This window comes from Kitasatospora sp. NPDC048540, from assembly GCF_040651175.1.
In the GTDB taxonomy this organism is placed as follows: domain Bacteria; phylum Actinomycetota; class Actinomycetes; order Streptomycetales; family Streptomycetaceae; genus Kitasatospora.
The window spans coordinates 1-57,671 of the sequence record NZ_JBEZIR010000008.1 but is presented as its reverse complement, the minus strand read 5'-3'; the positions used below and the strand labels follow the sequence as shown (position 1 = coordinate 57,671).

The window sequence follows — 57,671 nt, the reverse complement described above, 5'->3', positions numbered from 1 at the left end:
CGCCGAGCGCGGCCAGGTCGCAGCCGATCATCACCCGGCGGCGGTCGTGGCGGTCGGCCACGGCGCCGGCGATGGGGGCCGCCAGGATGGCCGGGAGCAGCGCGAACGCGGCGATGGCGGCGAAGGCGGTGACGGCGCCGGTGGTGCGGTAGGCCCACAGGCCGAGGGCGAAGGTGGACAGTCCGGTGCCGACCAGCGAGACCAGCTGGCCGAGGGTGACGGTGAGGAAGGCGGTGAGCCGGGCCGGCGGCGGTACCTCGGGCGGTTCGGCCGGTCCCTCCGCGCGCCGCCAGCGCTCCACGCGTTGCTGCAGCAGTTCGGCGAGGGCGGGTTCGCGCTGGAAGAAGTGGCCGGCGCCGGGGACCACGGCGGTGTCCACGGCGGAGCCGTAGGCGGCCCATTCGTGGGCGCGTTCGCGGTGGAACTCGGTGACCCGGTCGCGTTCGCCGACCACCACCAGGACGGGGGTGGGGCCGGCCGTGGCGGGGGCGCCGTAGAAGCGTTCGGCCTCGACGGCGTCGTGCCGCACGGCCGCGGCCAGCAGCCGGCGTTCCTGCTCGGGGAGGTCCTCGGCGAGGCCGCCGAGGGCGCGCAGGCCGTCGGTGAGGGCGCGGTCGGACTGCCGGCGGCCGGGGGCGAGGCGGGCCAGGCGGCCGAGCAGTCCCGGCAGTTCGGCGGTCGGGAAGGCCGCCCCGACGACCAGGCCGAGGACGGGGTGGCCGGCGGCGCGCAGTTCGGCCTCGATCGCGGTGGCGAGGGCGGCGCCGACGCAGTGGCCGTACAGGACCACCGGGCCGGGGCGTTCCCGCAGGATCCGCTCGGCGCAGCGGCGGGCGAGGCCGGCGGCCGGTTCGGCGCTCTCGTCCGGGTGGGCCGGGTCGCGTCCGGGCGGCTGGACGGCGTACAGGGCCCAGCTGTCGGGCAGCCGTTCGGCGAGGTCGCGGTAGACGATGGCGCCGGCGCCGCCGAACGGGACGGCGAGGACGGTGACCTCGGCCTGTTCGGCGGTGGTGCCGGTCATCCGGTGGATCAGGTCGGCGGCCCGGCCGGGGCCGCCGAGGCGTGCGGCGAGGGTGCGGACGGTGGGGTGGCCGAACAGGTCGAGGACGGAGAGTTCGGGGTCGATCCGGCGGACCGCGCGGACGGCTCGCATGGAGTCGCCGCCGGCGGCGAAGAAGTCCTCGTCGAGGCCGACCGGCCGTTCCAGGACGTCCTGGAAGACGGCGGCGACCAGCGCTTCGGCGGGGGTGGTGGGGGCGGCGACGGGACCGGTGGGGGTCTCGTCGGGCGGGGCGGGCAGGGCGGCCCGGTCGAGCTTCCCGGCGGGGCTGAGGGGCAGTTCGTCGATGGCGGCGAGCCGGGCGGGCACCAGGTGGGCGGGCAGGCGGCGGCGCAGCCAGGCGGTGACCTCGGCGGGGTCGAGCGGCCGGGTGGTGACCAGGTGGCCGACCAGCTGGGGTTCGCCGGCCCGGTCGGGGCGCAGCACGACGGCGGCGCGGCGGATGTCGGGGTGTTCGGCGAGGACGGCTTCGATCTCGCCGGTCTCGATCCGGTGGCCGCGGAGTTTGATCTGTCCGTCGGCGCGTCCCAGCAGCAGGAGTTGGCCGTCGGCGCGGTGGCGGGCGAGGTCGCCGGTGCGGTAGAGGCGGCCGGGTCCGAAGGGGTTGGGGACGAAGGCGGCGGCGGTCAGGTCGGGCCTTCGGTGGTAGCCGTGGGCGAGGCCGGCGCCGCCGAGGTACAGGTCGCCGACGGCGCCGAGCGGGACCGGGCGCAGGCGGTCGTCGAGGACGTACGCGGTGGTGTTGGCGAGCGGGCGGCCGACGGTGATCTCGCCGTCGTCGTCGATCCGGCGGGCGGTGGCCCAGATGGTGGCCTCGGTGGGGCCGTAGAGGTTCCACAGGGCGCCGACCCGCGGGCGCAGGGCGGCGGCGAGGTCGGTGGGCAGGGCCTCGCCGCCGCACAGGGCGGTGAGCTGCGGGCCGCCGTTCCAGCCGGCCTCCAGCAGCAGGCGCCAGGTGGCGGGGGTGGCCTGCAGGCAGGTGGCGCCGCTGTCGGCGATCCGGCGGGCGAGGGCGGCGCCGTCGCGGACGGTGGTGCGGTCGGCGAGCTCGACCCGGGCGCCGGTGACCAGCGGCAGCCACAGTTCCAGGCCGGCGATGTCGAAGGAGAGGGTGGTGATGGCCAGCAGGACGTCCTCGGGGCCGAAGCCGTCGAGGGTGCGGCGGATCGCACCGAGGAGGTTGGCGAGGGCACGGTGCGGGACGGCGACACCCTTGGGGCGGCCGGTGGAGCCGGAGGTGTACAGCAGGTAGGCGGTGCGGTCGGGGTCGGGTGCGGGCAGCGGTACGGGCGGCGCCGCCGGGGTGCCGGGGCCGGGGCCCCGGGTGTGCAGGGCGAGGACCGGGCCGTCGAAGGGGACGCCGGGCAGGGCGGTGCCGTCGTCGGTGAGCAGGGCGGCGGCACCGGAGTCGGCGAGCATGTGGGTGAGCCGCTCGGCGGGGTAGTCGGGGTCGAGCGGCAGGTAGGTGCCGCCGGCCCGCAGCACGGCGAGCAGCGCGACCGGCAGTCGGGTGGTGCGGTCGACGGCGACGCCGACCACGGTCTGCGGTCCGACGCCGTGGGCGGCCAGGGTGCGGGCCAGGGCGTCGGCCTGCCGGTCGAGCGCGGCGTAGTCGAGGGTGCGGGTGCCGTCGCCGACGGCGGTGGCGTGCGGGGTGCGGGCGGCGTGGGCGGCGATCTGCTCGGGCACGGTGGCGGTGGGCAGGTCGGCGGTGGCGTCGTTCCACTCGGTGAGGACCGTGTGGTGCTCGGCGGCGCCGGCGAGCGGCAGGTCGGCGAGGGCGGTGTCGGGGTCGGCGGCGACGGCCCGCAGCAGGGTGGCGAAGTAGCCGGCCAGCCGTTCGGCGGTGGCGGGGGCGAGGACGTCGGCGCTGTACTCCAGGGCGCCGGTGAGGCCGTCGGGCTGCTCGACCAGGATCAGCGAGAGGTCGAACTTGGCGACGCCGGTGGGGCCGTCGGCCGCGGTGGCGGTCAGTCCGGGCAGCCGCCAGACGGGGGCGGGCATGTTCTGCAGGGCGAACATGGTGGAGAACAGTGGTGTCCGGGCGGGGTCCCGGACCGGGGCGAGCTGCTCGACCAGCCATTCGAAGGGCACCTCGGCGTGGCCGAAGGCGGCCACGCAGGTGTCCCGGACGGCCCGCAGGTGCTCGCGGAAGGTCAGGTCGGGGCGTGGCCGGCCGCGCAGCGGCAGCATGTTGACGAAGAAGCCGACCAGGTCGTCGGCGTCGGGGTGGTGCCGGCCGGCCACCGGTACGCCGACCACCAGGTCGTCGGTGCCGGCGTACCGGGCGAGCAGCACCTGGTAGGCGGCGAACAGCGTCATGAAGGCGGTGGCGCCCTCGGCCCGGCCGATCCCCAGCAGGGGTGCGGACACCTCGGCGGGGACGGTGAGGGGGACGGCGCCGCCGGTGTGGCTCGGGCGGGCGGGGCGGGGCCGGTCGGCGGGCAGGTCGAGGAAGGGCGGGGCGTCGCGCAGCAGTTCGCGCCAGTGCGCGAGGCCCTCGGTGTGGTCGGTGCCGCGCTGCCAGGCGGCGTGGTCGGCGTACTGGACGCCGGGCGGCGGCAGCGGGGTGCCCGCGTACGCGGCGCCGACCTCGTCGGCGAACAGCGCGTACGACCAGCCGTCGAAGACGATGTGGTGGAAGGTCAGCAGCAGCAGGTGGGCGCGGTCCTCGATGCGCAGCAGCCGGGCCCGCAGCAGCGGGCCGGCGGCGAGGTCGAAGCCGTGCCGGAACTCGGCGTCGACCTCGGTGCGCAGCCGTTCGGCGGGGGCGCCGCGCAGGTCGGTGACGGGCAGCGGGACGGGTGCGGGGGGCAGGACCCGGGGGGCGGGGGCGCCGTCGGCGGCGGGGAAGACGGTGCGCAGGCTGTCGTGGCGGGCGGCGGCCGCGGTGAGCGCGGCGGCCAGCGCGGGGACGTCGAGGTCGCCGTCCAGGCGCAGCGCGTACGGGAGGTTGTAGGCGGGGTTGCCGGGGGTGACCTGGTCGAGGAACCAGAGCCGCTGCTGGGCGAAGGAGACCGTGACCGGGCTGCCGGGGCGCAGCGGGGGGTGGGTGGCGGTGCCGGGGCGCAGCGCGGCGAGCTGCCGGGCGAGGCCCGCGACCGTGGGGTGGGCGAACAGGACGGGCAGGGCCACGGTGGTGCCGAGGTCGCGGCGCAGCCGGGAGACGGCGCGGGTGGCGAGCAGGGAGTGGCCGCCGAGGGCGAAGAAGTCGGCGTCGGCGTCGGTGACGGGGACGCCGAGCAGTTCGGTGTAGACGGCGGCGACGGCGCGTTCCAGCCGGGTGGCGGGCGGGCGGCCGGTGGTGGCGGGGGCCGGGGCGGCGGGCAGGGCGGCGCGGTCGACCTTGCCGTTGGCGGTGAGCGGCAGGGCGTCGAGCGGGACGAGTGCGGCGGGGACGAGGTGGGCGGGCAGCCGGGCGGCGAGCCGGTCGGCGAGGCCGTCCAGGGCCGCCGGGGCGTCGGCGACCAGGTAGGCGGTCAGCCGGCCGTCGGCGGCGAGTACGGCGGCGTCGGTGATGCCGGGCTCGGCGCGCAGGGCGGCCTCGACCTCGCCGGGTTCGACCCGGTAGCCGCGGATCTTGACCTGGCGGTCGGCGCGGCCGAGGAACTCCACGGTGTCGTCGGCGCGCAGCCGGACCCGGTCGCCGGTGCGGTACCGGCGGGTGCCGGTGTCCGGGTCGGTGGTGAAGCGTTCGCCGGTCCGCCCGGGGTCGTCGAGGTAGCCGCGGGCGACGGCGGGGCCGCCGATCCACAGCTCGCCGACGGCGCCGGGTGGGACGGGCCGGCCGTGGCGGTCCAGGATCAGCGCCTCGACGTGCGGCAGCGGGCGGCCGAGCGGCGGCGCGGGGGGGCGGTCGGCCGCGGGGTGGTCCGAGAGCACGTGGGTGAGGACGCCGACGGTGGTCTCGGTGGGCCCGTAGTGGTTGACGATCCGCAGCCCGGGGCGCAGGGCGGCGGCCCGGTCGACCAGCTCCCAGCCGGCTGCCTCGCCGCCGAGCACCAGGCAGCGCCGGGGCAGCAGGTCGGCCGGCCGGTCGGCGGTGAGCAGTGCGGCGAGCTGGGAGGGGACCAGTTTGAGCAGGTCGACGGGGTGTTCGGCGAGGGCGGCGGCGAGCGCGTCGGCGTCGGCGACCAGGGCGGGGTCGAGCAGCCGGACGGTGGAGCCGGCCCACAGCGCGCCGAACAGCATGGTGTGGCCGAGGTCGGCGGCGAGGGTGGAGCAGACGGCGTACTGCTCGGCGGCCGGCGCGGCGGCCGGGTCGGGGGTGAGCACCGGGGTGACGGCGGCCAGGTAGGCGGCGAGGCTGTCGTGGCCGACGGCGACGCCCTTGGGGCGGCCGGTGGAGCCGGAGGTGAACATCACGTACGCGAGGCCGGGCTGCGGGGTGCCGTCGGCGCCGGTGCGGCGGACGACGGGGGCGTGGGCGGGTCCGGAGACCAGCAGGGCGGCGCCGGCCGCGGTGAGCAGTTCGCGCTGCCGGGCCTCGGGCAGGGCGGGGTCGACGGGCAGGTAGGCGGCGCCGGCCCGCCAGCAGGCCAGGACGGCGGTGAGGAAGCCGGTGCCGGGGGTGGCGTGGACGGCGACGACGGCGGCGCCGTGCAGCCGTCCGGCGAGGGTGCGGGCGGACCGGTCGAGTCCGGCGTAGTCGAGGGTGCCGTCGGGGGCGTGGACGGCGGGCCGGTCGGGCTGGGTGCGGACCCAGTGGTCGAAGCGGTCCAGCAGGGTGTCGTGGACGGGCTGCCACGGCGCGCGGGCCGTGGCGCTCCCGTCGGCGGGGAGGGGCAGCCGGTCGACGGGGGCGTCGGGGTCCGCGGCGAGGGCGGTGAGCAGCCCGCCGTACTGCCGCAGGAAGCGTTCGACCGACGGCCGGTCGAACAGGGCGGTGCGGTACATCGCGGTGATCTCGACGGTGGGGCCGCCCAGGTCCTCGGCGGACAGCGAGAGGTCGACCTTGGCGGTCCGCGGTTCGACGTCCTGGTGGGTGACGTCCAGGCCGTCCAGGCGCAGCGGCACCCGGGGGACGTGGGTGGCCACCAACTGCACCTGGTACAGCGGGTGGTGGCCGGCCTGCCGGGTGGTGCGGCCGACCAGCCGGTCGAACGGCAGCGCGCTGTTGGCGGTGTCGGCGAGGACCGACTCCCTGACCCCGGCGAGCAGTTGGCGGCCGGTCAGGCCGTCGGGGAAGCGGGTGCGCAGCACGATGGTGTCCAGGAAGCAGCCGAACACCTCGGGTACCTCGTCGCGGCCCGCGACCGGGGTGCCGACCAGGATGTCGTCCACCCCGGCGTAGCGGGCGCACAGGGTCTGGAAGGCGGCCAGCAGGACCATGAAGGTGGTGCACCGGGTCTCGGCGGCCAGGCTGCGCAGGGCCGCGGTGGCCGGCTCGTCGAGGGTGAAGCGCAGGGCGGCGCCGGCGTCGTCGGCGACGGCCTGCCGGGGGCGGTCGGCGGGCAGCTCGAGGACGGTCGGGGCGCCGTCCAGCCGCTGCTGCCAGTAGGCGAGTTCGCGTTCGTGGGTGAGGTGGCGGCGGGCGTGGGTGACGTCGGCGTAGCCGGTGGCGGGCGGCAGCGGGCCGCCGTGCTGCCAGGCGGCGGCGAGGTCGGTGGCCAGCAGGCCGACCGACCAGCCGTCGGCGGCGATGTGGTGCAGGCAGACCACCAGGACGTGGTCGTCGGGGGCCAGCCGCAGCAGTTCGGCGCGCAGCGGCGGGCGCAGGTCCAGGGCGAAGGGTTCGGCGACCGCGCGGCGCAGCGCCGCGTCGAGGCCGTCGGGCACCTCGCGAACCGGCAGCGGGACGGGCGCCGGGTCGTCGACGACGGGGGTGGGCTCGCCGCCGTCGGCGGCCGGCAGCGGGTAGCGGGTGCGCAGGATCTCGTGCCGGGCGGCGACGGCGGTGAGCGCGCCGGCGAGCCGCGCCACGTCGAGCGGGCCGCGCAGCCGCCAGGCGACCGGGATGGTGTAGGCGGCGCTGTCGGGGTCCCAGCGGTGCAGGAACCACAGCCGCCGCTGGGCGCCGGAGAGCGGGACGGTGCCGGGGGGCCTGGGCGGGAAGGCGGGGGCGGTGCCGGGGCGGCGGGCCCTGGCCCGGGCGAGCCGTTCGGCCAGGCGCTGTTCCAGGGTGGTCGCCGGGGGTTCCAGGGTGGTCATCCGAGGTCCTCGACAATCGCCTTCTCGACGGCGCCGGCCAGCGCGGCGATGGTGGGTTCGTCGAACAGGACCCGGACCGGGAAGGGGATCTCGAAGCGGTCCCGGATCCGGGCGGCGACGGCGGCGGCCAGCAGGGACTGGCCGCCGATCGCGAAGAAGTCGTCGTCCACGCCGGGTTCGGTGCCGAGCACCTCGGTCCAGATCTCGACCAGGATCTCCTCGATCGGCCCGGCCGGGCCGCGCCGGGCGGCCTGCTGTCCGGGGAGGTCGCCGGGGTCGGGCAGGGCCCGCCGGTCGACCTTGCCGGTGCTGGTGCGGGGCAGGGCGGGCAGGGTGACGAAGGCGGTGGGGACGGCGTGGGCGGGCAGCCGGTCGGCGAGGAAGGCGCGGACGGCGGGCGGCGCCAGCGGCCCGTCGGCGGCGGGCGGGGCGGGGACGGCGGGGGCGTCGGCGGCGGGCACCAGGTGGGCGACCAGCCGCTCCCCCGCGACCGGGTGGCGCTGGACTGCGGCGGCCGCGTCGGCGACGGCCGGGTGGGCGCGCAGTGCGGCCTCGATGTCGCCGATCTCGACCCGGGCGCCGCGGACGTTGACCTGGTCGTCGTTGCGGCCGAGCAGGGCGATCCGGCCGTCGGGCAGCCAGCGGGCCAGGTCGCCGGTGCGGTACATCCGGCCGCCGCCTTCGGCGAACGGGTCGGGCAGGAAGCGTTCGGCGGTCAGGTCCGGGCGGCCGAGGTAGCCGCGGCCGACGCCCGCGCCGCCGATGTACAGCTCGCCGGGGACGCCGACGGGGACCGGGCGGTGGTGCTCGTCCAGCAGGTGGACCAGGGCGCCGGGGATCGGGCGGCCGACGGTGGGCCGCCCGCCGCCCGGGCGGCAGACGCCGACGGCGGTGGCGGTGGTGGCCTCGGTCGGGCCGTAGGCGTTGACGAAGTGGCGGCCCGGCGCCCAGCGGTCGACCAGGGCGGCGCTGCACGCCTCGCCGCCGACGGTGATCGCGCGCACCGACGGCAGGTCGGTGTCGGGCAAGGCGGCGAGGACGGAGGCGGGCAGGACCAGGTTGGTGACGGCGTGCCGGCGGATCAGTGCGGCGAGGTCCTCCCCGGCCAGGTCGGCGTCGCCGCGGACCACCAGGGTGCCGCCGGTGGTGAGGGTCATGTAGACGTCGGAGATGGAGACGCTGAAGCCGAACGCGACGAACTGCAGCACGGTGGAGTCGGGTCGGACGTCGAACAGTTCGACCTTGGCGGCCACCAGGTTGGCCAGGCCGCCGTGGGTCAGCAGGACGCCCTTGGGGCGGCCGGTCGAGCCGGAGGTGAACATGATGTCGGCGGTGTCGTCGTCGCCGACCCGGACCGGTGGCCGGTCGGTGCGGCCCGGCTGCCGGGCGTCGAGGGTGGTGAGCGGCGCGGCGGTGAGCGCCCGCAGCCGTTCCGCGGTGCCGCCGGGCCCGTCGGTGCAGACCGCGAACGGCGGTGCGGCGTCGGCGAGCAGCTGCCGCAGCCGCTCGTCGGGGAAGGCCGGGTCCATCGGGACGTACACGCCGCCGGCCCGGTGCACGGCGATCATGGCGACCACCGAGTGGACCGAGCGGGGCAGGCAGACCGCGACCGGGGTGCCGGGGGTCAGGCCGTGTCCGGCCAGGGCGTGGGCGAGGCCGTTGACGGCGGCGTCGAGTCCGGCGTAGTCGAGGCTCTCGTCCTCGCAGACGACGGCGGGGCGGGTGGGCGGGCCGGCGATCCGGTCGTGCACCGGGCCGGGGCGGCGGGCGGGGGCGCCGCGGCCGAAGGCCAGCACCTGCTCGCGTTCGGCGTCGGTGAGCAGCTCGATCGCGTCCAGGGCGGGCGCCGGGTCGGCGCCGGCGGCGGCGAGCACCCGCAGCAGCTGGTCGGCGAGCCGCTCGGCGAAGGCGGCGTCGAACAGGTCGGTGGCGTACTCCACCGCCAGCCGGTCCCGGTCCAGTACCACGGTGAGGTCGAACCGGCCGCGTTCGGCGGGGAGTTCGCCGTCGAAGTGGACGGTGGCGCCGGGCAGCCGGACCTCGGTGAGTTCGGGCTGCTGGAGCACCAGCATCACCTGGAACACCGGGTGGTGGGCCCGCCGCCCGGCCGGCATCAGCTCCTCCACCAGCCGCTCGAACGGCAGCGCCCGGTGGGCGTACGCCCCGGCGGTGACCGCCCGGACCCGGTCGACGAGTTCGGCGAAGTCCGGCCGGCCGCCGAGGTCGACCCGGAGCGGCAGGGTGTTGACGAAGCAGCCGACGGTCGACTCGAAGGCGGCCCTGGGCCGGTCGCCGACCGGGGTGCCGACCACCAGGTCGCGCTGCCCGGTGCAGCGGTGCAGCACGGTCAGCAGGCCGGCCAGCAGCACCATGTACGGGGTGGCGCCGAGTCGCCGGGCGGTCCGTTCCAGGGTGGTGCGCAGCCCGGCCGGCAGGCGGCGGGCGGCGGTAGCGCCGCGGAAGCCGGGCTGCGGCGGGCGGGTCTCGCCGGGGGTGAGGTCGAGCAGCGGCGGGGCGCCGTCCAGGGCGCGGGTCCAGTACTCCAGCAGGGCGGGGTGCCGGTGCTGCTGGGCCTGTTCCCAGCGGGCCGGTTCGGCGGGGCCGGGGCCGGCCGGGCGGTCGGCGGGGCGCCGGCCCTCGGCCAGGGCCGGGTAGACCTCGGCCAGGTCGGCGAGCAGGATCTCCACCGAGCGTCCGTCGACGGCGATGTGGTGGATCGTCAGGCAGATCTCCCAGCGCCGCTCGCCGGTCCGGGCCAGGGTGGCGCGCAGCAGCGGCGGGGCGGTCAGGTCGAACGGCCGGGCGGTCTGCGCGGCGAAGCGGTCGGCGGCGGAGCCGGGTGCGTCCCGCAGGTCGACCGTCTCGACCAGGTCGTCGGCGCCGCCGGTCCAGGGCAGGATCCGCTGGCGCGGGCCGTCCGGGGTGTCGAGGTAGGCGGTGCGCAGCGCGGGGTGGCGGCGGACCAGTTCGGCGATGCTCTCGGCGAGGGCCCGCTCGTCGACGGCGGGGCCGGGCTGCGGGTCGGCGGTGACGGTGAGGCCGACCGAGACGTTGGAGATGGCCCGGTCGGGCGCGAACTGGTCGATGAACCAGTGCCGGGCCTGGGCCGAGCTGAGCGGGGCGTCGCCGTCGGCGGCGGCCGGCGCGGGCGGTGCCGGCGGCTGCCCGGGGCCGCCGGCGGGCGCCAGGGCGTCGACCGTCCGGGCGAGGTCGGCGACGGTGCGGCGGCCGAACAGGTCGGCCGGGGCGAGGTCGGCGCCGCAGCGTTCGGCGATCCGGGCGACGATCCGCATCGCCCGCAGCGAGTGTCCGCCGAGTTCGTCGAACGGCTCGTCCACGCCGACCCGGAAGCCGAACACCTCCGACCAGATGTCCGCGAGCAGTGCCTCGGTGGGGGTGCGCGGCGGCGCCGCCGGGGGCCGTTCGCCGGCCGAGCGGGCCCGGAGCGCGGCCCGGTCGGTCTTGCCGTGGCCGGTGAGCGGCAGGGCGTCGAGGGCGTGGACGGCGGCCGGTACCAGGTGGGCGGGCAGCCGGGCGGCGAGGGCGCGGCGGACGGCGTCGGGGGCGGGGCCGTCGGGGGCGGGGACGTAGAACGCCCGCAGGCAGGGCTCGCCGGTGGCGTCCGGTCCGGCCACCACGGCGGCCGCCAGGATGCCCGGCAGGGCGCCGAGTGCGGCCTCCACCTCGCCCGGCTCGACCCGGAAGCCGCGGATCTGCACCTGGTCGTCGGCCCGGCCGACGAACTCGTACGCGCCGTCCGGGCGGCGGCGCACCAGGTCCCCGGTCCGGTAGAGCCGGCCCGCGGCCGGGTCGTCGGTGAAGCGTTCGGCGGTGAGCTCCGGGCGGCCCAGGTAGCCGCGGGCCAGGCCCGCCCCGCCGAGGTACAGCTCGCCCGTCTCGCCGTCGGCGGCCTCGGTGCCGGCCGTGTCGCGGACCAGGGCGGTGATCCCGGGCAGCGGGCGGCCGATGGTGGCGGGGCCGTCGCCGGGGTCGACCCGGCCGGAGAGGGCGATCACGGTGGACTCGGCGGGCCCGTAGTTGTCGACCAGGGTGAACGGCAGCCCGGCCGGGGGCCTGGCGGTGAGCCGGTCGCCGCCGGTGAGCAGGGTGCGCAGGGCGGTGGTGGCGGGCCACGGCAGTGCGGTCAGGGCCTCGGCCAGCGGGGTGGCGGCGAACGCCAGGGTGATCCCGGCGTCGACCAGGAAGTCCCGCAGCCGGGCCGGGGAGCGCCGGTCGTGCTCGGTGGCGACCACCAGGGTGGCGCCCGCCGTCAGGTAGGGCCACAGCTCCAGCACCGAGGCGTCGAAGCCGACCGCCGACAGCAGCGGGGTGCGGTCGCCGGGGCCGGGGGCGAAGGCGGCGTGCACCCAGCCGACCAGGTTCAGCAGGCTCGCGTGCTCGACGGCGACGCCCTTGGGGCGGCCGGTGGAGCCGGAGGTGTACACCACGTAGGCGAGGTCGCCGGGGGCCGGGGAGCCGGCCGGACGGCGGGGTGCGGCGGGGGCGCCGGCGGTGCGGGCGGCGGTGACGGCGGCGGCGTCGAGCACCTCGGCCACCGCGGCGTCCGCGAGCATCAGTTCCCGGCGCTCGGCCGGGTAGGCCGGGTCGACCGGCAGGTAGCAGGCGCCCGCCCGCAGCACCGCGAGCGCGGCGACGACGTACTCGATCGAGCGTTCGCAGACCACCGCGACGGTGGCGCCCGCGCTCACGCCGGCTCCGGTCAGCCGCGCGGCCAGCGCGTCGGCCCAGTCGAGCAGGGCGCCGTAGGTCAGTTCCCGGTCGCCCTGCAGCAGGGCGGTGCGGTCCGGGTCGGCGGCCGCGCGGGCCGCCACGAGCTCGGGCACAGTGGGCACGCGCACGTCCTTCTCCCGGCTGCGGGCACGACGGCGCGCAGCCTCCCCCCACCGACCCCAACGGCGGTGGCCGTCACAGCGGCCGGTGCACCTCGGTGAGTGCGCCGGCCCGGTCGAACAGGCACCGATAATCCCCGGCGACCCGAACCAAGTCAATGAACTCCGTTGCCGGTCACGGCAGGTGACGGGGTCCCAGAACCGGGCCGGTGGCGGTGGCGGGGCGGGCGGATTTCCCGGCCTGAACCACATCGGTGTTTTCAGCTGATCCGATCCATTTCTCTATTCACCCGAGCTGACGCCCCTTTCCGGCGGCACCCCCTCCGCCCCGCCCGTCCCGGCCCCACCGACCGGCCGCACACCCCCCGACCTGCGATGTCCTCGCCACGCGGCGCCACCGGGGAAGCGGCTCCCGGAAATCCCCGGCGGCTGTTTCGCGCACGGAACGTCACCGGCCGGGCCAGGGGATCACCGCGCACCGGACCGATTACCGCCGGTACCGGCACCGGCCCGCCGTGGACCGCCGCGGGGCGCCGCCCGCCGCCACGCGCCGTCACCCCCCGTACAGCGCCGCACCCGGCGCACCCCCACCGCCCGGCCTGCTAACCGGCGGTCAGTTGCGACCCGTGCACGGCCCCGCACGCCATCCCCAGGAAAGCGGGAGGCCCCGGGCGTACGCTGAGGAGGTCCAGTCCCGTCAGTACCTCCGTCACAGGATCAGGGGGTGGGAACGATGCAGGGTCCCCCCGGACACCACACTCCGCCTCCGCCCGCCGCACCGTCGGTGGTCAGCTCCCGGGCCGGCGAGAAGGGCCTGAAGACCGGCGCCCTCGGCCTGGTCTCCTCGGTGGCGATCGGCCTGGCCTCCACCGCGCCCGCGTACAGCCTGGCCGCCACGCTCGGCATCATCGTGATCGGCGTGGGGCTGCAGGCCCCGATCATCACCATCCTGGCGTTCATCCCGATGCTGCTGATCGCCTACGCCTACAAGGAGCTGAACGCCTCCGACCCGGACTGCGGCACCACCTTCACCTGGGGCGCCCGCGCCTTCGGGCCGCGCACCGGCTGGATGGGCGGCTGGGGCATCGTGGCGGCCGACATCATCGTGATGGCCAACCTCGCCCAGATCGCCGGCGTGTACGGCTTCCGGCTGTTCGGCTTCGACGGTCTGGCCGAGAACACCACCTGGACCACGATCGCCGGGGTCATCTGGATCATCGTGATGACCGCGATCTGCTACGTCGGCATCGAGATCTCCGCCGCCCTGCAGCGCTGGCTGCTGTGCATCGAGGTCGTGATGCTGGTGCTGCTGTCGGTGACCGCCCTGGTCAAGGTCTACGGCTCGCACCCGCCGGACACCGCGATCCACGTCTCCGCGTCCTGGTTCAACCCCTTCGCGGTCTCCTCCACCACCGCGTTCACCGCCGGCATCCTGGCTGCCGTGTTCATCTACTGGGGCTGGGACACGGCCGTCTCCGTCAACGAGGAGACCGCCGACGCCACCCGCACCCCGGGACGCGCCGCCGTCATCTCCACCGTGCTGCTGCTGATCATCTACGCCCTGGTCTCCACCTCCGCCCAGGCCTTCGCCGGGATCGGCACCGAGGGCATCGGACTCGGCAACGAGGACAACTCCGGGGACGTGCTCTCCTCGCTGGGCGGAGCCGTGTTCGGCAGCGCGGGCCTCGGCTGGTTCCTCACCAAACTGCTCATCTTCATGGTGCTGACCTCCTCCGCGGCCTCCACCCAGACCACCATCCTGCCGACCGCCCGGACCACCTTCTCGATGGCCGCGCACAAGGCCATCCCCCGCGAGTTCGCCCGGGTCCACCCCCGGCACCTCACCCCGACCTGGTCCACCGTCGGCATGGGCCTCGCCTCGATCGCCTTCTACGTCCTGCTCACCGCGATCAGCGGCAACGTCCTCGCCGACTCGATCGCCTCGGTCGGCCTCGCCATCGCCTTCTACTACGGCCTGACCGGCTTCGCCTGCGTCTGGTACTACCGCAAGGTGCTCACCCGCAGCGCGAAGGACTTCATCTTCAAGGGCGTCGCACCGCTGCTCGGCGGCCTGATGCTGCTCTACTTCTTCTGCTACGGCGCCTTCGACGTCTACGCCGACCCCGACTACGGGTCCACCTCCATCGACCTGCCGATCTTCGGGCAGACCGGCGGGGTCACCGTGATCGGCATCGGCGCGCTGATCCTCGGCTTCCTGCTGATGCTCGTCCAGTGGGCCGTCCAGGGTTCCTGGTTCAGGCACCCGGACGTCCCGGTCAGCGCCGCCGACCCCTCCGACGCCCCGTGAGGCCGTGATGAGGATCCTGCTGGTGGGCGCGGGCGGCGTCGGCACCGCCGCCGCCCGGATCGCGGTCCGGCGCCCGTTCTTCGAATGCTTCGTGGTCGCCGACTACGACCCCGCCCGGGCCGAGGCCGCGGTCGCCTCACTGGCCGGCGAGGCCGGCGCCGAGCGGTTCCGGCCGGCCACCGTCGACGCCTCCGACACCGCCGCCGTCACCGCGCTGCTCACCGAGCACCGCTGCGACGTGCTGTTCAACGCGACCGACCCGCGGTTCGTGCTGCCGCTGTTCGAGGCCGCGCTGGCCGGGCGGGCGCACTACCTCGACATGGCGATGTCACTGTCCCAGCCGCACCCCGAACGGCCTTACCAGGAGTGCGGCATCAAACTCGGCGACGGCCAGTTCGCCCGGGCCCGCGCCTGGGAGGACGCCGGGCTGCTGGCGCTGTGCGGCATGGGCGTCGAACCAGGCCTCTCGGACGTCTTCGCCCGCTACGCGGCGGACGAACTCTTCGACACCATCGACGAGATCGGGGTCCGCGACGGCGCCGACCTGACCGTCGACGGGTACGACTTCGCGCCCTCGTTCTCCATCTGGACCACCATCGAGGAGTGCCTCAACCCGCCGGTCGTCTTCGAGTCCGGACTCGGCTGGTTCACCACCGAACCCTTCAGCGAGCCCGAGGTGTTCGACTTCCCGGACGGCATCGGGCCGGTCGAGTGCGTCAACGTCGAGCACGAGGAGGTCCTGCTGATCCCCCGCTGGATCGACGCCCGCCGGGTCACCTTCAAGTACGGCCTCGGGCAGGACTTCATCGAGGTGCTCAAGACGCTCCACCGGCTCGGCCTGTCCGCCACCGACCCGGTCACCGTGCCCGGCGCGCAAGGGCCCGTCGGGGTCTCCCCCCGCGACGTGGTCGCCGCCTGCCTGCCCGACCCGGCCACCCTCGGCGACCGGATGCACGGCAGGACCTGCGCCGGCACCTGGGTCCGCGGCGCCAAGAACGGGCAGCCGCGCCAGGTGTACCTGCACCACGTGGTCGACAACGCCTGGTCGATGCGCGAGTACGGCTCGCAGGCCGTGGTCTGGCAGACCGCGGTGAACCCGGTCGTCGCCCTCGAACTGCTCGCCACCGGCGCCTGGGCCGGCGCCGGGGTCCTCGGCCCCGAGGCCCTGCCGCCCCGCCCGTTCCTGGACCTGCTCACCGCCTACGGCTCCCCCTGGGCGCTGCGCGAGGAGACCCCCCGCGCCGCCGCGGCCTGACCGGTCCGCGGGCCGCCCCCGGCCGGACCCGCGCCCAATTGGCCACGGACGTTCGCCTGTACGAAAGATCCCCGTGGTCAGTCGCACGCCCCGAGGGGACACAACGTTGGCATGCGAGTCGCCATCGTCACCGAGTCCTTCCCCCCCGAGGTCAACGGCGTCGCCCACAGCGTGCTGAGGACAGCGGAGCACCTGGTCCGCCGTGGCCACGAACCGTTGGTCATCACCCCGGCACCGGCCAGGGGCGCCCACTGCCCGCCGCACTCCTTCGGCCCGGACTCGACGCCGCTGCCGGTGGTCCGGGTGCCGTCGATCCCGCTGCCCGGCTACCCCCAGGTCCGGGTCGCCCTGCCGAGCAGGCGGCTGGCCGAGGCGGTCGCCGACCACCGGCCCGACCTGGTGCACCTGGCCAGCCCGTTCGTGCTGGGCGCCCGCGGGGCGAAGGTGGCCGAACGGCTCGGCCTGCCCAGCGTGGCCGTCTACCAGACCGACCTGGCCGGGTACGCCCAGGCGTACCGGGTCGGCCGGGGCATCGGATCCGCGCTCGCCTGGGCCCGGATCCGGGCGGTGCACGGCGCCGCCACCCGCACCCTGGCACCCTCCACCCCGGCCGCGCAGGACCTCACCGCGAACGGCGTCCCCCGGGTCCGGCTGTGGCCGCGCGGCGTGGACTCGGTCCGCTTCCACCCCGCCCACCGCGACGAGGCGCTGCACCGCACCCTGGCCCCGGGCGGCGAACTGCTGATCGGCTACGTCGGCCGGCTCGCCCCCGAGAAGCGGGTCGACCTGCTGGCCGGCGCCTGCGAGCTGCCGGGCGTACGGGTGGTGGTGATCGGCGACGGCCCGAGCGCCCCGGCGCTGAAGGCCGCCATGCCCAAGGCCCTGTTCCTCGGCCGCCGGACCGGCACCGAACTCGCCCGCTACTTCGCCACCCTGGACCTGTTCGTGCACACCGGTCCGCTGGAGACGTTCTGCCAGACCATCCAGGAGGCGATGGCCAGCGGCGTCCCCGTGGTGGCACCCGCCGTCGGCGGCCCCCTCGACCTGGTCGGCCACCACCGCACCGGCCTGCTGGTCCCGCCCCGCGACACCGCCGCCGTCACCCGCGCCGTAGCCGAACTGGCCGCCGCCGGCCCCGAGGTCCGGACCGGCTACGGCCGGGCCGGCCGGGCCGACGTCACCGCCCGCACCTGGGAGGCAGTCGGCGACCTGCTGCTGCGCCACTACACCGAGGCCATCGCCGAGCACCACGGCGGCCCCGTCCAGGCCCTGCACCCGGCGGCCGGCACCCCCGCCACCGTGCCCACGCCCACCGGCCAGATCCCCGCGCAGGCCTCCGCCGGCACCCAGCTGCCCGAGGAGCTCCCGGCATGACCCCGCCGCACGACGGGCTGCGGATCGTCCGGGTGGCCAACTTCGTCACCCCGGTCTCCGGCGGCCTGCGCACGGCCCTGCGCCACCTCGGCGAGGGCTACCTCGCCGCCGGCCACCACCCGGTCCTCCTCGTCCCCGGCCCGCGCCCCGCCGACGAGTGGACCTCCCAGGGCCGGGTCATCACCCTGCCCGGCCGGCCGATCCCCGGCAGCGGCGGCTACCGGCTGCTCACCGACCGGCGCGCCGTCGCCCGGACCCTGGCCGGCCTGGCCCCCGACCGGCTGGAGGTCTCCGACCGCACCAGCCTGCGCTGGACCGGCGCCTGGGCCCGCGCCCACGGTGTCCGGTCGGTGATGGTCTCGCACGAGAGCGCCACCGGACTGCTCGGCACCTGGGGCCTGCCGCCCGGCCCCGCCCGCACCCTCGCCGACCGGCTCAACACCAGGACCGCCCGGGCGTACGACACCGTGCTGTGCACCACCGCCTGGGCCGCCGCCGAGTTCGAACGGATCGGCGCCGCCAACCTCGTCCAGGCACCGCTCGGCGTCGACCTCCACCAGCTGCACCCCGACCGCCACGACCCCGAGGTCCGGGCCCGCTACGCCGACCCCGGCCAGGTCCTGCTGGTGCTCTGCTCCCGGCTGTCCCCCGAGAAGAAGCCCGAACGGGCCGTCGAGGCGCTCGCCGTCCTGCGCCGCCGCCACCGGATCCCCGCCGTCCTGGCCGTCGCCGGCGCCGGCCCGCTGCGCCGCCGGCTCCAGGCGCGCGCCGCCGAACTGCGGGTCCCCGTCCGGTTCCTCGGACACCTCGGCACCCGCGCCGAGGTCGCCGCGCTGCTCGCCGCCGCCGACGTCGCCATCGCACCCGGGCCGGTGGAGACCTTCGGGCTGGCCGCCCTGGAGGCGCTCGCCTGCGGCACCCCGGTCGCCGTCAGCCGCTCCTCGGCGCTGCCGCCGATCGTCGGACCGGCCGGCCTCGCCGCGGCCGACACCGGCGAGGCGTTCGCCACCGCCGTCCGGGACCTGCTGGAGCGGCCGGCCGCCGAACGCCGCGCCGCGGCCCGCGCCAGGGCCGAACACTTCGGCTGGGACTCCGCGGTCGCCGCCTTCCTCGCCGCCCACCGGGTACCGCTGCCGGCGGACGCCGCGCAGGCCGCGCCATGACCGCGGCGGTCCGGTTCACCGCCCTCGGCGACTCCGTCACCGAGGGCGTGGGCGACCCCGTCGCGGACGGCTGGCGCGGCTGGGCCGCCATGCTCGCCCCCGGCCTCTCCCCCGGCCCGGTCGAGTTCCGCAACCTCGCCAACAGCGGCGCGCTCAGCCACGACCTGACCACCGTTCAGCTGCCCGCCGCACTCGCCCTGCGGCCCACCCATGCCGCCGTCCTGATCGGCGGCAACGACACCCTGCGGGCCGGCTTCGACATCGCCCGCACCGCACGCCACCTCGACACCGCGCTCGCCGCACTGCGCAACCAGGGCGCCGTCCTGCTGACCGCCTGCCTGCCCGACCCCGGGCGGCTGCTGCGGCTCCCGCCACCGCTCGCCCGGCCGCTCGCCCGCCGGATGCGGGCCGTCAACACCGTCGTGCACGCCCTCTCCCTCCGGTACGGCGCCACCCACCTGCACCTCGCCGACCTGCCCTGGCTCACCGAACGCTCACTGCTCAGCGTCGACCGGCTGCATCCCAGCGCGGCGGGGCACCACCGGATCGCGTGCGAGTTCCACGCCCTGCTCACCGCCGGCGGCGAGCGGCTGGGGGACGCCCCGGCGGCGAGCCTGTCCGCGGCGGCACCCGGGTTCGTCGCCGACCTGCGCTGGATGGCCACCCAGGGCACCCGCTGGGTCGCCGCCCGCTGCACCGACCTCCTCCCCGGCCTGCTCCTCCTCGCCACCCGCGAGACCCGCCACCTCCTCCTCGGCACCTCCGCCCGCCTCGACACCGAAGCGGCAGCCGCCACCGCAGCCGCCCTCCGGGCCGGCAACGGCCCTGCAGCCCTCGCGCACTTCCCCACCCCCCTAAAAGCAAACCCCGGCACCCCCTCAGGGGCGCGAGGAACTGCGCGCAGCGGCAGACATCCCGCCTGAACGACGGCAACGGCCCTGCAACCATCCCGCCGTTCCCGACCCCGCGCCCGCTACCTCCCGCCCCCGCGCAGTTCCCCGCGCCCCTCCAGGCACCCCCCCGCGCTCCTGGATGCGGCGCCACGCCGAGGGGGGAATGGTTCGTGCGGGCGTACCGGTGTTGCACTCTGCGGCGCTTGGAGTGCAAGGAGTGAAAGGTCACACCGGTTCGCTGTACAGCCGCACGTGAACGGGCTCTAACCTTCCCTCATGACGGTCTCGCCCGAAGGGCTCTCCCTGGCCGCCGAGTTCCCGGATGCAAGCCGTGAGCAGTGGCAGCGCCTGGTCGAAGGTGTGTTGCGCAAGTCCGGTAAGCAGGACGTGACCGGTACGCAGGCCGAGGACGCCCTCGCCACCAAGCTGGAGGACGGCCTCACCGCCCGTCCGCTGTACACCGCCGAGGACGCGCCCGGTGGGGCCGGGTTCCCTGGCTTCGCGCCGTTCGTCCGCGGTGGCCGGCCTCAGGGTTCGGCCGTCTCGGGGTGGGACGTGCGCCAGCGGCACACGCATCCGGATCCGCAGACCTCGAACGAGGCGGTGCTCGCCGACCTGGAGCACGGGGTGGGTTCGGTCTGGCTGGAGCTGGGCCGGGACGGTCTGCCGGTCGCCGCGCTGCCCGAGGTGCTGGAGGGCGTGTACCTGGACCTGGCGGCCGTGGCGCTGGACGCCGGGGCCGAGTTCCCGGCCGCCGCCGAGCGGCTGCTGGCGCTGTACGCGGAGCGCGGGGTGCCCGCCGAGGCCGCCACCGGCACGCTGGGCGCGGACCCGCTGGGCCTGCTGGCCCGTACCGGGGACGACTCGCCGACCGCCGGGCTGCTCGCCGGGGCCGCCGCGCTGGCGGTCCGCCTGCACGAGGGCTTCCCGGGCCTGCGCGCGATCACCGTCGACGCGCTGCCGTACCACGAGGCGGGTGCCTCGCCCGCGCAGGAGCTGGGCTGTGCGCTGGCCGCCGGTGTGGCGTACCTGCGGGAGCTGACGGCCGCCGGGCTGAGCCCGGACGCGGCCGCCGGGCAGCTGGAGTTCCGGCTGTCGGCCGGGGCGGACCAGTTCCTGACCATCGCCGCGTTCCGGGCGGCCCGCCGGCTGTGGGCGCGGGTGGCGGAGGCGTCGGGGATCTCCTCGCAGGCCGCCGCGCAGCGGCAGCACGCGGTCACCTCGGCCGTGATGATGACCGAGCGCGACCCCTGGGTGAACATGCTGCGCACCACCGTCGCCTGCCTGGCCGCGGGCGTCGGCGGCGCGGACGCGGTGACCGTGCTGCCGTTCGACAGCGCGCTCGGCCTGCCGGACGCGTTCGCCCGCCGGATCGCCCGCAACACGCAGGCGATCCTGCTGGAGGAGTCGCACCTGGCGCGGGTCGTCGACCCGGCGGGTGGTTCCTGGTACGTGGAGCGCCTGACCGACGAGCTGGCGCACGCCGCCTGGTCGTGGTTCCAGGAGATCGAGCGGGCCGGCGGCCTGCGCGCGGCGCTGTGCTCGGGTCTGGTCGCGGACCGGATCGGCGACACCTGGGCGCGGCGCTCGACGGCGCTGGCCCGCCGCAAGGAGCCGGTCACCGGCGTCAGCGAGTTCCCGAACCTGGGCGAGCAGCCGCTGGTGCGCGAGCCGGCCCCGGCGCCGCTGACCGGAGGTCTGCCCCGGGTGCGCCGCGCCGAGGCGTACGAGGCCCTGCGGACCCGTTCCGATCTGCACCGGGACGCCACCGGCGCCCGGCCGCGGCTGTTCCTGGCGGCGCTGGGCCCGGCGGCGGCGCACACCGCGCGGCTGACCTTCGCCGCCAACCTGTTCCAGGCCGGCGGGATCGAGACCGTCGTCGGCCAGGGCACCGACCCGGCCGCGCTCGCGGAGGCGTTCGCCGCGAGCGGCGCCACGGTGGCCGCGCTGTGTTCCAGCGACGCGCTGTACGAGGAGCACGCCGTACCGGTGGCCGCCGCGCTGAAGGCGGCCGGCGCCGCCCGGGTGCTGCTGGCGGGCCGGCCCGGCGAGCAGGAGGCCGGGTACCGGCAGGCCGGGGTCGACGAGTTCGTCAGCGCGGGCGGCGACGCGGTCGCCGTCCTCACCTCCCTGCTCGACCAGATCGGAGTGGCCCGATGATCCCCGACTTCACGGAGATCGGACTCGACGCACCGGGCGGCCCGGCGGCCACCGGCGAGCAGTGGCGGGCGGCCTGGCAGCGGGCGACCGGCAAGGACGTCGAGGAACTGGTCTGGGAGACCCCGGAGGGCATCGGCGTCAAGCCGCTGTACACCGCCGAGGACCTGGCCGGGCTGGACTTCCTGGCCACCTATCCGGGTGTCGCGCCGTTCCTGCGCGGCCCGTACCCGACCATGTACGTCAACCAGCCGTGGACGGTCCGGCAGTACGCGGGCTTCTCCACCGCCGAGGAGTCCAACGCCTTCTACCGCCGCAACCTGGCGGCCGGTCAGAAGGGCCTGTCGGTCGCCTTCGACCTGCCGACCCACCGCGGCTACGACAGCGACCACCCGCGGGTGACCGGTGACGTCGGCATGGCGGGCGTGGCGATCGACTCGATCTACGACATGCGCCAGCTGTTCGACGGCATCCCGCTGGACAAGATGTCGGTGTCGATGACCATGAACGGCGCCGTGCTGCCGATCCTGGCGCTCTACATCGTGGCGGCCGAGGAGCAGGGGGTGGCGCCCGAGAAGCTCGCGGGGACCATCCAGAACGACATCCTCAAGGAGTTCATGGTCCGCAACACCTACATCTACCCGCCGCAGCCGTCGATGCGGATCATCTCGGACATCTTCGCGTACACCTCGCAGAAGATGCCGCGGTACAACTCCATCTCCATCTCCGGCTACCACATCCAGGAGGCCGGGGCCACGGCCGACCTGGAGCTGGCGTACACGCTGGCGGACGGGGTGGAGTACCTGCGCGCGGGTCTGGGCGCGGGGCTGGACGTGGACGCGTTCGCGCCGCGGCTGTCGTTCTTCTGGGCGATCGGCATGAACTTCTTCATGGAGGTCGCCAAGCTGCGCGCAGCCCGGCTGCTGTGGGCCAAGCTGGTCAAGCAGTTCGACCCCCAGAACGCCAAGTCGCTGTCGCTGCGCACCCATTCGCAGACCTCCGGCTGGTCGCTGACCGCCCAGGACGTGTTCAACAACGTCACCCGCACCTGTGTGGAGGCGATGGCCGCCACCCAGGGCCACACCCAGTCGCTGCACACCAACGCGCTGGACGAGGCGCTGGCGCTGCCGACCGACTTCTCGGCCCGGATCGCCCGCAACACCCAGCTGATGCTCCAGCAGGAGTCGGGCACCTGCCGGGTGATCGACCCGTGGGGCGGCTCCGCGTACGTGGAGAAGCTCACCCACGACCTGGCGGCCCGCGCCTGGCAGCACATCCAGGAGGTGGAGGCGGCCGGCGGCATGGCGAAGGCGATCGACGCCGGCATCCCCAAGCTGCGGGTGGAGGAGGCCGCGGCCCGGACCCAGGCCCGGATCGACTCCGGCCGCCAGCCGGTGATCGGCGTCAACAAGTACCGGGTCGCCAACGACGAGCAGATCGACGTGCTCAAGGTCGACAACTCCTCGGTGCGCACCCAGCAGATCGAGAAGCTGCGCCGGCTGCGCGCCGAGCGCGACGAGCAGGCCTGCCAGGCCGCGCTGCACGCGCTGACCCGCTCCGCCGAGCAGGGCGCCAAGGGCGGCGGTTCGCTGGAGGGCAACCTGCTGGCGCTGGCCGTGGACGCGGCCCGGGCCAAGGCCACCGTCGGGGAGATCTCGGACGCCCTGGAGAAGGTCTACGGGCGCCACTCCGGCCAGATCCGTACCATCTCCGGTGTGTACCGCGACGAGGCAGGACCGTCCACCGGGGTGGAGCGCACCCGGGCGCTGGTCGAGAGGTTCGAGGAGGCGGAGGGCCGCCGCCCGCGCATCCTGGTGGCCAAGATGGGCCAGGACGGGCACGACCGCGGCCAGAAGGTGATCGCCACCGCCTTCGCGGACCTCGGCTTCACCGTCGACGTGGGCCCGCTGTTCCAGACCCCGGCCGAGGTCGCCCGGCAGGCGGTGGAGGCGGACGTGCACATCGTCGGTGTCTCCTCGCTGGCCGCCGGGCACCTGACCCTGGTGCCCGCGCTCAAGGCCGAACTGGCCGCCGCCGGACGCGAGGACATCACCATCGTGGTCGGCGGCGTGATCCCGCCGCAGGACTTCGACGCGCTGTACGAGGCCGGCGCCGCCGCTGTCTTCCCGCCCGGCACGGTCATCCCGGACGCGGCGTACGACCTGCTGAAGGCGCTGGCCGCCGACCTCGGCCACGAGCTCTGAGGCCGCCGGGACGATGCCGCCGCGGACGATCGACGTCGACGCCTACGTCAAGGGTGTGCTGGAGGGCTCGCGGGCGTTCATCGCGCGGGCCATCACGCTGGTCGAGTCCACCCGGCCCGACCACCGGGTGCTCGCCCAGCGGCTGCTGATCGAGCTGCTGCCGCACGCCGGCAAGGCGGTCCGGGTCGGCATCACCGGTGTGCCGGGGGTGGGCAAGTCCACCTTCATCGAGGCACTGGGCACCCTGCTGACGGCCCGCGGCCACCGGGTCGCGGTGCTCGCGGTCGACCCCACCTCCAGCCGTACCGGCGGCTCCATCCTGGGTGACAAGACCCGGATGGAGCGGCTCGCGGTGGACCCGAACGCCTTCGTCCGGCCGTCCCCGACCTCGGGGACGCTGGGCGGGGTGGCCCGGGCCACCCGGGAGTCGATGGTGGTGATGGAGGCCGCCGGGTACGACGTGGTGCTGGTCGAGACGGTCGGCGTCGGGCAGTCCGAGACCACCGTCGCGGGCATGGTCGACTCCTTCCTGCTGCTCACCCTGGCCCGTACCGGCGACCAGCTTCAGGGCATCAAGAAGGGCGTGCTGGAGCTCGCCGACCTGGTCGCGGTGAACAAGGCGGACGGCCCGTTCGAACGCGACGCCAAGGCCGCCGCCCGCGAACTGGCTGGCGCACTACGGCTGTTGCAGCCGCCGGACGCGGTCTGGACGCCGCCGGTGCTCACCTGCAGCGGGCAGGACGGCAGCGGCCTGGAGGAGCTCTGGGACCGGCTGACGCAGCACCGGCTGCTGCTGGAGACCACCGGGGCGCTGGCCGCCAAGCGGCGCGACCAGCAGGTCGACTGGACCTGGTCGATGGTCCACGACCAGCTGCTGTCCGCCCTGCACGAGCACCCGGTGGTCCGGCGGATCGCCCCGGAGCTGGAGCGCCGGGTCCGGGAGGGCACGCTGACCGCGACGCTCGCGGCCGAGCAGATCCTGGACGGCTTCGCGGGTCCCGCCGACTGAGGACCGGCCGGGCGGGCGGGGATCCGCCGGACCTCCCCCCGGGGCGGCCGCGGCGGGGCATCCTGGAGGCGGTCCCCGTTGGTCCCCGGGAGAAGGAGCACCGCGTGACACCGACCCGCCCCGTACCGGCCTGGCTGTCCGACGCCGTCCTCTACCAGATCTACCCGCAGAGCTTCGCCGACTCCGACGGCGACGGCATCGGCGACTTCGCCGGGCTCGCCGAGCGCCTGGAGTACCTGGCCTGGCTCGGCGTCGACGCCGTCTGGCTCAACCCGTGCTTCGCCTCGCCGTTCGGCGACGCCGGGTACGACGTCAGCGACTACCTGGCCACCGCGCCGCGCTACGGCGACGCCGCGGCCCTGGCCGAACTCGCCGACCGCGCCCGGCGGCTGGGTATCCGGGTGCTGCTCGACCTGGTCGCCGGGCACACCTCCGACCGGCACCCCTGGTTCCGGGCCGCCGCCGACGACCCCGCGGACCACCGCTACATCTGGGCCGACCACCCCGCCGAACGCTTCGTCCGCTCCCCCGGCCGCCGCCCCGGCTGGTACCTGCCGAACTTCTTCGACTTCCAGCCCGCGCTCAACTTCGGCTACGCCAGGCCCGATCCGGCCGAGCCGTGGCGCCAGGGCGTCGACGCCGAGGGCCCGCGCGCCAACCGCGCCGCGCTGCGCGGGATCATGGCGCACTGGCTGGGCCTCGGCATCTCCGGCTTCCGCGTCGACATGGCCTCCTCGCTGGTCAAGGACGACCCGGGCAAGGTCGAGACCGGCCGGCTCTGGAACGGGCTGCGCGGCTGGCTGGACGCCGAGCACCCCGACGCCGCGCTGCTGGCCGAGTGGGGCGACCCGGCGCGCTCGGTGGCGGCCGGCTTCCACGCCGACTTCCTGCTCCAGTTCGGCGGCGACACCGACGGCCGCCCGCTGCGCTCGCTGTGGCACAACGGCGCCGGCACCGACCAGGACGGCTGGCCGTCCGAGCCCTGCTACTTCGACGCCGAGGGCAAGGGCGACATCTCGGTCTTCCTGGACGCCTGGCGCACCGCGGACCGGGCGGTCGGCGGGGACGGCCGGATCTCGCTGCCCACCTCCAACCACGACTTCTCCCGGCTCGCCTGCGGCCCGCGCACCCGCGACCAGCTCGCCCCCGCCTTCGTCTTCCAGCTCACCTGGCCCACCCTGCCGGCCGTCTACTACGGCGACGAGATCGGCATGCGGTACGTCCCCGGCCTGCCCGACGTCGAGGGCAGCGTGCTCGGCCCGCGCTACAACCGGGCCGGCTGCCGCACCCCGATGCAGTGGGACGCCACCGAGGGCGCCGGCTTCTCCACCGCGCACAGGCTCTACCTCCCGCTCGACGACGCCCCCGACCGCCCCGACGTCGCCACCCAGCGCGCCGACCCCGGCTCCCTGCTGCACCTGGTCCGCCGTCTGATCGCGCTGCGCCGCGCCCATCCCGCCCTCGGCGCCGACGGCCCGGTGGACGTGCTGCACGCCGGCTACCCGCTGGTGTACACCCGCGGCGGCCGCTTCCTGGTGGTGGTCAACCCGCGCCGCGACCCGGCCGTCCTGCCCGCCCCGGGCCCGGCCCCGCGCCGCACGCTGGAGGCGCGCGGGGTGACCGCCGACGCCGCGGAGATCCGCGCCGAGGGCTTCTCGTACGGCGTGTTCGAGCTCTGACCGCTCACCGGGCGGCGGGCGGCGCAGGCAGACGGCGGGCGGCGGGCGGGTTCACCCGGACACCGCAACCATCGCATGATCGACTCGTTGGATGATCTGCACCGCCCGGCCCCCGGCCTGCGGCGCACCGCCTTCACGCGCCGACCGAAAGCCGCCACCGATGGACCGTCAGACCCTGCGCCGTACCGCCGAGGCAGCCGCCGCCCGGACCGTCGGCCGGCGGCGGCCGGGCGGGCTGCCCGGGGCCGAAGCCGTCCTGGTCAGCCAGTACGGCCGGCTCGCCCGGCTCGCCTATCTGATCGTGCCCGCCGAACTCGACCGCCGCAGGCGGCTGCTGGCCGCCCACGCGGTGGTCCGGGCCGCGCTGCCCGGCCGCTGGGGCGCCGGCTCCCCGGACGCCGACCAGGTCTACGCGGTGCTGCGCGGCCGGGTGGTGCGCGGCGCCCTGCGGTTCACCCGCGGGCAGCCGCGGCTGCTCCCGCGGGCCTGGGGGCTGCGGCTGTTCACCCCCGACGGCGGTCCCGCCGAGCTCGCCGTGGACCGTGCGCTGACGGGGGTCCCGGCGGCCGGGCGGGCGGCGTACGCGCTGCGCTTCGCCGAGTCGCTGGGGCCCGAGGAGACGGCCCGGGTGCTGGCCGCCGCCGGGGTGGCCGATCCGGCCGGCGCGCTCCGGCAGGCCGACCGGCTCCAGGCCGATGCCCCGCTGCCCGAGGGGCGGTTGGCCGAGTCCCCGCGGTTCGATCCGTGCACCGTCCGGGTCCGGCCCGGGGACCTGCTGCGGCAGCGCCGGACGGCCCGGCTGGCGGCCGGCGGGGCGCTGCTGCTCGCGCTCGGCTCGCTGTGGGCCGTACCCACCGGGTCGCCCGCGCCCGCCGGGCGGCCGGCCTCCGTCGACGCCGCGGTGCGCTCCGACGCGCCCGCCCGTCCGCTGCGGGCCGCCACCGACCTGTGGCAGCGCACCGCCCGGCTCGACCTGTCCGCCTGGCCGGCCCGCGGCGACCGGCTCGGCGACGACGCGCTGATCGGCCGGGCGCTGGCCGCGTGGCGGGAGGGCCGGCTGCAGATCGAGCCGGGCACCGACGTCTCGGGGCCCGCGGGCACCCCGCAGCTGCTGTTCGCCGGCCTGGTGGACGGGACTCCGGTGGTGGTGCTGTACGACGGTGCCCGGCTGGCCCGTTTCACCGACGGCCCGCTGGGCGGTCTGATGCTGGCCCGCGCCGACGATTCGGACGTGGTCACCGGGGCGGCACTGGTGCTGCACCGGGACGGCGCCGGGGCGCGCTTCCTGCTGGCGCCCTGGGTGGAGAGCGCCGAGATCCGCCGGCTGCGCGCCCCGGACGGCCCGGCGGCCGCCCTGCGGCCGGTCGACGGGGTCACCGGGCCGGTGCCCTCGGCCGGCTCGGCGGGCTGCCTGGACGGTGCGGTGCTGCAGTTGCGGTCCTCCCGGGCGGTCGCGGAGAAGCACGCCTTCCTGCTCGCCGACGTGGGCGGTCTGCTGCCCGCCCATCTGACGTACACCCCGCCGCCGCAGCAGGGCGAGGCCCGCGCGCCGCGCGAGGCGACCGGCAGCGACGCCCTTCTCACCTGGGCCCGGACCGCCTGCGAGGTCCCGGAGCTGCGGCCCGGGGTGAAGGCGCTGAACGCCTGGGCCTTCGCCCGCCAGGACCTGCCGCAGCAGGCCGGCACCGCCACCTGGGTGTGCCTGCGCACCGACCGCTGGACCGGTACCGGTTCGGCCGCCACCGAGCTGCTGCTGCCCGCGGGCCGGCTCGACGAGCCGGCGCGGCGCACCGCCGTCGCCGAGGGGCGCGGCTGCAGCCGGTTCGACCAGAACACGGTCGGCCGGGCCTGGTGGCGGTCGGCCGACGGGTCCGACTACCTGCTGGCGGCGGGCAGCCGCCGGGTGTCCCGGATCTCCGTCAGCGGCCCGGAGGGCAGCCTCGAGGTGCCCGTCCCCGACGGCACGCTGGCCGTGCGGCGCGCTCCCGGGCAGCCGGTGACGGTGGTCGCCACCCTGGACGACGGGACGCGGATCACCCCGCCGTCCTGACCACCCGCCGTCAGCCGGCCCGGCCCGGCCGCTGCCGCCGCCGCGGCGGCAGCGGCAGGAAGCCGCTGGTGCAGGCCGCGTACTCGGCCCAGCCCGGTTTGTGCGCGCTCAGCTGCCGCTCCAGCAGCGGTTTCCCGCTGCCGAAGGCGAGCAGCCAGGTCATCAGCAGCACGCTCGGCAGGAACGCCCAGCCGGCCGGGCTGCCCGCGGCGAACAGGAACAGGCCCCACCAGACACAGGCGTCGCCGAAGTAGTTGGGGTGCCGGGTGTAGCGCCACAGGCCGCGGTCCAGCACCCGGCCGCGGTTGGCCGGGTCGGCCCTGAAGCGGTCCAGCTGCCGGTCGCCGACCGCTTCGAAGAACAGGCCGAGCGCCCAGAGCGCGGTGCCGGCCCAGGCGAGCGGGCCGAGCCGCTGCGGGAGGTACTGGGCGTACTGCACGGGCAGCGAGACGAACCAGACCAGGGCGCCCTGCAGCAGGTAGACCTTGCGCAGCGCGTACCGGCGCTCGTGGCCGGGCGGGGCCCCGGCGAGCATCGCGGCGTACCGCGGGTCCTCGCCGGCGCCCCGGCCGCGGCGGGCGATGTGCGCGGACAGCCGCAGTCCCCAGACCACCACCAGCGCGGTGACCAGCGCCCGCCGCCCGGCGTCGCCGTACCCGGCGGACAGGCCGAGGCCGGTCAGCGCGACGGCGGCGAAGCCGAGGCCCCAGGCGACGTCGACGCCGCGGTGACGGCCGGTGCGCAGGCCGGCCGCGAACGCCAGGAGCATCACCACCAGGGCGGCGCCGGCCGTAGCGGCCAGGCCGGTGGCGAACGCGGCGCCGTTCACCGGTACCACGCGGCGGGGGTGGCGGGGGCGCCGCTGCGCCCCTCGCGGGTCGGGCGGACGGCGAGGATCTGGTCGACGCCCATCCGGCGTTCCGCGAACGCCTGGGCGCTGCCGACCAGGTAGAGCCGCCACAGCCGCAGGACCGCCACCCCGACCAGGGCGACGACCTCCTCGCGGCGCTCCTGGAGGGTCCGGTGCCAGGCGTCGAGCGTCCGGGCGTAGTGCTCGCGCAGCGCCTCGACCTGGCGGACCTCCAGACCGGCGGACTCCAGCAGTCCGACGCTCTCGCCGACCGGCCGCATGTGCATGTCGGGCGCGATGTACGTCTCGATGAAGGCGCCGCCGCCGGGTGCCGCGCTGCCGCGGGACATCTGCTGCACCAGCAGCCGGCCCTCGGGCCGCAGCAGCTCGAACAGCCGGGCCGCGAACGCCGGGTACCCGTCCTTGCCGACGTGCTCGCCCATCTCGATGCAGCTGACCGCGTCGTACGGGCCGTCCACCGGCTCGCGGTAGTCCTGCAGCCGGACGTCGATCCGGTCGGCGAGCCCGGCCTCGGCGGCGAGGGCGGTGGCGAAGGCGTGCTGGCGGGCGGAGAGCGTCACGGCGGTGACCTGGACGCCGTGGTGGCGGGCGGCGTGCACGGCGAGCGCGCCCCAGCCGCAGCCGACGTCGAGCAGCCGCATGCCCGGCTGCAGGCCGAGTTTGCGGCAGACCAGGTCGAACTTGGCGGTCTGCGCGTCGGCGAGGGTGGTGTCCCGGGAGCCGAAGTAGGCGCAGGAGTAGGCCATAGCGGGGCCGAGCAGCAGCTCGTAGAACTCGTTGGAGAGGTCGTAGTGGTGGCTGATCACCGCCCGGTCCCGGGCCCGGCTGTGCGGCTCGCCGCGGACCGCCGCCCGGCCGCCCGGCGGGGCGGGCCGCGGGCCGAGGACGCCGAGCCGGGCGGCGGCGACGAGCAGCCGGGGCCAGTCGCGCGGCGCGGGTCGGACGGGGCCCTGGCCGGCGAGGGCGCCGCGGATCCGGGTCAGGGCGGTGCCGAGGTCGCCCTCGACGTCCAGGTCGCCGGTGATGTAGGCGTCGGCGAGGCCGAGTTCGCCGGGCTGCCAGAGCAGCCGGCGCAGCGCCCGGCGGTGGCGCACGACGACGGTGGGCGCGCCGTCCGGGCCCGCGGTGGAGCCGTCCCAGGCGCGCAGCCGGAACGGCACGGGCCGGCCGAGGACGTCGCCGATCAGGGGGACCAGTCGGTCCGCGACGGTGGTCACCGGTCCTCCTGCGGGCGGGTCAGCAGCAGCTGCTGGACGTCGAGGTAGCCGGTGCGGAACCCGGCCTCGGAGTACGCCAGGTAGAGCTCCCACATCCGTTGGAAGACCCGGTCGAAGCCGAGGTCGGTGACCTCGTCGGTGCGTGCGGTGAAGCGTTCCCGCCACAGCCGCAGGGTCTCGGCGTAGTGCGGGCCCCAGGCGCTGCGGTGGGTGAGGCGCAGGCCGGTGTGGCGGGCGGCGGTCTGGGCGATGGCCTGGACGGAGGGGATCAGGCCGCCGGGGAAGATGTACTTGAGGATCCAGGTGTAGGTGTCGCTGCTGGCGAGCATCCGGTCGTGCGGCATGGTGATGGCCTGCAGGGCGGCCCGGCCGCCGGGGGCGAGCACCCGGTCGATGGTGGTGAAGTAGTCGGGCCAGTAGGGGCGGCCGACCGCTTCGATCATCTCGACGCTCAGCACGGCGTCGTAACGGCCCTCGGCGGCGCGGTAGTCGCAGAGCCGGACCTCGGCGCGCCCGGACAGGCCGGCGTCGGCGATCCGGCGGCGGGCGAGGTCGAGCTGTTCGGCGGAGAGCGTGAGGGAGACCACCCGGGCGCCGCGGGCGGCGGCCCGCAGGGCGAGTTCGCCCCAGCCGGTGCCGATCTCCAGGACGCGGGTGCCGTGGCCGACCCGGGCGAGGTCGAGCAGCCGGTCGATCTTGTGGTGCTGGGCGGTGGCGAGGTTGTCCCAGCGGGCCAGCGGGCGGCCGTCGGCATTGGTCGGGAAGAGGGCCGAGGAGTAGGTCATGGTGGGGTCGAGGAAGAGCGCGAACAGCTCGTTGGAGAGGTCGTAGTGGCGGCTGATGTTGCGCCGGGAGTTGGCGGTGGACGGCAGTTCGGCGGGCGGCTTGCGCGGCACGTACAGGCGGCGCAGCCACTGGGCGCCGGTGGGGACCAGGGTCTCGGGGGCGGTGGCGAGTTCGGTGAGGAGGGCGACCAGGTCGGGTGAGTCCCAGTCGCCGGCCTGGTAGGCCTCGCCGAAGCCGATCAGCCCGGTGGAGCCGACCCTGCGCAGGAACGCGTCGGGCCGGTGCAGGCGCAGCACGGGCGCGCCGGCGGGGGCGGGGGCCATGGTCCGTCCGTCGGGGAGTTCGACCCGCAGGCCGCGGCGGCGGGCGACCCGGCGCAGCAGCCGTTCGGCCACGGCGGCGCGCAGCGGCGCCTCGGGGACGCGGGCGACGTCGGGCCAGCGGTGCGGGTCGACCTCGGGCCGGCGCCGGGCGTCGACCGGCTCCGGCCGGTGGTGGACGGGTCGGAAGGCTTGCTGGGTCACGGGAGAGGTACCTCTTCCTTGGCCTGGGGCCGGGCGGCGGGACGGGCGTGGACGGGCAGGCCGCGCAGCAGCAGCCGGATGCCCTGGTAGCGGATGTGCAGGGAGACGGCGACGGTGGCGAAGGGGTGCCGCAGGACGGCGCGCAGCAGGGCGGCGGGCCCGGCGGTGGTGCGGGTGGCGTGCACGGTGGCGGTGAACGGGCGGCCGCCGGCGCGTTCCAGGTGGATCGTCAGGGCGAGCCGTTCGCCGGGCGGGGGCAGGTGCATCCGGTAGGCGCCGTCGACCGGGAAGAACGGTGAGACGTAGAACTCCTTGGGGGTGGTGGCGCGGCCGTCCGCGTCGGGGTGCAGCAGGTAGCGGTGGTGGCCGCCGTAGGTGTTGTGCACCTCGGCGACGGTGCAGGCGGGGCGGCCGTCCGGGGTGTGGCACCAGTAGACGGTGATCGGGTTGAAGACGTGGCCGAGCGAGCGGGCCTGGGTGAGCATCAGGACCCGGCCGCCGGCCAGGTCGACGCCTCGGCCTGCGAGGTAGTCGTCGAGGTTGCGGCGCAGGGTGAGCCGGGGGTCGCCGGGGTGGTCGGCGGCGCGGAACCGCGCCAGCGGGCGCAGCGGGGCGGGCAGCCGGGGCAGCGCGTCCAGGTCGACCAGCCACAGCAGACCGCGGTGGCGGAAGGAGTGCCGCAGGGGTGCGGTCCGCACGTGGGTGGTGGTGGTCTCGTACAGCGCGGCTCCCCACGGTCCGGGCAGGGCGGCGGGGGTCATCGGGCGCCCACGTGGGCGAGGGACTCGGCGGCGGCGAGTCCGGAGCGGCAGCCGTCCTCGTGGAAGCCCCAGCCGTGGTAGGCGCCGGCGAACGCGGTGCGGCCGCGGTTGAGTTCGGGCAGCCGGCGCTGGGCGGCGAGGGCTTCGTGGGTGTAGACGGGGTGGTGGTAGACGGTGCGGGAGACGACGTGTTCGGCGGGGACCGGACGGGCGGGGTCCTCGTTCAGGGTGACCAGGTAGTCCTCGGCGGTGTCGAGCCCGAGCAGGCGGTTGAGGTGGTAGCTGACCTGGACCTGGTCGGAGCGGCCGGTGCAGTCGGGCATCCGGTAGTTCCAGGAGGCCCGGGCGCGGGGGGCGTTCGGCAGGTGGGAGGTGTCGCGGTGCAGCACGGTGGGGTTGCGGGAGTAGCGGAACGCGCCGAGCACCTCGCGTTCGGCCGGGCCCGGGTTGGCGAGCAGGGCGAGCGCCTGGTCGGGGTGGGTGGCGACGACGACGGCGTCGGCCTCGGTGCGGCGGCCGTCGGCGGTGATCACCTGGACGCCGTCGGGGTGCCGGAACACCGCCCGGACGGGTGCCCCGGTGTGGACGGTGCCGAGGTGGGCGGCGATCCGCTCCACGTACTGGCGGGAGCCGCCGACCACGGTGCGCCAGGCCGGTGAGCCGGTGACGTCGAGCATGCCGTGGTTGTCCAGGAAGGCGAACAGGTACCGGGCGGGGTAGTCGCCGGCCAGGTCGGGGGCGCAGGACCAGACGGCGGAGACCACCGGGGTCATGAAGTGGCTGACGAAGTACGCGGAGAAGCCCGCGGCGCCGAGGAACTGGCGCAGGGTCGGGTCGCCGGCCTGCGGGTCGGCCAGCAGCCGGCGGGCCCGGCGGTGGAAGCGCGGGACCTCGGCGAGCATCCGCAGGTAACGGCCGCGCAGCGGGGTGCCTGGCCGGGCGAGCAGTCCGGCCGGGCCCTTGGCCCCGGCGTACTCCAGGCCGCAGCCGTCGCACCGCACGGACATGCTCATCTCGCTCTCGCGGGTCTGCACGCCGAGTTCGTCGAAGAGTTCCACCAGGTGCGGGTAGGTGCGGCGGTTGTGCACCAGGAAGCCGGTGTCCAGGTCGACGGTCCGGCCGTCCGCGCCGGTGGCCCGCTGGGTGTGGGCGTGGCCGCCGAGCCGGTCGTCGGCCTCGAAGAGGTGCACCTGGGCGCCGTCCCGGGTGAGTCGGTACGCGGCGGTCAGTCCCGCCACCCCGCTGCCGACCACGGCGATCCGGCGCCCGGCGCCGCCGCTGCGGCGGGCGTCGGGGATTCCGGCGGTGCGGACGGTCTCCGGCATGGTCACGGTGGGCCCCTGTCCTCCGCGGGCCCGGCCGGTGGTGCGGCCGGGCCCGTCACGTGCGTGTCACCAGCCATTCGGAGCAGCGGGCCGGGCGGATTGGTGGGCGGATCGGCGGGACGGCCCCGGGGGGGGCGGGGCAGCCCGTCAGGTGAAGGCGAGCAGCATCGTCGGGGCCGCGGTGGGGTGCGGCGAGCCGCCGGCCGGCTCCACGGTGACGCCGACCCCGGCGGCGCCGCCGATCGGGCCGGTGAGCAGCACCGTGCCGGTCGAGGCGGGCAGCAGCCCCGCCGGGCGCATGGTGCCGGCGTCGTTGTACCAGAGCTGGTACGTCCGGTCGGCGGGCAGCTTCGGCAGGCCGGAGGCGAGGAACCCGGCCTGGCCGCGGCTCTGCGACCAGACCACCGTGCCCACCCCGGAGCCGGCCGTCGCGGTGCTGGTGCGGGCGTCGGGCGCGGTGAGCAGCGAGCCGAACGCGGCCTGTTGCTGGGCCAGCGCCGCGGTCCGGGCGCGGGCCTGCTCGGCCTGGTCGTGCTGCTGGTACGCGAGGACGCCGAGCGAGGCGGCGGCCGCGACGGAGGCGGCCAGCGCGAGCCGGTACAGCCGGTGGCCGAGACGCCCGCCGGTGCGGGCGCCGGGGCCGTCGGGGCCATCGCCGGTCGAGGAGGCGGGGGCGAGCTGGCGGACGGTGCCGATCCCGGCCATCACCCGGGCGCGCAGTTCGGCGGGCGGGACGACGGCCTCGGCGGAGCCGAGCCTGGCCAGGGTGGCGGTGAACTCCCGGACCTCCTGGGTGCAGGCCGGGCACTGGGCCAGGTGGCGTTCGAAGGCCTGGCGCTCGGTGTCGCCGAGGGCGTGGGCGGCGTAGGCCCCGGTGAGCGTGTGCAGGTCGGCAGCGGTTGTCACGATCCCACCCCCAGGCAGTCGCGGAGCCGGATCAGGGCGTCCCGCATGCGTGTCTTGACGGTGCCGAGCGGCGAGCCGAGCAGGTCGGCCACCTCGCGGTAGGAGTAGCCGCGGTAGTAGGCCATGGTGACCGACTCGCGCTGCAGTTCGGTGAGGCCCTGAAGGCAGCGCCGCACCTGTTCGCGTTCGAGCCGGCCCTCGACCTGTTCGGCGACCTCGTCGAAGGCGGGGGCGTGCGACTGCGCGGCGGCCTTGCGGTCGCGGTCGGCGGCGGCCTGGGCGGCCCGGACCCGGTCGACGGCCCGGCGGTGCGCCATGGTCATCACCCACGGCATCACCTCGCCGAGTTCCGGCCGGTAGCGGGCGGCGGTGCGCCACACCTCCAGCATCACCTCCTGGGCGACCTCCTCGGACTGCGCCGGGTCCCGCAGCACCCGGCGGACCAGGCCGAGCACCGGGCCGGCCACCGCGTCGTACAGCCGGCCGAACGCGTCCTGGTCGCCGAAGGCCACCTTGGCGACCAGTTCCTGCAGGTCCGGGCCGCGGCGGTGCGGGCCGGAGAGGTGGACGACGGTGTTCACCGGGCCACCCCCCGGCACCCGGCCGCCGGGTGCGGCGGACGGACCCTCGGGCCGGTCGGGCGGACGGCTGGCATGGGTGACCTCCTGGGAACGGGACGGACCGCCGCGGCGTCCCGGACCTGGGGTGCCTCGGCAACGGGTGTTCGGAGCCGTCGCGGCGGCGGATTGGTCCGAACCGGCGAACCCATGATCCGATCATGGACCCGGACCGCCCGGCCCCGCCCGGATTCGGCCGGATCGGACCGATCCGATTCCCGTACGGCACCGAATCACCACCGGACCACCCGTCCACCCGCCCGCGACCACCACGCCGCCCACCACACCGAGGAGGCCAGCCGTGCCGGCCGACCCGCCCACCGGCCCCCGCCCGCGCGTCCTGTTCGACGTCCGGGAGATCTACGCCGAACCGGCCGCCGCCGCCTCCCCGCGCGGCCGCCAGGTCCTGGAGCGCTTCCCCGGCGCCCGGGTCACCGAGGTCGCCTCGCACTGGCAGATCCCGCACCTGCACGGCAACGCCGGCAACGTGGAGCGCTGGGCCCGGATCAAGCGCGAGGTGCTGGTGCTCGGCGTCAAGAAGTCGCTGACCGCCCGGCCCAACGGCCGCTCCGCGGACTGGATCGCCCCGAGCTCGGCCAACGGCTGCGCGCTCGCCTGCGCCTACTGCTACGTCCCGCGCCGCAAGGGCTACGCCAACCCGGTCACCGTCTTCACCAACATCGACCGGATCATCGGCTACCTGGGCCGCCACCTCGCCCGCCAGGGCCGCAAGCCCGAGCCCAACCAGTGCGACCCGACCGCCTGGGTGTACGACATCGGCGAGAACAACGACTGTGCGGTGGACGCCCTGGTCTGCGACAACACCGCCGACCTGATCCGGGCCTTCCGGCACTGGCCCACCGGCAAGGCCTCGTTCGCCACCAAGTGGGTCAACCGCGACCTGCTGGCGCTGGACCCGCGCGGCCGCACCCGGATCCGGTTCTCGGTGATGCCGCCCGCCGACGCCCGGCTGCTGGACGTCCGGGCCGCGCCGGTGCCCGACCGGCTGGCCGCCGCCGCGGACTTCCGAGAGGCTGGGTACGAGGTGCACTTCAACCTGTCCCCGGTCGTCCTTCGGGCGGGCTGGGAGCGGGACTGGGCCGAGCTGCTGAGCCGGATGGACGACGTCCTGCCGCCCGCCGTCAAGGCGCAGGCCGCCGCCGAGATCATCCTGCTCACCCACAACCAGCAGCTGCACCACGTCAACCTGGGCTGGCACCCCGCAGCCGAGCAGGTGCTCTGGCGCCCGGACCTCCAGGAGCCCAAGCGCTCCGAGAACGGCGCCGACAACGTCCGCTACCGGGTGGGCCGCAAGGCCGAGGCGCTGGCCCGGCTGCGCGGCCTGATCGAGCGGCACGCGCCCTGGCTGCGGGTGCGGTACGCGTTCTGAGCCCTCCGGTGCCCGCACCGCGGCCTCCCGCGGGAGGCCGCCGCAGGACGAGACGGGAGACGAGATGACCGACCACACCGACGCCCCGCCCGAGGGCGGGTCCGACGCCCGGGCGCTCTGCCTGGTCACCGGCGCCACCGGCTACATCGGCGGCCGGCTGGTGCCGGAGCTGCTCGCGGCCGGCCACCGGGTCCGCTGCCTGGTCCGGGACCCGGGCCGGATCCGCGACTACCCCTGGCGGGCCGAGGTGGAGACGGTCAAGGCCGACGTCACCCGTCCCGAGACGCTGGCCGGGGTGTTCGCCGGCGTCGAGGTGGCGTACTTCCTGGTGCACTCGCTCGGCACCGGCGGCTCCTTCGAGCGGCGCGACCGCACCTCCGCCCGGGCCTTCGGGGCGGCGGCCGCCCGGGCCGGGGTACGCCGCATCGTGTACCTGGGCGGGCTGATCCCTCCCGGCGTACCCGAGCACGCCCTGTCGCCCCACCTGCGCTCACGGGCCGAGGTCGGCCGGATCCTGCGGGAGAGCGGCGTCCCCACCGCCGAACTGCGCGCCGCCGTCATCCTCGGCTCCGGCTCCGCCTCCTTCGAGATGCTGCGCTACCTCACCGAACGGCTGCCCGTCATGGTGACGCCGAACTGGGTGGACACCAGGATCCAACCGATCGCCGTCCGCGACGTGCTGCGCTACCTGGTCGGCGCCGCCGCCCTGCCGCCGGAGGTCAACCGCTCCTTCGACATCGGCGGCCCCGACGTGCTGACCTACCGCGAGATGATGCTGCGCTACGCCGGGATCGCCGGACTGCCCCGGCGGCTGATCGTGCCGGTCCCGGTGCTCACCCCGCGGCTGTCCAGCCACTGGGTCGGCCTGGTCACACCGGTCCCGAACTCGATCGCCCGTCCGCTGGTGGAGTCGCTGCGGCACGAGGTGGTCTGCCGGGAGCACGACATCGCGGCGCTGGTACCGGACCCGCCGGGCGGGCTGATCGGCTTCGACCGCGCGGTGCGGCTCGCCCTGAAACGGATCCAGGACGCCGAGGTCACCACCCGCTGGTCCTCCGCCTCGCTGGCCGGCGCCCCCAGCGACCCGCTGCCCACCGACCCGGACTGGGCCGGCGGCAGCCTGTACGAGGACGTCAAGGAGCGCGAGGTGGCGGCCAGCCCGCAGGCCGTGTGGCAGGTGGTGGAGGGCATCGGCGGCGACAACGGCTGGTACTCCTTCCCGCTGGCCTGGGCGGTCCGGGGCTGGCTGGACCGGCTGGTCGGCGGGGTCGGCCTGCGCCGCGGCCGCCGCGACCCGGCCCGGCTGCGGGTCGGCGACTCGCTGGACTTCTGGCGGGTGGAGGAGATCGAACCGGTCGAACTGCTGCGGCTGCGCGCCGAGATGAGGCTGCCGGGCCTGGCCTGGCTGGAACTGCGGGTCGACAGCGACGGCAACGGCGGCACCATCTACCGGCAGCGGGCGCTGTTCCATCCGCACGGGCTGGCCGGGCACGCGTACTGGTGGTCGGTGGCGCCGTTCCACTCCTTCGTGTTCGGCGGCATGGCCCGCAACATCACCGAGCGGGCCCGCACCCTGCCGTGAACACCCGCGGCCCGGAGCCGGGTTGACGCCCGATGCCGCCAACCTGGCCGATCCTGCCGGGGGTTCACCCCGCGGAGTGAACCCGGAAGTCGCACCCATCCGCTCCCGTCACCGCACCGAATGCAGGACGTGAGCAAGCAGACGACCACCGACCCGCAGCCCGCCGCTGCCGCGCACCGCCGCCGGCGCGCGGCGCTGCGGGCCGCCGGGGCCGCGGCGACCGGGCTGGCGGCCGCCGCGGCGGCGGTCGGGGCGGGCGAGGCGGTGGCGGCGTGGACCGGCCCGTCCGGCGCGCCGGTGTTCGCGGTCGGCTCCGCCGCCATCGACCTGACCCCGACCCCGCTCAAGGAGTACGCGGTCCGGACCTTCGGGACCGACGACAAACCGGTGCTGCTGGGCGGCATCTACCTGGTGATGGCCGCCCTGGCGGCGCTCGCCGGACTGCTGGCCGCCCGCCGGCCGGCCGCCGGCGGCGCGGTGTTCGCCGCCTTCGGCGCGCTCGGCGTCTGCGCGGCGCTGTCGCGGCCGTCCGCCACCACCGCCGACGCGCTGCCCTCGCTCGCGGCGGCCGCAGCCGGCGCCGCCGCGGTGGTGTGGCTGGCCCGGCTGCTGAGGACGGCGGCCACCGCACCGGCCGAGGCCGCCGGGCCCACCCGGCGGGCGGTCCTGCTGGCGGGCGGCGGCACGGTCGCGTTCGCCGCGCTCACCGGCCTCGGCGGCCGGGCGGTCTCCGACCGGCGGTACGACGTCAGCGCCGCCCGCGACGCCGTACGGCTGCCCGCCCCGGCCGCGCCCCTGCCCCCGCCTCCCGCCGCGGCCCACCCCCCGGTGCCCGGCCTGTCCTCGTTCTTCACCCCGAACCGCGACTTCTACCGCGTCGACACCGCACTCACCCTCCCGAGGATCGACCCGCGGGACTGGTCGCTGCGGATCCACGGCCTGGTCGACCATCCGATGACGCTCTCCTTCGACCAGCTGCTCGAACGGCCGCTCGAGGAGCTCGACCACACCCTGTCCTGCGTCTCCAACGAGGTCGGCGGCCCGTACGTGTCGACCGCCCGCTGGCTCGGGGTCCCGCTGCCCGAGCTGCTGCGCCGGGCCGGGGTCCGCCCGGGCGCGCAGCAGCTGATCGGCCGGTCCCAGGACGGCATGACCATCGGCACCCCGCTGGACCTGCTGCTCGACGGCCGCCGGGCGCTGCTCGCGCTCGCCATGAACGGCGAGGTGCTGCCGGTGGCCCACGGCTTCCCCTGCCGGACGGTGGTGCCGGGCCTGTACGGCTACGCCTCCGCCACCAAGTGGCTGGTCGACCTGGAGGTGGCCACTTTCGCCGGCCACGACCCGTACTGGGTCCGGCGCGGCTGGGACCGCACCGGGGAGGTCCGCACCGCCTCCCGGATCGAGGTGCCGTCGGCGTTCGCCAAGGTCCCGGCCGGGGACGTGGTGGTGGCCGGTACGGCCTGGGCCACCCACCGCGGGATCGCCGCCGTCGAGGTGAAGGTCGACGACGGGCCGTGGGCCGAGGCCGAACTCGCCGCCGATGCGGGCCTCGACCTGTGGCGCCAGTGGAGCCACCGCTGGACCGGCGCCCGGCCCGGCACCCACCGGATCCAGGTCCGCGCCACCGACGCCACCGGGGCCGTCCAGCCCGAGGCGAGAGCGGCGCCCTTCCCGGCCGGCGCCACCGGCTGGCACTCGACGGTGGTCACCGTCACCTGACACCTCACCCACCCCGGTCCGCGCGACGGCACCGCCATCCCCGGACCACCCGCAGAACCCCCGTCAACACCCGTTCCCAGCACCACGATTCCGAGGAGCAGTCCCCATGTCCCTGACCCGTACCCGGTCCCTCGCAGCCCTCTTCGCCGCCGGCGCCCTCGCCTTCGGCCTGACCGCCTGCAGCAGCGACGGCGGCACCACCTCCAACAGCGCGGCGGCCCCGGCCGCCTCGTCCGCACCGGCCGCGGCCGGGGCCGCCGCCACCCCCGCCACCGCGATGGACGCCCCGTTCGGCGCCGCCTGCGCGGCCGTACCGAAGGACGGCTCGGGCAGCTTCGCCGGGATGGCCCAGGACCCGGTCGCCACCGCCGCCTCGCACAACCCGCTGCTGTCCACCCTGGTCAGCGCCGTCACCGCGGCCGGGCTCGGCGACACCCTCAACTCGGCCCAGAACGTCACCGTGTTCGCGCCGACCAACGACGCCTTCGCCAAGATCCCCGCCGACCAGCTGAAGGCGCTGCTGGCCGACAAGGACAAGCTCACCAAGGTCCTCACCTACCACGTGGTGCCCAACCGCCTCGCGCCCACCGCGCTGGCCGGCACCCACAAGACCCTGGAGGGCGGCGACCTGACGGCGGCCGGAGCCGGCGCGGCCTACACGGTCAACGCCAACTCCAAGGTGCTGTGCGGCAACGTGCAGACCGGCAACGCCACCGTCTACATCGTGGACACCGTCCTGATGCCCGCCTCCTGACCCACCCGGCGCCCGCGGCTCGGCCCCTCAGCCCAGGGCCGGGCCGCGGGCCAGCAGCAGCACCACATCGATCCCGGCCACCGCCAGCGCGGCCAGGAACGGCCACCGGGTGCGCGGCAGCAGCACCGCCGGGAGCACCAGCAGCACCGTCGCCACCAGCACCGCCCGCCCGGCGCCGCCGACCGGACCGGGCGGCCCGGCCACCAGCACCGCGGAGGCGCAGCCGAGCAGCAGCGCGGCCACCGCCCCGGCACCGGCCCGGCCCAGCCGCTGGGGCAGGCCGCGCACCCCGGCGGCCAGGTCGTCGGCCAGATCCGGCAGCACATTGGCGAAGTGCGCGCCGGTACCGAGCAGTACGGCCGCCGCCGTCAGCCACGGCGGCGGCCACGGCCCGCCGGGCAGGCCGAGCGTGACGAAGGCCGGCAGCAGGCCGAAGGCCAGCGCGTACGGCGCCCAGGAGAGCACGGTCCGCTTCAGCCCCAGGTTGTACGCCCACCCGGCGGCCACCCCGGCCAGGTGCGCGGCCCCGGCCGCCGCACCGGCCGCCAACGACAGTGGTACGCAGACCAGCAGCGCCGCACCGGCCGCCGCACGCAGCACCGCCGGGTCCAACTCCCCTGCGGCCAGCGGCTTGTCCCGGCGCCGCGCGGCCAGGTCACGCCGGTGGTCGATCAGATCGTTGCTCCACCCCACCGAGAGCTGGCCGGCCGCCACCGCCGCACCGGTCAGCGCACAGCCGGCCGGACCGCGCCCGCACCCGGCGGCGAACGCCGTGGCGAACAGCGTGACGGCGGCCGCCGGGGCCGGATGGCAGGCCCGCAGCAGCGGGAGCGGGCGCACGGCCCGGCCCGCGGCCGGTACCGCGTTCACGTTCGGCATGCCCCGATGCTAGGCCGCACCCGGCCCCACCCGCCGGACCGTCCCCCGACCCCCACCCCTCGGCGCGCCGCCGCCCCCACGCCGCCACCCGCATCCCACACCCACGTTCCGTACCCCGGGACTCGCCCCCGGCACGCCGCCCTGCACCACCGTCCGGCCGCCGCGCCCGGGCACCCGCGTTCCGTACCCCGGGACTCGCCCGGTTGCGCCGATTGATGAGGGTATGTCGGTGACTTCCCTATGCTGGCGCAATGACCCGAATCGTGGCAGTGACGGGCGTGGTGCCGCCGCACCGTTACCGGCAGCAGGAGCTGGCGGAGGCGTTCGCGGCGGCGCTCCGGTTACCGGCCGACAGTAGCCGCGCGGTGCTCGACCGGGTGCACGCCTCGGCCGGGGTGGATACCCGTCATCTGGCGCTCCCGCTCGCCGACTACGCCGCCCTGAGCGGTTTCGGCCAGGCCAACGACGCGTACCTCGCCGCCGCGCTGGACCTCGGCGAGCAGGCGGTGACCACCGCGCTGGCGGCGGCAGGCCTCCCGGCCGACGCGGTGGACCTGGTGATCTCCACCTCCGTCACCGGGATCGCCGCCCCGTCGCTGGAGGCCAGGCTGGCCGGGCGGTTGGGCCTGCGCCCGGACGTCCGGCGGCTCCCGGTCTTCGGCCTCGGCTGCGCGGCCGGCGCGGCCGGGGTGGGACGGCTGCACGACTTCCTGGCCGGGCACCCGGACGGCGTGGCGCTGCTGCTCTCCACCGAGCTGTGCTCGCTGACCCTGCAACGCTCGGACGGTTCGCCGGCGAACCTGGTGGCCGGCGCCCTGTTCGGCGACGGCGCCGGGGCGCTGCTGGCCGTCGGCCCCGAGCACCCCGCACACGGCACCGCCCCGGGCCCGGCCGTCGTCGCCGCCCGCAGCCGGCTCTACCCCGGGACCGAGCAGCAGCTCGGCTGGGACATCGTCGACAGCGGCTTCCGGATCGTACTCGGTGCCGAACTCCCCGCCCTGGTACGGCTGCACGTCGCCGAGGAGGTCGAGGGGTTCCTGGCCGCACACGACCTCAAGCCCGGTGACATCGGCGCCTGGATCTGCCACCCGGGCGGCCCCAAGGTGCTGGACGCCCTCGCCGGCGCCCTCGCCCTGCCGGACACCGCACTGGAGTTGAGCCGCCGTTCGCTCGCCGCCGTCGGCAACCTCTCCTCCGCCTCGGTCCTGCACATCCTGCGCGACACCCTCGCCCTGCGTCCCCCGCAGCCGGGCACGTACGGGCTGATGCTGGCGCTCGGCCCCGGCTTCGCCTCCGAACTCGTCCTCCTGCGCTGGTAGGGCCCGCCGATGAGCATGTCCGCGTACACCGTCCTGATCCTGCTGGTCGCCGTCGAGCGGCTGGCCGAACTGGTCGTCGCCCGCCGCAACGCCCTGTGGAGCATCGCCATCGGCGGCACCGAGTACGGCCGCGGCCACTACCCGGCGATGGTGCTGCTGCACACCTCGCTGCTGCTCGGCTGCCTGCTCGAACCCGCTCTCGCCGACCGGCCGTTCCTGCCCGCGCTGGGGTGGCCGATGCTCGCGGTGGTGCTCGCCGCACAGGGGCTGCGCTGGTGGTGCATCGCCACCCTCGGGCCGCGCTGGAACACCCGGGTGATCGTGGTCCCGGGGCTGCCGCTGGTGGCCGCCGGCCCGTACCGGTGGCTCCGTCACCCCAACTACCTGGCGGTGGTGGCGGAGGGCCTGGCCCTGCCGCTGGTGCACAGCGCCTGGCTGACCGCGTTCGGCTTCACCGTGCTGAACCTGGCCCTGCTGCGGGTCCGGATCCGCTGCGAGGAGCAGGCGCTGAGCACCGCCCGCCCGGCGGTGGCCACGTGATCGACCTGCTGGTGGTGGGCGGCGGCCCGGCCGGGCTGGCCACCGCGATCCGGGCCGCCGGCGCGGGCCTGCGGGCGGTGGTCGCGGAACCGCGGCCCGCACCAGTCGACAAGGCCTGCGGGGAGGGGCTGATGCCGTCCGCCGTCGGCGCCCTGGACGAGCTCGGGGTCCGGGTGTCCGGGCACCCGCTGCGCGGCATCCGCTACCTGGACGCCACGACCGGGCGCGGCGCCACCGCCGAGTTCCGCGGCGGCCCGGGCCTCGGGGTGCGCCGGACCGCCCTGCACACCGCGCTCGCCGAACGGGCCGCCGAGCTGGCGGTACCCGTACTGCCCGTCCAGGTCCGGGAGTTCCAGCAGGGCCGGTTCACCGTCACCGCGGCCGGGCTGACCTGCCGCCATCTGGTCGCCGCCGACGGCCTGCACTCGCCGGTCCGCCGCGCCCTCGGCCTGCACCGCCCGCCCGGCCCCGCCGCACCGCCGGCCCGGTACGGGCTGCGCCGGCACTACCGCCTCGCGCCGTGGAGCGACCTGGTCGAGGTGCACTGGTCGCCGCAGGCCGAGGCGTACGTGACGCCGCTCGCGCCGGACCTGGTCGGCGTCGCGCTGCTCACCGCCGACCGGGCGCCGTACCAGGAGCAGCTGGCGCGCTTCCCGGTACTGGCGGGCCGGCTGGCGGGCGCCGCCGCCTGCACGCCGGTGCGGGGCGCCGGGCCGCTGCGCCAGCGGGTCCGGGCCCGGGTGCACGGGCGGGTGCTGCTGGTCGGCGACGCGGCCGGCTACCTGGACGCGCTCACCGGTGAGGGGGTCTCGGTCGCCCTGGCATCGGCGCAGGCGCTGGTGCGGTGCGTGGCCGCGGGCCGCCCGGCCGACTACGAACGGGCCTGGCGGCGCGCCTCGCGCAGCTACCGGCTGCTGACCGGATCGCTCCTGTGGGCCCGTCAGCAGCCGCTGCTGGCGCAGCGGATCGTCCCGGCCGCGGTCCGGCTGCCCGGCCTGTTCCGGGCCGGGGTCAACCTGCTGGCCTGACCCCCGCCGGCCGGCCACCCGGGCCGGGCGGATAGGTCACCAGGTCACCAGGTCACCGGCAGGGTCCGCAGGCCGCGGACCACCGAGTCGGCCCGGGTCTCGACCTCCTCGAACGGCACCGCCAGCCGCAGGCCGGGCAGCCGCCGCAGCAGCGTCCCGAGCGCGATCTGGAGTTCGGCGCGGGCCAGCGGCTGCCCGAGGCACTGGTGGATCCCGAAGCCGAACGCGAGGTGGCGCCGGGCATCCCGGGTGACGTCCAGCTCGTCACCGCCGTCGAACAGCTCCGGGTCCCGGTTGGCGGTGGACGGCATGGCCAGCACCCCCTCGCCCGCCCGGATCAGGGTGCCGTCCAGGTCGACGTCCTCCACCGCCACCCTGGGGATGCCCAGGTGCACGATGGTCAGGTAGCGCAGCAGTTCCTCGACCGCGCCCTTCATCAACTCCGGCTCGGCCCGGAGCAGTTCCAACTGCTGCGGGTTCTGCAGGAGTGCCAGGGTGCCGAGCGCGGTCATGTTGGCGGTGGTCTCGTGTCCGGCGACGAGCAGCAGCAGGCCCATGGCGGCGGCCTCGGCGTGGGTCAGCTCGTCGCGGGCGACCAGCCGGCTGAGCACGCCGTCGTCGGGCTCGCGCCGCTTGCGGTCGGCGAGGTCGGCCAGGTACGACGTCAGGGCATCCTGCGCCGCCGCGACCTGCTCGGTGTCCGCCCCGGTGTCCAGCAGGACCCGGCTGTTGGCCTGGAAGAACTCGTGGTCGGCGTAGGGGACGCCGAGCAGCAGGCAGATGACCAGCGAGGGCACCGGCAGGGCGAACTCCGCCACCAGGTCGGCGGGCCCACCCTTGGCGATCATGCGGTCGAGCGCCTCGTCGACGATCTGCTGGATCTGCGGGCGCAGCGCCTCCACCCGCTTGATGATGAAGTCGCCGGTGAGCATGCGGCGCTGGCGGGCGTGCTCGGGGTCGTCCAGGCGCAGGAAGGTGGGGGTGCTGCGGATGACCAGGTCGCGCCGGCCGGGGAAGAGGAACGGGAAGCCGGGCTTGCGGGCGTCGGCGCTGAAGCGCCGGTCGGCGAGGACCGCCCGGGACTGCTGGTAGCCCGTCAGCAGCCAGCAGGGTGTGTCGTCCCAGAGCGTGACCCGGGTGACCGGGGAGACCAGGTGGGCCTCCTGGTAGGCGGGCGGCGGGTCGAACGGGCAGCGTGCCTGGGCGGCCGGAACGGCGAGGGCGTCGGGAGCGGCGGTGGTGGAGGCGGTGGTGGCGGTGACGGTGGTGCTCTCGGTGATGGAGGGTGCGTCGGTGGTCATGCGGCTGTGCTCCTTCCAACAGGGTGGAGTCCGGCCGGTCCGGGGATCGGGGTCGGGCCCGGGTCAGCCGGCGTCGCCGTGCACGGTGATGGCGTTGCCGGGGCAGAGCGCGGCCGCGAGGCGGACGTCGGCGGTGAGGGTGGCCGCCGGGCGTTCCTCCAACAGCCGGACGAGCCCGTCGTCCTCGCCCTGGTCGAAGACGGCGGGGGCGGTCAGTACGCACTGGCCGGATCCGCAGCAGCGGTCCTGATCGATGATCACCTGCATGGCGGCACCTCGGTCCGGTGGGGTGAATCGGTTTCGCAAGGCAACCATTTCACCGTAGCCCAGATCCGGTCCGCACACGAAGGTCCGTTCGCGGACCATCCCGAGTTGGCCGAAAAACCCTCCCCCGAAGGGATGAACGGGCGTCAGCTCCGGCCCGGTTCGGGCCCCGCGGGGTCGACCGGTTCCTCGGCCAGCAGCTCCAGGACCGGCAGTGCGGCCAACAGGGCCTCGCGCCGGTCGGGGCCGAGCGCCCGGACCCGTTCGGCGAGCAGTTGGGCCCGCTCCTCCCGGATCCGGTCGATGGTCTCCCGGCCGTGCGCGGTGAGGGTGATCAGCGCGGAGCGGCGGTCCTGCGGGTCCGGCTCCTTGGCGATCAGGCCGTCGGCGTGCAGCGGCGCCAGCGTGCGGATCATGGACGGGGCCGCGACCCGCTCGCGGCCCGCCAGGTCGACCAGCCTGATCGGGGCGTGCGCCTCGATCCGGGCGAGCGCGGAGAGCTGGGCGAAGGTGAGGTCGAGCCGGCTCGACGCCTGCACCATCTGCCGGTGCAGCCGGGAGACCGCGAGGCGCAGCCGGGCCAGATCGGCTGCGGACAGGTTCGGGTCGGCCGCGGGCAGGTTCGGGTCGGTCGCCATGGGCCGCGGGTGCTCCTCAGTCTCGCCGGGTGGTGCCCGCCGCCGCCTGGGCCGGGCCGTCCGCCGCCTTCACGGTACCCGCCGCCCCGGCCCGGCCCGCCGGCCGGTCCTTGACCAGCGAGGCGAGCGCGCCGAGCAGCGACAGCCCGATGGCGAACCAGAAGACCACCACCAGGCCGTCGTGGAAGGGGCCGGCGATCAGCTGCGGGAAGAACTCGCGGCCGGTGAGGGTCTGCGCGTTGCCGGGCGGCAGCGAGCCGAGCAGGTCGGGGCCGAGCAGTTCGCGGACCGGGTTGTAGCCGAGGAAGGCGGCGAACAGGGTGCCCACCGGCGGGAGTCCGGCGATCGTGTGGGCGGCCGGGGCCGGGACGCCCTGGGCGGTCAGCCCGTTGTTCAGCCCCTCGGGGAGCGAGCCGGCCAGGCCGGCCACCATCAGCGAGAAGAAGATGCCGATCGACAGCACCATGCCGGCGTTCTGGAAGGTGGCGCGCATGCCGGAGGCGGCGCCGCGCGCGTCGGCCGGCACGCTGGACATGATCAGCGAGGTGTTCGGGGCCGCGAACAGGCCACCACCGAGGCCGTTCAGCAGGATCAGGAAGGCGAACCAGGGGTAGCCGAAGTCGGTCGGCAGGAGCAGCAGTCCGGCGAACGAGAGCGCCATCACCACCAGGCCGCCCGCCGCGAACAGCCGGGCGCCGTACTTGTCCGACAGGTGCCCGGCGACCGGGCCGGCGATCAGGAACCCGACCGTCAGCGGGACCATGTAGATGCCGGCCCACAGCGGCGTGGACTCGTACTGGTAGCCGTGCAGCGGGAGCCAGATGCCCTGCAGCCAGATGATCAGCATGAACTGGAGTCCGCCGCGGGCGATCGATCCCAGCAGGGTGGCCGCGTTGCCGCTGCTGAACGCGGCGTCGCGGAACAGCCTCAGCGGGAACATCGGGTCGGCCACCCGGCGCTCGATCAGGCAGAACAGCGCCAGCACGGCCGTGCCGCCGATCAGTCCGGCCAGCACCCACGGGTTGCTCCAGCCCATGGTGTGGCCGCCGTACGGCTGGATGCCGTAGGTGATCCCGGCGAGCAGGGCGGTCAGGCCGACGGCGAAGGTCAGGTTCCCCCACCAGTCGATCCGGGCCGGGCGCCGCACGCCGGTGTCGCGCAGCGAGCGGTACGCCCACAGGGTGCCGAGCAGGCCGATCGGCACGTTGACCCAGAAGATGGAGCGCCAGTTCCACTCGGCCAGCACGCCGCCGAGCACCAGGCCGATGAACGAACCGGCGATGGCCGCCACGATGTTGACGCCGAGCGCGGTACCGCGCCGGTGGGCGGGGAAGGCGTCGGTGATGATCGCCGCGCTGTTGGCCATCAGCATCGAGCCGCCGACCGCCTGGGCCACCCGCCAGCCGATCAGCCAGAGTGCTCCCCCGCCGCCGGACATCGGGTCGAGCGACAGGGCGACCGAGGTCAGGGTGAAGATCAGGAAGCCGGCGTTGTAGATCCGGACCCGGCCGTAGATGTCGCCGAGCCGGCCGAGGGTGACCACCAGGACGGCGGTTACCAGCATGTAGCCCATCAGCATCCAGAGCAGGTAGCTGACGTTGCCGGGCTCCAGCGGGTTGAGGCCGATGCCGTTGAAGATCGCCGGGAGTGAGATCAGCACGATCGAGCTGTTGATCGTCGCCACCAGCGTGCCCAGCGTGGTGTTGGACAGCGCGATCCACCTGTAGCGCGTGTCGCCGTCCGGCACGGTACGCATCCGACTCTCCCCATCCCAGATAGTTAGCTTCCGCTAGCTAACTATCTTCCCGCCGACCCGCGCCCCCGGCAAGGCCCGTCCGGTCACGGTCCGGCCAACGAGCACCGGCCGCTGCCCGGCCGGCCGGCCGCTTGGACCTAGGCCCGTCCGGCCGTCGGGCCCGTACCGCGCTGCCGGTAGCACAGCTCCGGGCGGCCGACCTGCCCGTACTGCGGCTCCCGGACCGCGAACCCGGTCTCCACCAGGTGCTCCAGGTAGCGCCGCGCGGTGATCCGGGACACCCCGGCGGCGGCCCCCGCGGCCGCCGCCGACAGGCCGGTGGCGGACTCCCGCAGCACCCCGGCGACGGCCTCCAGGGTGGGCGCGCTGAGCCCCTTGGGGAGCGCGGCCCGCTCGGGCGTGCGCAGCAGGGCGAAGGCCTGGTCGACCTCGTCCTGGCCGGTGGCCTCGCCGGCCCGGCCGAGGCTGTCGCGGTAGCGCGCGTAGCTCTCGAGCCGGTCGGTGAGCGCGGCCGCGCCGAACGGCTTGAGCAGGTACTGGACCACGCCCGCCGACACCGCCTGCCGGACCATCGTCAGGTCGCGCGCCGAGGTGACCGCGATGACGTCGGTGGGGTGGCCGGCCGCCCGTAGCGTCCGGCACAGCCGCAGGCCGTGACCGTCCGGCAGGTAGAGGTCGAGCAGCATCAGGTCGACCGGCGTCCCCTCGGTCCGCGCCCGGTCGAGCCGGCGCAGCGCGTCCGCGCAGCTGTGCACGGTGTCGGCGACCCGGAAGCCCGGGGTGCGGCCGACGTAGAGGGTGTGCGCGGCGGCGGCGACCGGGTCGTCCTCGACCACCAGGACGGAGATCATCCGACCGGTTCCCGGCTCAAGGGGAGTCGTACGGTGAGCACCGCGCCGCGTTCGCGGCCGAGTTCGACGGTGCCGCCGTTGCGGCGGGCGGTCTGGGCGACCAATGCCAGGCCGAGGCCCCGGCCGTGCTGCTTGGTGGTCCAGCCCCGGCGGAACACCTCCTCGGCGGCGTCCGGGTCGATGCCCGCGCCGGTGTCGGCGACCCGGAGCAGCAGTTCGCCGTCGCGGGCGAGGGCGGTGACGGTGACCTCGGGCGGGCCGGCGCGGCGGGCGGCGTTCTCGATGGCGGCGTCCACCGCGTTGTCGATCAGGTTGCCGAGCAGGGTGACCAGGTCGCGCGGGGCGAGGGCGGCGGGCAGCACGCCGTCGTCGATCCGGCTGTCCTCGGTGAGGGTGAGTTCCACGCCGCGTTCGGCGGCCTGGGCGGCCTTGCCGAGCAGCAGGGCGGCCAGCACGGGCTCGCCGAGGGCGGCCACCACGCGGTCGGTGAGCCGCTGGGCGAGGGCGAGTTCGGCGGTGGCGAACTCCACCGCCTCGCGGTGGCGGCCGAGTTCGATCAGCGAGACCACGGCGTGCAGCCGGTTGGCTGCCTCGTGCGCCTGCGCGCCGAGCGCCTCCGCGAAGCCCCGGACCGAGTCCAGTTCCCCGGTGAGGCCCTGGAGTTCGGTGTGGTCCCGGAGGGTCACCACGGTGCCCAGGCCCGGGCCGACGGCCGAGGTGTTGAGCAGTACCACCCGTTCGGCGGTGAGGTGCACCTCGTCGCGGACCGGGGCCGGGGCCAGCAGGGCGCGGGTGAGCGAGTCGGGCAGGCCGAGGGTGTCCACCGCGGACCCGGCCACCCCGTCGGTGAGGCCGAGCAGTTCGCGGGCGGCGTCGTTGCAGAGCAGCACCCGGTGCGCGGTGTCCAGCAGGACCAGCCCCTCGCGGACCGAGTGCAGGGTGGCCTGGTGGTAGTCGTACAGGTGGCTGAGTTCGGCCGCGCCCATCCCGTGCGTGTGGCGGCGCAGCCGGACGGTGACCAGCGCGGTACCGGCGGCGCCGAGCGCGAGCGCGGCCAGGGCGACGCCGGCCAGCGCGAGCACCGGCCCGCGCAGCTGGTCACTGATCGCGTCGACCGTGATGCCCGCACTGACCAGGGCCACCACGTGCCGCTGATCGTCGAGGACGGGTGCCACCACCCGCACCGAGGGGCCGAGCGTGCCGGTGTACGTCTCCGGGAAGACCTCCCCCGCCAGCGCCCGGTCGATGTGGCCGAGGAACGGGCGGCCGATCTGCGCCGGGTCGCGGTGCGCCCAGCGGATGCCGCTGGTGTCCATCACGGTCACGAAGTCCACCCCGGTCTCCCGGCGGACCTGCTCCGCGTACGGCTGGAGGACGGCCGAGGGGTCGGGGGCGGCGGCGGCCTCGCGGACCGTCGGGGCGTCCGCGACGCTGACGGCCACGGCCCGGACCCGGCCGAGCGCGGCCTGTTCGGCCCGGTCCGCCGTGAACAGGTAGGCCAGCACCGCGCCCCCGGCCACCACCCCCGCCACGATCACCACCTGCACCAGGAACAGCCGTCCGGCCAGGCTGCGCGTACGGCGGCGCGGCGGGCGGGCGGGGTGCGGGGTCATGCCGGACAGTCTGCCCTGCCGCCCGCCGCGGGCAAGGGGTGCAGCGGTGTGAACTCTATGAACGCAAACGTGACGGCCGTCACCCCGGCGCCCATAGTCGGATCGGCCCTCCACCCGGGCCGCCAGGAACCGCAGGACCCGCAGGGCGAAGGAGCCGCAGGATGACGACCTCAGGAACAGACCGGAGCGACCGGACCGCCGGGCCCGGCCGAGCCGTCCGGACCGGAAGATCCGACCGCACCCACTACCTCTACCTCGCGGTGATCGCCGCCGTGGTCGGCGGCGTGGTGCTCGGGCTGGCCGCGCCCGACGCGGCGGTCGAGCTCAAGCCGGTCGGCACCGGCTTCGTCAACCTGATCAAGATGATGATCAGCCCGGTGATCTTCTGCACCATCGTGCTCGGTGTCGGCTCGGTGACCAAGGCCGCCAAGGTCGGCCGGGTCGGCGGCCTGGCGCTCGGCTACTTCCTGCTGATGTCGACCGCGGCGCTCGGCATCGGCCTGCTGGTGGGCAACCTGATCGACCCGGGATCCGGCCTGCACCTGACCGCCGCCCTCGCCAAGTCCGGCCACGCCCAGGCGGCCACCGGCGCCGCCACCGGCACCGCGGACTTCCTGCTCGGGATCATCCCGACCACGGTGTTCTCGGCGCTCACCGAGGGCAAGGTGCTGCAGACCCTGCTGGTCGCCCTGCTGGCCGGGTTCGCCCTGCAGGCCATGGGCCCGGCGGGCGCACCGGTGCTGCGCGGGGTCGAGCACCTTCAGCGGCTGGTGTTCCGGATCATGTCGATGATCATGTGGCTGGCCCCGGTCGGCGCCTTCGGCGCGATGGCCGCGGTGGTCGGCGCGACCGGGACGGCGGCCCTGAAGAGCCTCGCGATGATCATGATCGGGTTCTACACCACCTGCGTGATCTTCGTGGTGGTGGTGCTCGGACTGCTGCTGCGGCTGGTCGCGGGCGTCAACGTGTTCGCCCTGCTGCGCTACCTCGGCCGCGAGTTCCTGCTGATCCTCTCCACCTCCTCCTCGGAGAGCGCACTGCCGCGCCTGATCGCCAAGATGGAGCACGTCGGCGTGAGCCGGCCGGTGGTCGGCATCACCGTCCCGACCGGCTACAGCTTCAACCTGGACGGCACGGCGATCTACCTCACGATGGCGTCGATCTTCATCTCCGAGGCGCTCGACAAGCCGATGCCGCTCGGCCAGCAGCTCTCCCTGCTGCTCTTCATGGTGATCGCCAGCAAGGGCGCGGCCGGCGTCACCGGCGCGGGCCTCGCCACCCTGGCCGGCGGGCTGCAGTCCCACCGGCCCGAACTGGTGGACGGCGTCGGGCTGATCGTCGGCATCGACCGCTTCATGTCGGAGGCCCGCGCGCTCACCAACTTCGCGGGCAACGCCGTCGCCACCGTCCTGATCGGCCACTGGACCAAGGAGCTCGACCACGACCGGCTCCGCGAGGTGCTCGCCGGACGCCTGCCGTTCGACGAGACCACGCTCGTCGACACCGGCCACGACGGCGCAGGCGGGCACGGCACCGACGACGGCACCGGCGGCGGCCACGGCCACCGTGGGGGCGGCGCCGATGCGGTGGAGGTACCGGCACAGCCGGGCGGGCCCGGCCTGGAGAAGGCCGGCGCCTGATCCCGGCGCCCGGCCCCGGCCTCACCTGCGGCCCGTACGCGCCCGCGGCCGGCGCCGTCCGTGCCCTGTCGACCCCGTGCGGGCGGCAGGGCACGGCGGCGTTCCGGACGCCCGCCGGCCGGGCCGGAGACACCGCGACGGCACCGGGGCGGCAGTCCGTCCGCCGACCCGACCTGCAGTCCGACCTGCAGTCCGTCCTGCAGTCCCTCCAGCAGGCCATCGGGCGTCCGTCCGGGGCCAACTCCCTTGAGACCGACGCCACCTGTGGCTGATGTCACAGACCCGCCCGGCCCACCCCTCCCCCACCCGCGCCCACCCTCACCCACCAGCGGTTTTCCGTACGTAGGCGACCCAGTCGGCGGTCGGATGATCTCGCCCGCGGTACGGACCGAGCTTGCGCGGCGACGGCGGTGTCCCGCAGGCTCCTCGACGGAACGGGCCCGACGACTCCCCTGCCGGAGTACGGGCCGGTCCTGTCCGAGGGGGGAAACGAAAGGCTCCCCCACAGCATGCCCAGACATTCCAAGCACCGCCGCACGGCGCCGGGCGCCCGGCGACGTCTCCTCGCCATCGGCCTCGCCGTGGCCGCCGTCGGCGCCGGAGGCGCGGCGTGGGCCGCCCCGAGCCGCACCGCGGCCGAGCCGGTCGTCGTCGACTCGCTCAGCATCACGCCGGCCGCCCCGGGCAGCACCGCCCAGGTCACCGCCACCGCCAAGCTGCACTCCGCGAAGAGCCTCCCGGTCCAGTCGCTGACCATCGCCGTGCGCGACGCCAACGGCGCCAACTACGACTTCCGGGGCGCGATCCCGACGACCCTGTCGGGCACCCAGCAGACCTTCCAGCCGCAGGCGCGCACCTTCCCGGCGGGCTCGTACACCTACTTCGTGGCGTACAAGGCCAACAACACCTGGCACAACCTCACGCCCACCGCCGCCTTCACCTCGACCGGCGCCGCGGTGACGCCGACGCCCACCCCGACGCCGCAGCCTTCGCCCACCGCGACCGCCAAGCCGACCACGCCGGCGCCGAGCACCCCGGCGGCGACCACCCCGGCAGCGACCACCCCGGCAGCGACCGCGTCCGCGACGCCCAAGCCGACTCCCACCGCGACGCAGACCCCCACCGCGACGCAGACGGCGAGCCCGACCAAGGCCCCGACGCAGGCGCCCACCACGACGCCGGCACCGACCGCCACCCCCACGGTCACGCCGTCGACCAGCCCCACCACTGCGCCGAGCAGCCCGTTCACCAGCCCGGCGGCCACCCCGTCCGGGTCCGCCACGGCCTCGACCCCGGCGACCACCCCGGCCTCCACCGGCGGCCCGGCGGGCATCGCGGGCAGCTGGCGCCCGGTGTTCGCCGACGAGTTCAACGGCTCGGCCGTCGACTCGGCCAAGTGGACCCCCAACTGGCTCGGCTGCCCGACCTGCACCACCCCGCCGGTCAACAGCTCCGAGGCGGCCGCGTACGCGCCGTCCCAGGCCACCGTCAGCGGCGGCAGCCTGCACCTGACGGCGACCCAGCAGTCCACCACGGTCAACGGCAAGACCTACCCGTTCCGCTCCGGCATGGTGCAGAGCAACGGCAAGGCCCAGTTCACCTACGGCGCCTTCGAGTCCCGGATCTACCTGCCGCCGACCGGCTCGAAGATCGCCAACTGGCCCGCCTTCTGGACCGACGGCCAGAACTGGCCGACCGACGGTGAGATGGACGTCATGGAGGGCCTCGGCGGCAGCGCCTGCTACCACTTCCACTCGCCGTCCGGCGGCCCCGGCTCCTGCGCCCCGGGCAACTTCACCGGCTGGCACACCTACGGCGCCGAGTGGGCACCGGGTTCGGTCACGTACTACTACGACGGTGTGAAGGTCGGTCAGATCACTACCGGCATCACCAGCGCGCCGCAGTACCTGATCCTGAACAACGGCGTCGAGTCCGCCACCGCCGGCAACAACCTGGCCCCGGCGGATATGCAGGTCGACTACGTCCGCGTCTGGCAGCACTGACCGGTAGCACCCGCAGCGGTAGCCGCCCGAAGCCGGCCGGCCCTGCTCCGCCGATCCGCCTCCCCGTCCCCGACGGGGAGGCGGATCGGCGTTTCGGCGCGTTCAGCGCCAGAGAGCCCCGAGAGCCCCGAGCGGATGGCAGGAGGGACTGGCAGGAGGGGATGGCAGGAAAGGTGGGAAGGACGACCTTGCTGCCATCCGCCCCCGCTGACACGCTGGCGCCATGTCCACCTGTGACGTCCTGATCGTCCTCTTCGACGAGGTCCAGAGCCTCGACGTGACCGGCCCGCTCGAGGTACTGAGTTCGGCCCGGTCCCGAGGCGCGGTGCCCGGGCGGAACGCCTACCGAATCCGTACGGCAAGCCCCGGCGGCGGGCCGGTCCGCTGCTCCAGCGGCCTCACGCTGGTGCCGGACGAGGACCTGGACCTGGCCGCCACGCCGCACACCCTCCTGGTACCCGGCGGCCGCGGCACCCGCGGTCCCGCCGACCCCGCGCTCGTCGCGCGGATCGCCGAACTGGCCGCCGGGGCCGAGCGCGTGGTGTCGGTCTGCACGGGCGCGTTCCTGCTCGCCGAGGCCGGACTGCTGGACGGCCACCGCGCCACCACGCACTGGGCGTACTGCGAGACCTTCGCCCGGCGCTTCCCGGCGGTCCGGCTCGACCCGGAGCCGATCTTCGTGCGGGACGGGCGGATCTCCACCTCGGCGGGCGTCACCGCCGGTATCGACCTGGCCCTGGCCCTGGTCGAGGAGGACCTCGGCCGGAGCGCGGCGCTGGCCATCGCCCGGCACCTGGTGATGTACCTCCGACGGCCGGGCGGGCAGGCGCAGTTCAGTACGCACCTGGCCGGCCAGCTCGCGGAACGGCATCCCCTGCGCGAGGTCCAGCGGTGGATCGGCGAGAACCCGTCCGCCGACCTGTCGGTCACCGCGCTCGCCGAGCGCGCCACGCTTTCACCGCGCCAGTTCGCCCGGGCGTTCGCCGCGGAGGTCGGGGTGCCGCCCGGACGGTACGTCGACGGCATCCGGCTGGAGACCGCCCGGCGGCTGCTGGAGGAGACCGGGCAAGGCGTCGAGGAGATCGGCCGGACCGCGGGTTACGGCTCCACCGAGGCGATGCGCCGCGCCTTCGTCCGGGGGCTGGGCATCCCCCCTTCGGAGTACCGACGCCGTTTCCGGCCTCCGTCACCGCTGCCGGCCGCCGCCATCGGCTGAGGGCGCGGCACGCAGGGATGTAGCACGCGCGGGGATGCGCCACGCGCCGGCATGTGGCACACGCCGGGATCCGGCGTGGCCGGCCAGCGCGCCTGCCCTTCATTTCGGGCGGCGCAAATATTCACTGGATGGTGAATGTCAGCGGGCCGCCAATCATTCACCCAACAAAAATCATTCACGACTACGCAAGCATCGACGCCATCGCACATCGTTCACCACTCCATGAATGGTTACGCATATGCAAATCGCGATTCTGCTCTTCGACCGGTTCACCGCCCTCGACGCCGTCGGCCCCTACGAGATCCTCTCCCGTCTGCCGGGCGCGGAGGTCGTCCTCACGGCGGCCCGGCGCGGACCGGTACGGGCCGACACGGGCTTCCTCTCCCTGGTGGCCGACGCCTCGATCGACGAGGTCACCGCACCCGATCTGCTGCTCGTCCCCGGCGGCCCCGGCCAGGCCGCCCGGATGGACGACCGACCGCTGCTCGACTGGATCAGGGCCGTCGACGCCGGGACCACCTGGTCCACCTCGGTCTGCACCGGCTCGCTCCTGCTGGCGGGCGCCGGACTGCTCAAGGGCCGCCGGGCCGCCTGCCACTGGCTGGCGGCGGACCAGCTCCCCGCCCACGGCGCGTTCCCCTCCAGCGACCGGGTCGTGATCGACGGGAAGTACGCCACCGCGGCCGGGGTCTCCGCCGGGATCGACCTCGCACTCCTGCTGGCCGGCCGGATCGCCGGTGACCGGACCGCGCAGGCCATCCAGCTCCTCACCGAGTACGCCCCCGAGCCCCCGTACCAGGCGGGCAGTCCGGCCACGGCCCCGGCCGACCTGGTCGACGCCCTCCGTGGCCGCGCACCGGAGTTCCTGCGCGACTGAGTACCCCGGCCGCCGCCCCCTCCCGCCCCCTCCCGTCCCCTCCCCGCCCGGCCCGCCCGGCCCGGCTCCCGGCACACTCCGGGCCGTCGGGTCGCAGGTCCGCAGGTCCGCGGGTCCGCAGGTCCGGGGATCACCCTCCCGGCCCACGCCGCGCCCGTCCCGCCGGAGGCGAGTGACACTTGATGCATGGGCGAGACTCAGCGCAGCAGCAGCGGGGACATCTTCACCCCGCCGGTCGTGGTGCGCCCACCCACCCGGGGCGCCCGGCCGTACCGGCGGGTGGAGATCTACGGGCGGACGGTCGGCAAGGCCTTCGACGCCGCCGATGTGGCCGAGTTCATCCGGCGGGCCGGCGTCGAGGACCCCGATCTGACCGACCCGGAGCTGGTCGGCTGGCGCGGCGGCGACCAGACCGTCTGGTCCGCACCGAACACGCCGACCGCCCCGGTGCATGACGTGTCGGCGTTGCCGGAGACCTCCGAGGCACCGGGGACGCCCGCCACACCGGACGGACCCCACCGGCCCGACGGCCCGCACCCCGACCCGCACGCCACCGGTACCCACCCCACCGGCACCCACCCCACCGGCGACCTCGGTACCGCCGACATCAGTACCGCCGACCCCGAGGACGACAGCGCCGACGACGACAGCGCCGCCGCGAGCTGACCGGGCCGAACCGGGGGCCGCGCCGCAGCCCGGCGCCCACCCCCGCACGACGCCCCGGCCGTGCCGCCGACGAGAGCGGCCGATCAACCATCCAGGGCAATCCGTTCCCCCCAGGCGCTGACAATGCCGTGCCTGGGGTGGCCGGTCGGGGCCGCCCGGGAGGTAGTGGAGGGACGTGACCCACTCCGCCCGAGGAGCAGCGCATGCGCCCGACCCGCTTGGCAGCCACCCTCTCGATGGTCTCCCTGTTCGTCGCCACGGCGAGCAGTTGCGCCACGGAGTGGCGGCCGTTGTCCTCCGCCGCCCCGGCCCCCACGGTGACCGCGACGGCCACGGCGACGGTGACGGCCACCGCGCCGGCCGTACCCGCCCCGGCGGTGGCCCTGACCCCCGTCCCCGGCGCCCCGGCCCCGTCCGGCGCCCCGGCCGACCCGGCCGCACCCGCCTCACCGGCGGCCCCCGGCGCACCCGGCGCG

The 57,671-nt window shown here is 75.7% G+C and carries 39 protein-coding genes (1 of these 39 running past the window's edge); 23 read left to right on the top strand and 16 right to left on the bottom strand.

Annotation, left to right across the window (positions count from 1 at the left end; genetic code table 11):
• Positions 1 to 7,210, bottom strand: the 5' portion of a protein-coding gene (locus AB0D08_RS05875) for an amino acid adenylation domain-containing protein (protein WP_359886353.1). Its footprint begins 1,073 nt before the window's first position; the window shows 7,210 of its 8,283 coding nt (coding positions 1-7,210); it begins with the start codon at positions 7,208 to 7,210; its stop codon lies beyond the left edge, outside the window.
• Entirely contained in the window at positions 7,207 to 12,063 is a 4,857-nt protein-coding gene (locus AB0D08_RS05870) for an amino acid adenylation domain-containing protein (RefSeq protein ID WP_359886351.1), read from the bottom strand. Before AB0D08_RS05870 ends, AB0D08_RS05875 begins: the two co-directional genes overlap by 4 nt.
• Positions 12,064 to 12,793: 730 nt before the next feature.
• Here AB0D08_RS05870 and AB0D08_RS05865 point away from each other — a divergent pair.
• The 10 genes from AB0D08_RS05865 (at position 12,794) to AB0D08_RS05820 (ending at position 28,152) form a co-directional block, all read left to right on the top strand.
• A complete protein-coding gene (locus AB0D08_RS05865; protein WP_051811923.1) occupies positions 12,794 to 14,368 on the top strand; it encodes an APC family permease in 1,575 nt (524 codons plus the stop codon).
• A 7-nt stretch (positions 14,369 to 14,375) separates the two neighbouring features.
• Complete coding sequence (locus AB0D08_RS05860; protein WP_359886349.1) at positions 14,376 to 15,623, top strand: saccharopine dehydrogenase C-terminal domain-containing protein; 1,248 nt, start codon at positions 14,376 to 14,378, stop codon at positions 15,621 to 15,623.
• Between the two features lie 111 nt (positions 15,624 to 15,734).
• Positions 15,735 to 16,997 (top strand): glycosyltransferase family 1 protein, encoded by a 1,263-nt coding sequence (locus AB0D08_RS05855; protein ID WP_359886347.1) that lies wholly within the window; start codon positions 15,735 to 15,737, stop codon positions 16,995 to 16,997.
• Positions 16,994 to 18,160 carry a glycosyltransferase gene (locus AB0D08_RS05850; protein WP_033818779.1) on the top strand — a complete coding sequence of 389 codons (1,167 nt, stop codon included), beginning with the start codon at positions 16,994 to 16,996 and terminating at the stop codon, positions 18,158 to 18,160. The genes AB0D08_RS05855 and AB0D08_RS05850 overlap by 4 nt, the downstream gene beginning before the upstream one ends.
• Positions 18,157 to 19,083, top strand: a complete 927-nt coding sequence (locus AB0D08_RS05845) for an SGNH/GDSL hydrolase family protein (RefSeq protein ID WP_063794287.1) — start codon at positions 18,157 to 18,159, stop codon at positions 19,081 to 19,083. The genes AB0D08_RS05850 and AB0D08_RS05845 overlap by 4 nt, the downstream gene beginning before the upstream one ends.
• Before the next feature lie 246 nt (positions 19,084 to 19,329).
• Positions 19,330 to 21,213 (top strand): methylmalonyl-CoA mutase small subunit, encoded by a 1,884-nt coding sequence (mutA, locus tag AB0D08_RS05840; protein ID WP_359886344.1) that lies wholly within the window; start codon positions 19,330 to 19,332, stop codon positions 21,211 to 21,213.
• Positions 21,210 to 23,414 carry a methylmalonyl-CoA mutase gene (gene scpA / locus AB0D08_RS05835; RefSeq protein ID WP_359886343.1) on the top strand — a complete coding sequence of 735 codons (2,205 nt, stop codon included), beginning with the start codon at positions 21,210 to 21,212 and terminating at the stop codon, positions 23,412 to 23,414. Before mutA ends, scpA begins: the two co-directional genes overlap by 4 nt.
• 13 nt (positions 23,415 to 23,427) lie before the next feature.
• On the top strand, positions 23,428 to 24,423 hold the full coding sequence (gene meaB / locus AB0D08_RS05830) for a methylmalonyl Co-A mutase-associated GTPase MeaB (RefSeq protein WP_033818776.1): 996 nt from the start codon (positions 23,428 to 23,430) through the stop codon (positions 24,421 to 24,423).
• A gap of 104 nt (positions 24,424 to 24,527) precedes the next feature.
• A complete protein-coding gene (locus AB0D08_RS05825; RefSeq protein WP_359886341.1) occupies positions 24,528 to 26,102 on the top strand; it encodes an alpha-amylase family glycosyl hydrolase in 1,575 nt (524 codons plus the stop codon).
• Positions 26,103 to 26,262: 160 nt separating this feature from the next.
• On the top strand, positions 26,263 to 28,152 hold the full coding sequence (locus AB0D08_RS05820; RefSeq protein WP_359886340.1) for a hypothetical protein: 1,890 nt from the start codon (positions 26,263 to 26,265) through the stop codon (positions 28,150 to 28,152).
• 10 nt (positions 28,153 to 28,162) lie between these two features.
• Here AB0D08_RS05820 and AB0D08_RS05815 read toward each other — a convergent pair whose 3' ends face one another.
• From AB0D08_RS05815 to sigK, 7 genes are all read right to left on the bottom strand, one after another.
• The gene (locus AB0D08_RS05815) at positions 28,163 to 28,981 is read right to left on the bottom strand and encodes a DUF1295 domain-containing protein (protein WP_359886398.1); all 819 of its coding nucleotides are present in this window, start codon (positions 28,979 to 28,981) and stop codon (positions 28,163 to 28,165) included.
• A complete protein-coding gene (locus tag AB0D08_RS05810; RefSeq protein WP_359886339.1) occupies positions 28,978 to 30,240 on the bottom strand; it encodes a cyclopropane-fatty-acyl-phospholipid synthase family protein in 1,263 nt (420 codons plus the stop codon). The genes AB0D08_RS05815 and AB0D08_RS05810 overlap by 4 nt, the downstream gene beginning before the upstream one ends.
• On the bottom strand, positions 30,237 to 31,550 hold the full coding sequence (locus AB0D08_RS05805; RefSeq protein ID WP_033822273.1) for a cyclopropane-fatty-acyl-phospholipid synthase family protein: 1,314 nt from the start codon (positions 31,548 to 31,550) through the stop codon (positions 30,237 to 30,239). Before AB0D08_RS05805 ends, AB0D08_RS05810 begins: the two co-directional genes overlap by 4 nt.
• Positions 31,547 to 32,311 carry a DUF1365 domain-containing protein gene (locus tag AB0D08_RS05800; protein WP_033822274.1) on the bottom strand — a complete coding sequence of 255 codons (765 nt, stop codon included), beginning with the start codon at positions 32,309 to 32,311 and terminating at the stop codon, positions 31,547 to 31,549. Before AB0D08_RS05800 ends, AB0D08_RS05805 begins: the two co-directional genes overlap by 4 nt.
• Positions 32,308 to 33,636 (bottom strand): FAD-dependent oxidoreductase, encoded by a 1,329-nt coding sequence (locus AB0D08_RS05795; RefSeq protein ID WP_051813184.1) that lies wholly within the window; start codon positions 33,634 to 33,636, stop codon positions 32,308 to 32,310. Before AB0D08_RS05795 ends, AB0D08_RS05800 begins: the two co-directional genes overlap by 4 nt.
• A 147-nt stretch (positions 33,637 to 33,783) precedes the next feature.
• Complete coding sequence (locus tag AB0D08_RS05790) at positions 33,784 to 34,542, bottom strand: anti-sigma factor (protein WP_033822275.1); 759 nt, start codon at positions 34,540 to 34,542, stop codon at positions 33,784 to 33,786.
• Entirely contained in the window at positions 34,539 to 35,123 is a 585-nt protein-coding gene (gene sigK, locus AB0D08_RS05785) for an ECF RNA polymerase sigma factor SigK (protein ID WP_033822276.1), read from the bottom strand. Before sigK ends, AB0D08_RS05790 begins: the two co-directional genes overlap by 4 nt.
• Positions 35,124 to 35,460: 337 nt before the next feature.
• On the opposite strand from sigK, the gene AB0D08_RS05780 reads away from it, so the two are divergent.
• The 4 genes from AB0D08_RS05780 (at position 35,461) to AB0D08_RS05765 (ending at position 40,604) form a co-directional block, all read left to right on the top strand.
• Positions 35,461 to 36,549: a spore photoproduct lyase family protein gene (locus AB0D08_RS05780; RefSeq protein ID WP_359886337.1), complete on the top strand. Its 1,089-nt coding sequence runs from the start codon at positions 35,461 to 35,463 to the stop codon at positions 36,547 to 36,549.
• A 64-nt stretch (positions 36,550 to 36,613) separates the two neighbouring features.
• Positions 36,614 to 38,131 carry an SDR family oxidoreductase gene (locus AB0D08_RS05775; RefSeq protein WP_051813183.1) on the top strand — a complete coding sequence of 506 codons (1,518 nt, stop codon included), beginning with the start codon at positions 36,614 to 36,616 and terminating at the stop codon, positions 38,129 to 38,131.
• A 129-nt stretch (positions 38,132 to 38,260) separates the two neighbouring features.
• Entirely contained in the window at positions 38,261 to 39,850 is a 1,590-nt protein-coding gene (locus AB0D08_RS05770) for a molybdopterin-dependent oxidoreductase (protein ID WP_359886335.1), read from the top strand.
• 106 nt (positions 39,851 to 39,956) lie between these two features.
• Positions 39,957 to 40,604, top strand: a complete 648-nt coding sequence (locus AB0D08_RS05765) for a fasciclin domain-containing protein (RefSeq protein ID WP_359886334.1) — start codon at positions 39,957 to 39,959, stop codon at positions 40,602 to 40,604.
• Positions 40,605 to 40,631: 27 nt separating this feature from the next.
• Here the strand turns inward: AB0D08_RS05765 and AB0D08_RS05760 are convergent, their stop codons facing one another.
• Positions 40,632 to 41,483 (bottom strand): UbiA family prenyltransferase, encoded by an 852-nt coding sequence (locus AB0D08_RS05760; protein WP_359886332.1) that lies wholly within the window; start codon positions 41,481 to 41,483, stop codon positions 40,632 to 40,634.
• Positions 41,484 to 41,734: 251 nt separating this feature from the next.
• Between AB0D08_RS05760 and AB0D08_RS05755 the strand changes: the two genes are divergently transcribed.
• From AB0D08_RS05755 to AB0D08_RS05745, 3 genes are read left to right on the top strand one after another with little or no spacing between them, the layout of a single operon-like run.
• A complete protein-coding gene (locus AB0D08_RS05755) occupies positions 41,735 to 42,802 on the top strand; it encodes a 3-oxoacyl-[acyl-carrier-protein] synthase III C-terminal domain-containing protein (protein ID WP_359886331.1) in 1,068 nt (355 codons plus the stop codon).
• 15 nt (positions 42,803 to 42,817) lie between these two features.
• Positions 42,818 to 43,342: an isoprenylcysteine carboxyl methyltransferase family protein gene (locus AB0D08_RS05750; RefSeq protein ID WP_033818843.1), complete on the top strand. Its 525-nt coding sequence runs from the start codon at positions 42,818 to 42,820 to the stop codon at positions 43,340 to 43,342.
• Positions 43,339 to 44,370 (top strand): NAD(P)/FAD-dependent oxidoreductase, encoded by a 1,032-nt coding sequence (locus AB0D08_RS05745; protein WP_033818839.1) that lies wholly within the window; start codon positions 43,339 to 43,341, stop codon positions 44,368 to 44,370. Before AB0D08_RS05750 ends, AB0D08_RS05745 begins: the two co-directional genes overlap by 4 nt.
• Positions 44,371 to 44,414: 44 nt before the next feature.
• Here the strand turns inward: AB0D08_RS05745 and AB0D08_RS05740 are convergent, their stop codons facing one another.
• The 6 genes from AB0D08_RS05740 to AB0D08_RS05715 all read right to left on the bottom strand — a co-directional run bounded on the left by AB0D08_RS05740 (position 44,415) and on the right by AB0D08_RS05715 (position 50,793).
• On the bottom strand, positions 44,415 to 45,671 hold the full coding sequence (locus AB0D08_RS05740) for a cytochrome P450 (RefSeq protein ID WP_051811937.1): 1,257 nt from the start codon (positions 45,669 to 45,671) through the stop codon (positions 44,415 to 44,417).
• A 63-nt stretch (positions 45,672 to 45,734) separates the two neighbouring features.
• Positions 45,735 to 45,938, bottom strand: a complete 204-nt coding sequence (locus AB0D08_RS05735; protein WP_033818840.1) for a ferredoxin — start codon at positions 45,936 to 45,938, stop codon at positions 45,735 to 45,737.
• Positions 45,939 to 46,081: 143 nt separating this feature from the next.
• Complete coding sequence (locus AB0D08_RS05730) at positions 46,082 to 46,573, bottom strand: MarR family transcriptional regulator (protein WP_051811938.1); 492 nt, start codon at positions 46,571 to 46,573, stop codon at positions 46,082 to 46,084.
• 16 nt (positions 46,574 to 46,589) lie between these two features.
• On the bottom strand, positions 46,590 to 48,329 hold the full coding sequence (locus AB0D08_RS05725) for an MFS transporter (RefSeq protein ID WP_051811939.1): 1,740 nt from the start codon (positions 48,327 to 48,329) through the stop codon (positions 46,590 to 46,592).
• A gap of 137 nt (positions 48,330 to 48,466) precedes the next feature.
• Positions 48,467 to 49,180: a response regulator gene (locus AB0D08_RS05720; protein WP_033818841.1), complete on the bottom strand. Its 714-nt coding sequence runs from the start codon at positions 49,178 to 49,180 to the stop codon at positions 48,467 to 48,469.
• Entirely contained in the window at positions 49,177 to 50,793 is a 1,617-nt protein-coding gene (locus AB0D08_RS05715; RefSeq protein WP_033818842.1) for a sensor histidine kinase, read from the bottom strand. The genes AB0D08_RS05720 and AB0D08_RS05715 overlap by 4 nt, the downstream gene beginning before the upstream one ends.
• A gap of 161 nt (positions 50,794 to 50,954) precedes the next feature.
• On the opposite strand from AB0D08_RS05715, the gene AB0D08_RS05710 reads away from it, so the two are divergent.
• From AB0D08_RS05710 to AB0D08_RS05685, 6 genes are all read left to right on the top strand, one after another.
• The gene (locus AB0D08_RS05710) at positions 50,955 to 52,433 is read left to right on the top strand and encodes a cation:dicarboxylase symporter family transporter (protein ID WP_359886327.1); all 1,479 of its coding nucleotides are present in this window, start codon (positions 50,955 to 50,957) and stop codon (positions 52,431 to 52,433) included.
• Between the two features lie 509 nt (positions 52,434 to 52,942).
• On the top strand, positions 52,943 to 54,436 hold the full coding sequence (locus tag AB0D08_RS05705; RefSeq protein ID WP_033820630.1) for a glycoside hydrolase family 16 protein: 1,494 nt from the start codon (positions 52,943 to 52,945) through the stop codon (positions 54,434 to 54,436).
• A 223-nt stretch (positions 54,437 to 54,659) separates the two neighbouring features.
• A complete protein-coding gene (locus AB0D08_RS05700; RefSeq protein WP_359886326.1) occupies positions 54,660 to 55,652 on the top strand; it encodes a GlxA family transcriptional regulator in 993 nt (330 codons plus the stop codon).
• A gap of 238 nt (positions 55,653 to 55,890) precedes the next feature.
• Positions 55,891 to 56,529, top strand: a complete 639-nt coding sequence (locus AB0D08_RS05695) for a DJ-1/PfpI family protein (RefSeq protein ID WP_359886325.1) — start codon at positions 55,891 to 55,893, stop codon at positions 56,527 to 56,529.
• Between the two features lie 186 nt (positions 56,530 to 56,715).
• A complete protein-coding gene (locus AB0D08_RS05690; RefSeq protein WP_359886323.1) occupies positions 56,716 to 57,195 on the top strand; it encodes a hypothetical protein in 480 nt (159 codons plus the stop codon).
• Positions 57,196 to 57,398: 203 nt separating this feature from the next.
• The coding region (locus AB0D08_RS05685) for a hypothetical protein (RefSeq protein ID WP_359886322.1) at positions 57,399 to 57,671 on the top strand (273 nt) is incomplete at its 3' end.

Excerpts from the sequence above, each read along its gene's own strand:
- AB0D08_RS05735 (WP_033818840.1), bottom strand. The coding sequence starts at position 45,938 with ATGCAGGTGATCATCGATCAGGACCGCTGCTGCGGATCCGGCCAGTGC.
- AB0D08_RS05730 (WP_051811938.1), bottom strand. The coding sequence starts at position 46,573 with ATGGCGACCGACCCGAACCTGCCCGCGGCCGACCCGAACCTGTCCGCA.
- AB0D08_RS05845 (WP_063794287.1), top strand. The coding sequence starts at position 18,157 with ATGACCGCGGCGGTCCGGTTCACCGCCCTCGGCGACTCCGTCACCGAG.
- AB0D08_RS05715 (WP_033818842.1), bottom strand. The coding sequence starts at position 50,793 with ATGACCCCGCACCCCGCCCGCCCGCCGCGCCGCCGTACGCGCAGCCTG.
- AB0D08_RS05710 (WP_359886327.1), top strand. The coding sequence starts at position 50,955 with ATGACGACCTCAGGAACAGACCGGAGCGACCGGACCGCCGGGCCCGGC.
- AB0D08_RS05765 (WP_359886334.1), top strand. The coding sequence starts at position 39,957 with ATGTCCCTGACCCGTACCCGGTCCCTCGCAGCCCTCTTCGCCGCCGGC.
- AB0D08_RS05700 (WP_359886326.1), top strand. The coding sequence starts at position 54,660 with ATGTCCACCTGTGACGTCCTGATCGTCCTCTTCGACGAGGTCCAGAGC.
- meaB (WP_033818776.1), top strand. The coding sequence starts at position 23,428 with ATGCCGCCGCGGACGATCGACGTCGACGCCTACGTCAAGGGTGTGCTG.
- scpA (WP_359886343.1), top strand. The coding sequence starts at position 21,210 with ATGATCCCCGACTTCACGGAGATCGGACTCGACGCACCGGGCGGCCCG.
- AB0D08_RS05865 (WP_051811923.1), top strand. The coding sequence starts at position 12,794 with ATGCAGGGTCCCCCCGGACACCACACTCCGCCTCCGCCCGCCGCACCG.
- AB0D08_RS05690 (WP_359886323.1), top strand. The coding sequence starts at position 56,716 with ATGGGCGAGACTCAGCGCAGCAGCAGCGGGGACATCTTCACCCCGCCG.
- AB0D08_RS05695 (WP_359886325.1), top strand. The coding sequence starts at position 55,891 with ATGCAAATCGCGATTCTGCTCTTCGACCGGTTCACCGCCCTCGACGCC.
- AB0D08_RS05720 (WP_033818841.1), bottom strand. The coding sequence starts at position 49,180 with ATGATCTCCGTCCTGGTGGTCGAGGACGACCCGGTCGCCGCCGCCGCG.
- mutA (WP_359886344.1), top strand. The coding sequence starts at position 19,330 with ATGACGGTCTCGCCCGAAGGGCTCTCCCTGGCCGCCGAGTTCCCGGAT.
- AB0D08_RS05760 (WP_359886332.1), bottom strand. The coding sequence starts at position 41,483 with ATGCCGAACGTGAACGCGGTACCGGCCGCGGGCCGGGCCGTGCGCCCG.
- AB0D08_RS05740 (WP_051811937.1), bottom strand. The coding sequence starts at position 45,671 with ATGACCACCGACGCACCCTCCATCACCGAGAGCACCACCGTCACCGCC.
- AB0D08_RS05750 (WP_033818843.1), top strand. The coding sequence starts at position 42,818 with ATGTCCGCGTACACCGTCCTGATCCTGCTGGTCGCCGTCGAGCGGCTG.
- AB0D08_RS05820 (WP_359886340.1), top strand. The coding sequence starts at position 26,263 with ATGGACCGTCAGACCCTGCGCCGTACCGCCGAGGCAGCCGCCGCCCGG.
- AB0D08_RS05855 (WP_359886347.1), top strand. The coding sequence starts at position 15,735 with ATGCGAGTCGCCATCGTCACCGAGTCCTTCCCCCCCGAGGTCAACGGC.
- AB0D08_RS05775 (WP_051813183.1), top strand. The coding sequence starts at position 36,614 with ATGACCGACCACACCGACGCCCCGCCCGAGGGCGGGTCCGACGCCCGG.
- AB0D08_RS05860 (WP_359886349.1), top strand. The coding sequence starts at position 14,376 with ATGAGGATCCTGCTGGTGGGCGCGGGCGGCGTCGGCACCGCCGCCGCC.
- AB0D08_RS05755 (WP_359886331.1), top strand. The coding sequence starts at position 41,735 with ATGACCCGAATCGTGGCAGTGACGGGCGTGGTGCCGCCGCACCGTTAC.
- AB0D08_RS05850 (WP_033818779.1), top strand. The coding sequence starts at position 16,994 with ATGACCCCGCCGCACGACGGGCTGCGGATCGTCCGGGTGGCCAACTTC.
- AB0D08_RS05725 (WP_051811939.1), bottom strand. The coding sequence starts at position 48,329 with ATGCGTACCGTGCCGGACGGCGACACGCGCTACAGGTGGATCGCGCTG.
- AB0D08_RS05795 (WP_051813184.1), bottom strand. The coding sequence starts at position 33,636 with ATGCCGGAGACCGTCCGCACCGCCGGAATCCCCGACGCCCGCCGCAGC.
- AB0D08_RS05705 (WP_033820630.1), top strand. The coding sequence starts at position 52,943 with ATGCCCAGACATTCCAAGCACCGCCGCACGGCGCCGGGCGCCCGGCGA.
- AB0D08_RS05800 (WP_033822274.1), bottom strand. The coding sequence starts at position 32,311 with ATGACCCCCGCCGCCCTGCCCGGACCGTGGGGAGCCGCGCTGTACGAG.